The sequence below is a fragment of the Thermoanaerobacterium butyriciformans genome, assembly GCF_017874545.1.
Classification (GTDB): Bacteria; Bacillota; Thermoanaerobacteria; order Thermoanaerobacterales; family Thermoanaerobacteraceae; genus Thermoanaerobacterium; species Thermoanaerobacterium butyriciformans.
In genome coordinates this window covers 1-57,671 of sequence record NZ_JAGGLT010000015.1, presented here as the reverse complement: position 1 = coordinate 57,671, position 57,671 = coordinate 1, and the positions used below count along the sequence as shown (strand labels likewise).

Genomic DNA, 57,671 nt, shown 5'->3' with positions numbered 1-57,671 from the left:
AGAATATCGAGAATTAGATTAATCGCAAAGACAATATTAACCGATGTCTTAAAAAGTTTGAAAGCCCATTCATGAAACTAAAAAAGACATACAAAGTAAATTGTATGTCTTTTAAGTCACGCTTCTTCGCTTTTATTTGTCTCATCTACATTTTCACCATTAAAATACTTTTCAAATTCTTCTGCATTAAGTTTCTCTTTTGTCATCAAAGCCTGTGCAATTCTATGAAGCTTATCTATGTTTTCTTTCAACAGTGTCTCAGCCTTGTTGTAACATTCATCGATGATTCTCTTCATCTCTTTATCAATATCATACTGAACTTCTTCACTGTAATTCCTAGTCCTGCCTAAATCTCTACCAATAAATATTTCATCATTGTCAGTGCCAAAAGTCATAGGTCCCAGCTTTTCGCTCATGCCGTACTCTGTAACCATCTTTCTCGCTATATTTGTGGCTCTTTCTATATCATTCTGCGCACCAGTAGATATGTCATTCAGTACTAAGCTTTCAGCTACACGTCCTCCTAACAGATGGACAATCTCATCCATCATCTCAGATTTTGACATATAGTACTTATCTTCTTCAGGCAGCAGCATCGTGTAGCCGCCTGCCCTTCCTCTTGGAATGATTGTCACTTCGTGGACAGGAGGTGTATTTGGAAGAAGTTTTGCTACTACTGCATGGCCTGCTTCATGATACGATACAAGCTTTTTGTCTCTTTCTGATATTACCCTGCTTCTCTTTTCAGGACCTGCTATAACCCTCGTAATAGCCTCTTCCAACTCTACCATAGTAATCTGCTTCATACCTTTTCTGGCAGTTAAAAGGGCAGCTTCGTTTAAAAGATTCTCTATGTCAGCGCCTGTAAAGCCAGGCGTCCTTCTAGCTAAAACCTTCAGCGACACATCAGGTGCAAGAGGCTTATTCCTAGAATGTACTTTTAGGATCTCCTCTCTACCCTTGATGTCTGGAACACCTACCGTTACATGCCTGTCAAACCTGCCAGGCCTTAAAAGAGCTGGATCAAGAATATCTGGTCTATTTGTAGCAGCTATCACGATGATGCCTTCGTTTATACTAAAACCATCCATCTCAACCAGTAATTGGTTCAAAGTCTGTTCCCTTTCATCATGTCCACCGCCTAATCCTGCGCCTCTATGGCGACCAACAGCATCAATTTCATCTATAAAAATTATACAAGGAGAATTTTTCTTAGCCTGGTCAAAAAGATCCCTTACTCTTGATGCACCAACACCTACAAACATCTCTACAAAATCAGAACCACTTATGCTAAAAAACGGCACTCCTGCTTCTCCTGCAACAGCTTTAGCAAGCAAAGTCTTACCTGTTCCAGGAGGTCCTACTAAGAGAACGCCTTTAGGTATACGAGCACCTAAATCTAAAAACTTCTTTGGAAACTTTAAAAATTCCACTATCTCCTGTAGCTCTTCCTTCTCTTCGTCTGCACCTGCTACGTCATTAAACGTAACTCTCTTTTTGTCATCTGTTATCATCTTAGCACGGCTTTTGCCAAATGACATAACTCTGTTGCCACCACCGCCCTGTGCTTGCTGCATGAATACATACCACAGCACCACCAGCACAGCCACCATAAATAACGTTGGCAAAAGCGAATACCACCATGGGGCACCCTGAGGAGGCTCACTTTTTACAGGAATCTTTTTCTCTTCTATATACGGTGTCAGAAAATTCATAAAAGATGTAATATCTGGTACATTACTGCTAAACTCAGTACCATCTTTTAAAGTACCTGTCACAGTTGTCCCTGATATTGTCATCTCAGAAACATTATTTTTAATAATCTGGCTGTAGAGATCTGTAACATTAATCGCCGTTGGTTGTTTTATATTATCAGTATACAATTGTACCATTGCATATAATGCGATAATTATCAGTATCCATATAACGATACCTCTGATCGTTTTATTCAAATATGGCCCTCCCTTCAAAGCCGTATCACTTAATTTATAATACCATATAGCATATAAAAAAACAAATTTTAGCTGTACATTTCAGGTTTTAAAACGCCAATAAAAGGAAGGTTTCTGTACTTCTCATCGAAGTCCAATCCGTAGCCTACGACAAACTTATCAGGTATCTTAAATCCCACATAGTCAACTTTTACTGATGCTTCTCTTCTCTCAGGTTTGTCTAGTATTGTGCATATTTTTAAGCTTTTTGGCTTTCTCCCAAGCAAAGTTTCTCTCAAGTAAGATAGAGTCAATCCGCTATCAATTATGTCTTCCACAATTAGTACGTCTTTGCCTTCTATGCTTATATCAAGGTCCTTAATTATCTTTACTATTCCTGATGAATGTGTTGAGCTTCCATAGCTGGAAACAGCCATAAAATCAAGTGACAGAGGCAAATCTATATTTCTCGACAAATCAGCCATAAACATTAAAGCACCTTTTAAGACTCCTACCAACATCAAATTTTTCCCTACATAATCCTTCGTAATCTGTCTCCCAAGCTCTTTTATCTTTTCCTTCAGTTCTTCTTCTGTGATCAAAATTTCCTCGATGTCTTTCGATAAATTTTCCATCAAATTTCCTCCTTAATCTTGTTTAATGTACTCTATAGACAATATTTTTTTTGTGTCATCGCGTACTTTGTACTTTTCAGACATTCTATATCCTACGATCCACAAAACGCTGCTGCCAATAGCTAATAATGGTATCTTATCTCTCTCCTCTCTTGGTATTTTTTCATCGATAAAATACTCCTTAAGCGTCTTTGTACCTTTCATGTTTAAAGGTGAGATGTAATCTCCAATTCTCCTATACCTTACCGTTATATCTCCATCAAGCAAATCCATATCAAATAATTTGTGGTATTTGCCTAAATTAAGTTTTTCTATAGACTTTCTATCTATTATCTCCGCCTTATATATGCCTAAACATCCCCCATCAGTTATACCTGGAATATTAAGTTTAACTTCTTTAAGGTTTCGTTTTTCATAAAAAGCCCTTTTTCTGAATATAAGATTATTATAACTTTTTATAACTTCAATTTCAAAGGGTAAATCAATTTTTGACGACGTCTGCTTATCCATTATATTCAACACATCTTCCACATGTTTAAATGTAAGTTGATTAAAATTTCCCTTTAATTTCTTATAAGCCAATCTAATGATTCTTCTTCTTATGGAACTGTGCAATTTTTTTATTCCATCAATGTCAAGTTTAACATTTCCATCATCAAGGTCAGCAATCTCGTTAAATATTTTTTCAGATTCCCGACTTAAATAATCTTCATCATCAAGCACGATCTGTGATGTTCTGTACAAATTTTCAACTATGTCTACATCAAAATTTTCTTCAATAAATGGTATCAATTTTAGCCTTATTCGGTTTCTTCTATACACATCTTCTTTATTTGTGGCATCTATTACATACCCAAAATCTTTTGATGTCAAGTAGTCAAGTATTTCATCTCTCGTGGTCCTTATAAGTGGTCTTATGATGCATCCGTTAACAGGCTTTATGCCTACAAGTCCAGTTGTGCCAGCACCTCTTAAGATGTTTAAGAGAACCGTTTCGGCTACGTCATTTTTGTTGTGAGCAATGGCAATTTTGTTTCCACCAACTTTTTTAAGCACTTCATTAAAAGCACTGTACCTTATTTCCCTTCCAGCAGCCTCCTCAGACAATCCCTTTTCTTCAGCGTACCTTCTCACATCTTCCTTAAATAAAAAAAATGGGATATTTATTCCCTCGCAGAACTTCTCAACAAACAACGCATCACTGTCTGCATCGGCTCCCCTCAGCATGTGATTAACATGGACCACAAAAAGCTTAAGCTCATACATTTCTTTTAACTCTAAAAGCAAGTTAAGAAGGCAAATAGAATCAGGGCCTCCAGATACTCCTATTACGATTTTATCGCCTTCTTCTATCATCTTGTATTCATTTATCGTCTTTTTAAAGCTATCTATCATATATATCCCCTACACAGCCAAAATCATGAGTATAACGAATATCATGCCCACTATAAAAAGCATATAATTTAAGTACATTGACGCCTTTTCACTAAAGCATCCGTTTTTAAAATTGACATACAGTTTATTTATGTCATACGTGCCATTAAGCGCCTTTATTATGACAATATAAAACTTCCCAAGCTTGCTCTTTGATTGCTTTAACACTTCTCCTATCGTATGGTAATCATGTCTAAACGTCTTGCCCATTACAAGGCACACAAAAAGCATCCCTGCTTCAAACGACAGATACCCGGAATCCGCTTTTCTTAAACCTACTTTCCAACTGGCTCTGTCAAACTCAGGCGTAAACTCTTTTACAGTATCATCTTTAGCGGACGTTGAACCGTAGTCAATAAGCACTATGCGCTTTTTTACCTCATCTATCATGACATTAGATGGTTTTAAATCTGTATAAAAAATGCCTAATCGCTTTAATCTGAGCAAAATATCTAAAATTTCAACAAATATGTATGAAGCACTCTCCAAATCAATGCCTGATTTAATCAATCTATCAAGGCTATACCCATCTATGTATTCCAAAACGATATAGTGATACATTTTATTATACAATAATGCATCATCTAATTCAAATACACGGGGAGCAAAATCGCAATTTTTCAATGACGTCAACATTTTGTACTCTCTCGTGATGCTAATTAAATCTTCACTTATCTTAAGCGCATACTTTAAATTTTTATCGTCGTGAACAAGGTATACATCGGCCACACCGCCATTCCCAATTTTTTTCTCCACTACGTATTTCCGTCCATTGTGTATGCCTGTCAAAACATAGCCATTCTCAAGCATTAACCGATACCTCTTATGGATTCGGCTTCTGTCTCAAAAAGCGATGTAGCCAACTTTATCGCATGGTAAGTAGGGGTATTTCCACCTGCCTTTAAGTTCTTAATGCCAATTTCTATATCATTTATCTTCGATGTAAATGGGCATATAATCTTCGCATAAGCATCATTGCCATCTGGAAATCCTATTAGGCAAAATTGGCTTTTGCCCTTTCTCACTTTCATCGTGCTTAGAAGGTCGATTATTCCATTCACCGCTTTTTTTAATTTTCTTGCCATACTTCCACTTAAGTCCAGTAAAATTGCGCATCTTATGTCTGAAATATCCAGAAGTCTGTCGATGTATTCTACGATTTGAGATCGCAATACAGGATGGAGTCCTTCTATGCTTTTCCCTATAAGTTTCATCAATTCTGCATCAAGTGTATCGTACAAAGTTTTTTCGGCTGATTTTTGCGTCACTGCTGACAAGGACCGTATAAAATCATCTGAGTAAATTATGTCATACACGCCGCCACCAGAACTTGCAATATCTTTTATCTCTTTTATAGACAGATTTCCATCGTCAACGATACCTATAGAACTTACTCGAATTCCCTTCCTAAAAGCTAAAAAAGCTGCATCTGCAGGATTTCCACCAACATTTGACTTGCCATCTGTAACGACGATTATCTGTTTTATCAAAATCTCCAAAATCAAATCCCTCCATAAGATTTTTTATTATTTTTGCCATCTTATGGAAGGATTATTCAACCTACAATCGCTTTTTCCAAACTTTCACCACAAGCACTGTCATGTCATCTCTAGGAGTGTTTTCACAAAGCTCAAGGCATTTCTTCATTATAGCCTCAGCCATGTCCTGAGGATCTTTCATATCAAGGCTTCTTAAAAATCTTGCCATGCTTTCTTCTTTGTTGCCGTCAAAGCAATCTAATACTCCGTCAGTCGTCAAAATCACAAAATCGCCGTCTTTTAACTTTCTATCGTGGATGTCTGCATCGACGTCTTCCAAAATACCGATGGGGAGAGAACTGGATTCAATCACATCCACATCTTTTCCGCTCTTTATAAATGTGGCTGATGCACCGATCTTTATGAACTCTGCATCCCCCGTAAATAAATCTATAAACGATATGTCAACTGTTGAAAACATTTCTTCTGCTGACCTTAATGCCAGAATAGAATTTATAGTTTGTACAACCAAGCCTTTGTCAAATCCTGCCTCAATAAATCTTTCCAGCAAAGATATAGTCGTACTGCTTTCAGAGGCAGCTCTATAGCCAAAGCCCATTCCATCGCTTAATGCTGCCATGTACTTTCCGCCTTCTAGTTCCATGAAGGAATACGTGTCACCTGAAATTTTATTTGCACTTTTACTAACCTTACTAATACCTGTCGATACTTGATAGCTTTCAGCTCTGGTAAGCGTCAGTCCGCATCTTCCCTTGTTATTTATTGAACACAATGTGTTTTTCCTTTCGTATTTCTCCCCCATTATCTCAGAGACAGCAGGTATGACTTTTTTCTCGCATTCTTTAGCTGCATAACATGCTTTCTTATATATCTTTATAACAACATTTCCTTCTCCTTCATCGTAAACTATGGCGTCATCTACAGGTATGCCTCTTTTATCTAACTCTACAAGCAAATACTGTTCAAGATCGTCTTTGAAAGTGATGTCCATGCTTATATCGTCAGCCATGTTTGATATAACTGATGATATTCCTTTCAACTGATTTGAGACAATATTCTTGGCATCTTTAAGCCTTTCCCTCCACTGCATGTTTATCTTATATAGCATTAAGTTGTGCTTCGTACAATTAAGAAGCTCAGGGAACCTTATGCATTTTTTGTAAAGCTTATTGTTTTCTACATTTCCTGTCCCTTCTAGGTTTTCCACTAAGTCGAACATACTTTTATACGTAAAATAAAAATCTTTATCCCAACACGTCTTATACATGGCACAATCAGTACATGTCTTATTTGCTATCTCTTCAAAAAGATATGATATGTCCTTGTGATCTAAAATCTTCTCATTTGCCTTCTTAAAGCTTTTTCCCAGCTCATCAAAAACTTCAGCATACTCTTTTAATTTATCAGTCACCACTTCTTTCAACTTTACACTATAGTTGCGCTGGCTTAAATCTTTATTGCCCTTTACAATAAGTAAAAGTTTGTCCAAATGTTTTTTAGGTACAGCTAGAAATAGTGCAGATGACAGTGCTAAATCATAAGGATTTATCAGCATATTTGAATACCCATTAACATAAAATGTCATAATAGCAGTAGCAGTAAAAAATCCAATGGTGATTCCTAACCTACCAAGTTTTTTCATGCTTCCAGATAAAAGACCTGTAAATCCATATAGCCCTACAGACGTAGGAGTATTTGTAAGAGAAAGACTGCCAATAAGGCCTATTGTAGTTCCTACGCCGGCACCTGTCCCAACACCACCTATGTATGAACCTATCAGTATAGTAAGTATCCCAAATGTATTATTTAAGTTAAATCTCCATACTTTTATGTTGTTAAGCCCTAAAATAAAAATGCTAAGCAGTATGCACAATGAAATAATTTCTTCGTTTGATATGACTTTTCTGTTTAAGCTACCTAAAAGTGAAATTGCCTGATTAAATATAAATACCATCAACATAGCTATGACAGATTCGTAAATAGACGTCATCACGTCAAACAGCAAAAATCCATAAGCTTTACTGTAAATAAGGTCTACTGTAAGCAATGATAAAAATGTTATCACTGCTACTTTAAAGATGTTCTTGCTTTTCACCTTTAATAAGCACTCAAAAAATAATACTAATGTCAACACTATTAAATATTTGGTACTGTTCACATCATGTAAAGACAGAACTCCAAGGTAGACACCAATGCCCGACAAAAAGTACTTTCTCTTTTGCATAATAAGCGATGCAAAATACGCTGCACCAAACGGGAGAAGGCTGTCCATTATCTGAGCACGACCAATGACAAAGCCTATTAGTGCAAAAATCAAAGAATTGACTATAAATTTTACATTATCCTTTTGCAATTTCTCATTGCTTTCTTTTCTTCCTATCCTGGAGTAAGGAAGAATATCAGCACTTTGCATATTTACCACCACCATTTTTTTGATATGATTATATCATCCAATATAAGGTAAAATTTGTAAATATATGGTGGTGACTTAAATTTTTTTAACGACATTTTATATAAATAAAATAAAAAAAGCTACAACTTTTGTAGCTTCTCTCATAATATTCAAATTTGGTGACCCCGACGGGATTCGAACCCATGTTACCGCCGTGAAAGGGCGATGTCTTAACCACTTGACCACGGGGCCTAAGACATATCATATTTTATCACATTTTGTAGATTTGTCAATAATCAAATTTATCCTATTTTACCCCGTAAAATATGTCGATTAATTCACCTTTAGAAATCTCACCATTAATATTATACTTATCTTTAATGTAATTTACTACATCGTAAATATCTATTTTTGCTTCATGAAGGCTTCCTCTTTGCCTGTGTGCTTCGGCAACTCTTTCCTTCCCTAAATCATTAAGCTCTGTTATTAATATTTTTCCGCCGCTTTTCAAGACTCTCATCATCTCGTCAATCGCAATTCTATAGTCGCTCATGTGATGCATTGCATTGTAAGATGTGACAACCTCAAAAGATTCGTCAATAAACGGCATTTTATGTGCATCCCCATGTACAAACAAGATTTTGTCTCCCACATCTTCATTGCTGATAATCTCTTTAGCCTTTTTCAGCGTATCAATATTGTACTCTAACGACACCACATCATACCCGTATCTTGCCAGTGCATAAGCCATACGAGCTCTACCAGTGCCTACGTCCAATGCAAACACATGCCCTTCGCCCAATAAATCTAAAGCCCGTTTCAAATCTGATTCAATATCAATTGCCAAGTATATCACCTCTAATACTATTTTAAAGCATATCTATGGCTTTTTTCAACTTATCAGAAACTTCGGCTGCTATTTTAGATAATTTTTCATCATTAGAAGGTAATGCCTTTAAAGGATCAATTGCTGATACAACTACACTGCCATCGCTTTTTTCGTACACAACCACATTACATGGCAGCAAAAGCCCTACTTCAGGGTCAATGTTTAATACTTCGTAAGCATAAGTGGGATTGCAGGCACCAAGTATGACGTAGTTCACCATATCCTTGCCTATTTTCTTTTTTATCGTATCTTTCATGTCAATCTCAACCAATACGCCAAAGCCTACTTCTTTCAAAGCTTCTTTCGCCTTTTCTACCGCTTCAGCAAATGCGTAATGGACTTTTTTAGTAATGTCAAGATCCATATTTCACACCCCTTTCTGACTTTTTCACATCTCTGTACTTACACATATAATAGCATTCCCTGTTTCTCTTTGAGTAATTACATTTATCTTCTCTTTCAAAATTTGTAGGAAATTTGACACTTAGTTCTTTTTCAAAAAATTCCACTGCTTCTTCTATAGATATCCTTGTGCACTTCTTACAACATCTTGCACCACCAGCTTCACCAATCCTTTTAAGCGCACTTGCAACGGCTAAATGCGCCTTAGTTCTTTTAAGAGGTGTAAGAGGTGTCGCTTTATAAATAACTGAAATAGCAACACCTATTCCTACACCAGCACCACAGGCACCGTAATAGCCACATGCTCCGCCAGGTATCTCTTTTCCGCGGTTTATAGCCTCTAAAACGTCGTCGTCAGAAGCTTTTCCTGTCAGGTTTTTGTAAGCTGTGACTATTGCTGCAGGAACCAATGCATGATGTTCTGGCCCATGCATTGGTATCCTTGCGTCACTCATGATATTTTCTACTATCTCCATAGGGTCTTTAGAGTTTGTTGATAAACAGTAATCTTTTATGACTTCAATTCCGTCCTTTGCGTGACATTTGTCGCAAACGTAGTGCCCATCCATACAGTGGGCAAGAATTAATTCTTCTGTACCACAGTATTCGCATTTTTTCAATACTGGCTTTTCTAAATACATGAGCGGCTTCCCGCATATCATGCAATTTTCCATATACTTTGTCTCGCAGCACTCCATCATTATCTCCTTTCATATTTCTTAAAAGTATGCAAGACATCACAGCTCCTGTATATACCTTTCTGCGCTTACAGCAGCAGAAGCACCATCACCAGCCGCAGTGACAACTTGCCTTATCTTTTTATCTCTTATATCACCAGCAACGAAGACACCTTTCACATTTGTCATGAGATCCTCATCGGCTTTGATGTAGCCATATTGATTTAAGTCAAGCATTCCTTTGAACAAGTCTGTCTTTGGCGTAAGACCGATGTAGACAAATACGCCATCAACTTCTATATCTTTAAGTTCACCTGTCTTTAAATTCTTGTACGTCAGTGACTTAAGCATTCCATCTCCATTTGCCTTTACAACGTGAGACTCCCAAATGAAACTTATCTTTGGATTAGAGAAAGCTTTTTCTTGCAGTACATTTGAAGCCTGTAAATTATCAAACTCGTGTATAACCGTAACCTTATCAGCAATGTTTGCCAAGTACAATGCTTCCTGAATAGCAGAATTGCCTCCTCCTATTACAGCTACATGTTTTCCTTCATACATTGCACCATCACATATTGCACAATAGTGAATGCCTTTTCCTCTGAATTCAGCTTCACCTTCTGCAGGAAGTTTTCTTGGCTGTGCTCCCATAGCTATTATAACAGCTTTTGGATAGTATATCTTGTCTTCTGTCCTTACAAATTTCTCACCATCAGTAAGCTTAATCTCAAATACTTCTTTTAAATCATCAATGATTGCGCCAAAGCTTTCTGCCTGTTTTCTCATGTTTTCCGTCAATTTCTTTCCTTCGATCTGCCCTTCTGTTCCAGGATAATTTTCTATATAATACGTGTTGGCTGCTTGACCGCCTGTAGTTGCTTCATCTATTACGACTGTCTTTAAGTTTGCTCTTGCTGAGTACAAAGCAGCCGTAAGACCTGCAGGGCCTCCACCCATTATGAGTACATCGCACTCAACCTTCTCTGGCTCTTTGTCTAAAAGTGAAAAACCTATCACTTTTTCTACTGCCTTGCGAAGATCTGGCTTTGAAATATATCCATTTAATCTTTCACCAGTTTCTTTGCCGTCTTTAAAGAACAAAAGTGTAGGGCTTCCTTTTACGCCAAGGCTTAATGCAAAGTCCTTGTTGCCTTGTCTATAAATCTCAACAAATTCCATGTGATCTTTGTATACATCGGCTAATCTATGAAATATCGGTTTTAGTTGAGCGCATGGTGGACAATCAGTAGAATAAAAATCTACAACAACTGGTTTCTTAGAATTCAAAACAACTTCTTCAAATTCATTAGCATTGATTTCTCTTACCATAAATACATCCTCCTTAAAATTTTTAATCTTGAATTAAGACTTCATCTTTATAATACTCGACACCTAATTGGTACAGCTTTTTTATATCTCTACAATCAGGAGATAGTACACTGCCATTTCTTTCATTTGCGACGACTCCACAGCCACCGCCGCAAACTAAACTTACAGGGCATTCTTTGCACTGCGGTATACTCAAGACATTTCTTTCTTTCCACGGCAATACTTTATCATCAAAAATTCTTCTCTCAGGATAAAAAGTACCTAAGCGATAATCTTTCCTGCCGCAGCTTGCAGTGCAACCGTATATATCGCCATACAAATCGTAAAGCCATTCTTTTTTACCAGCAGGACAAGTATCAAAAGTAGGAGAATACATAGTCCCTGAAACAAGGATATTTCTCATGCCTTTAAAATCTGGCTTGTGAAACTTTCTTAGTATAGGATACTTCTTAGACAACTCTACAAATGTAGCCCATTGTTCTACTTGTGACATAAGGCTCTGATGATTTAGAGAACATTCAAAAAGCTCATAATTTCTGCCTATCTGCGTCTTAAATTTAGTGCCATCCAAATCGAGATACCCTTTTTTATCAAGAATTTCAGCCAATTCCGGCAGATAAGAATAATTGTCTTTATCCACCACAACCCTTAAGTTAACAGGCATGTCATTCTCGATTAGGCTGTCAATTCCCAATAGAATCTTTTCAAAACTGTCTCCACCACCTAATAGCCTTCTTCGCCTATTGTGAATTTCCTTAGGTCCATCCAATGTTACCTGTATTTCTTTCACATTTCCCTTTTTAAGAATGTCTATATACTCTAATACATTGTAACCATTAGTAACTGCAGCTATCTCATAGCCGTACAGCTTGCTCTTTTCTACGATGTAATTAATGATGTCTTTTTGAACGTCTGTATCTATAAAAGGCTCTCCGCCAAAGAGCGTAATGTACGGCTTTACCCTCTCTAACTTAAATCTATCGTTTATATCATCAAAAAAGGCATCAACAGCCTCTTTCGTTATTAAATCTTTCTTTGTCGGTATGCCTCTTTCATAACAATAGATGCAAGAAAAATTACATCCGTATGTTGGTACAAGCAATATTTGTGTTGGCGATTCGTCCATTATTTCCTTAAATTCTTCATACGCTTCTTTTATCCTTATATCCTCATGCTCTTTTTCCTCATATACATAACCTCTATCAATGACATAATCCAGAAAATCGATGTCGTAAACATCCTTACCTGATTTTATGTCATAAAGCTTATTTACCTCATCTTTTGAAGCAATATCTGAACTACCTGATAGCAAATTTAAAATAATAAAGTCATTTTTCTCTTCACTAAAAGGTAGAATCATGTTATACTTACTAAAGTACAATAAAATCACTCCTTAATTTATGCGGTAGAAATTCTACCGCATTTTTTAGTCATGGCAGCCTACAACAAGCTTCGATGACTTTGAGCAGCATTGTGCTACGCTGCTGTTTTGTGTTGTGCAGCAATTTGAATTCTTTTTTGTTACAGCTTTCACCTAAATCACCTCCTTTTAATGCAAGATAACTACCTTTTAATGCCTTTGATCGTTATACTTGCAACAGGATATCCATTTTTCATGTATTCACGCTTTTTAAGATATTCTATTTCTTTAAAACCTGCATTGTTTATGGCTTTTATATATTCTTCTTCCGGAATAGCTCCGCCGAAGCAGTCAGCCCAAGCTTCAGGGTCATTTACAATCTCATCCGGAAGTCTGTCCTTTGATACAACGTCTGAAACGATAAATCTTCCACCATTTTTAAGAACCCTGTAAATCTCTTTATAGACTTTTTCTTTGTCTTTTGCATGATTTATCACGCAATCGCTTATGACAACGTCAAATTTTTCACTTTGAAGTGGTATGTTTTCTACATCCCCTACGACAAATTCAGCATTTTTTACATTAAGCTTCTTTCTGTTTTTTTCTGCTTCTTCGATCATCCTCTCAGTAAGATCGAGACCTACTGCAACTGCTTTTTCACCTATTATCTTCGCAGCATTTAAAACGTCATTTCCTCTGCCGCATCCTAAATCAAGGACATTTTCTCCTTCTTTTAAATCCGCCAAAACGATATTTTTACCGCCACAGCTTAAATTGTCCTCTTCTTCAGCTAATTTTTCATATCTATTTATTATGTTTTCTTTCGCTTCCATCTCGTCACCACCTTTTGCCAAAGACATATCCCCTATATAGGGGGTGGTACTAAATGATAGTATACCACAATAATTTAACAAAGTAAATACAAAACAAAAGAAAGAAAACGAATTTTATATTTAAATCTATTGTGTGGAATATTAGAATATGGAGGTGTTTTTATGAAAATAACGGCCGTATTTCCCACTCAAGATATGGCAAGCGCGTTAGTCGACAGTTTAAAAAAGATGGGTTTTGATCGAAAAGACATGATCATAACGGATATGAAAAAATCTGGGCAAGATATGGACTTTATGGTTGACAATACTATAGATATAAAGTCTGAGAGAGAAGGTTTAGGTGAAAAAAGACCCTACACGGACTTTTACACAGATGATGCTGATTCCGGAATACTTGTTACAGTGGAAGCTCCAAAAAAAGAACTGTCTAAAATAAGAGAGACAATGGAACAATGTGGTGCCACAAACATAATCCAAAAGTAATCTAAGGTGGGGATATGCTTTATTCCCACCTAATTTCTTTGAGGTTTTATTATCATATATGTATTGCATGCAAATTTATCATATAGTATACTATGTACAAACGTGGAAGGAGTGTTTTTTATGAGTGAACAAAAGGCCATAATATCCGTAATTGGAGTTGACAGAGTAGGAATAATTTATAATGTTTCAAAATTATTAGCTGAAAACAACATCAATATCCTAGACATCAGCCAAACTATTTTAAAAGATATTTTTACAATGATCATGATAGTAGATATAAAAAATTCCACAAATGACTTTAGCATATTGAAAGAAGATCTTAAAAATTTAGGCGAAAATCTCGGTGTTAAAATCGACATTCAAAAAGAAGACATATTTAGAGCAATGCACAGATTATAGACATGATGTTTTATTGAAAGGAATGATTGAAATGGGCTTTGCTTTTGAAGAAATAGAAGAAACTATAAGGATGGTTCAATCGGAAAAGCTTGATATAAGGACTATAACCATGGGCATAAGTTTAAGGGATTGCTCGGGAGATACTGCAAACACAATTGCTGAAAAGATCTATGATAAGATCACAAGAAAAGCCGAAAATCTTGTAAAAGTAGCCGAAGAATTAGAATCTGAATTTGGCATTCCTATTGTCAATAAGCGCATATCTGTGACGCCTATCGCCATCGTGGCAGACAATATTGAAAAAGATGATTTTATTAAAATAGCATTGTCACTTGATAAAGCCGCAAAAAATGTTGGGGTAAACTTTATAGGCGGATATTCTGCTTTAGTACATAAAGGATTTACAGATGGCGACCTAAACCTTATAAATTCAATCCCACAAGTTCTCAGTGAGACAGAAAGAGTTTGTTCATCTGTGAATGTAGCAACGACTAAAGCAGGCATAAACATGGATGCGGTAGCTTTGATGGGAAAAATCATAAAAGATACGGCGTATCGAACAAAAGAAAATGACGGCATAGGTGCTGCAAAGCTTGTAGTATTTTGCAACGCGCCAGAAGACAATCCATTCATGGCAGGCGCTTTTCACGGCGTCGGTGAAGGTGAATGCGTCATAAATGTAGGTGTAAGTGGACCAGGTGTGGTATTAGCAGCTCTTTCAAAACTTCCAAAAACCGCCGATTTCGGGCAAATATCTGAGACCATAAAAAAGACGTCATTTAAGATCACCCGTGCTGGTGAACTCATAGGGCGTCTTGCAGCGCAAAGATTAAATACATCATTTGGAATACTCGACTTGTCTTTGGCTCCGACACCAGAAATAGGTGATAGTATAGCAAACATACTTGAGTCAATGGGACTTTCAAAATGCGGTTCTCATGGTACAACGGCTGCATTGGCCCTTTTAAATGACGCCGTAAAAAAAGGCGGTGTCATGGCATCATCATACGTTGGAGGCTTAAGTGGTGCATTTATACCTGTAAGTGAAGACGCCGGAATGATAGAAGCTGTTGAAGCGGGTGCCTTATCACTAGAAAAACTAGAAGCCATGACATGTGTATGCTCTGTAGGCCTTGATATGATAGCAATTCCGGGTGATACGCCTTATGAGACTATATCAGCCATAATAGCCGACGAGATGGCAATAGGCATGATAAACAAGAAGACGACTGCTGTAAGAATCATTCCAGCACCCGGCAAAAAAGAAGGTGACTATGTAGAATTCGGGGGTCTTTTAGGCCATGCACCGGTAATGAAAGTAAACAGCTTTTCACCGAAAGATTTCATAAATAGAGGCGGCAGAATCCCTGCACCGCTCCACAGCTTAAACAATTAGTGCTAAGCATGAAATAAATTTTCATGCTTTTTTTATGTCACAAAATTAACCTCTGATGTGTTTATATAGTGTAAGTCTCATGTGGGAGGTGTTCAAAATACTTGATTCATTCAAAGATATCTTTGAAAAATACTACTCTAAGATCTATCGACAAATAGCTCTTATCATAAATGATGATGACAATGCACAAGACATTGCACAGGAAGTTTTTATCAAGTTAATTAAAAACCCTCCCCACAGCGATGAAAATATAGGAGGCTGGTTGTCGAAAGTGGCTATTAATCAAGCACTAAACTTCATCCGCTCAGAAAAGAACCTTAAGTCAAGGGAAATAAAAGTATCTCAGTTTAATGACGATTTGATATCACCTGAGGACATAGCAATTGAAAAAATAGAGATAGACAAAGTTAGAAAAGTTTTGTCTAAAATGGATAAGCGAGATATGCTTTGTCTCGTGCTGAAACACTCAGGTTACAGTTATGAAGAAATTTCCATATCACTTGGAATAAAAAAATCGTCTGTTGGAGCAACTGTAGCAAGAGCCCATAAGAAATTTAAAGAGCTTTATGAAAAGGAGGTGTAGCACATGTGCTTCGATGAAGGAATATTGCAATCATACTTAGACGGTGAAATAGATGAATCACTAAAAGAACAGCTAAAAAAACATCTTGATACATGCGAAAAGTGTTCAGCCAAGCTTAATGAGCTTAAAAATTTAAATAGCTTTTTAGATAACGCCTTAAAGACGAGTTCCATCGATCTCAATGAAGCGTGGGAAAATCTAAATAAAAAGATCAATAAAAAAGAAAGAGGTGTATTTAATATGTTTAGAAAATACAAAAAATATATAGCAGTATCCGCTGCGGCAGCAGTAATTGCAGCATCAATAGCATTGCCACCTGTTCAAAAAGCAGAAGCCGAGATTTTAAGCTTGTTTAGACTTAATAATTTTAAGGCTGTAGCAATAACACCTGATGATTTACAAGATATAAAAAATAAATTCTATCAAGCAGGAAATAAAGAAATCGACCTAAAGCAGTACGGCGATATTAAAGTAATTGGTGACTATGGTTCATCCAAAGAAATTAGTAAAAACAACTTGGATAAAATAAAATCATATGTTGGCTACAATTTTAAAATCCCTCAAGATGTGGACAACTTCAAATTAAGAGACAGCATTTATGTAGAAAAAGGCCAAACTGTTGAATTTAAATTAAATGTAGATAAGATAAATAATCTAATAAAGACATTCGGAGGAAATAAGCTGCTGCCAGAGAACTTAAATGAAAAGACATTTAAAATAATTTTAGGCAATAGTGTGCATATATCTTCTATAGATAAAAATGAATCAGATTCTCCAAAAAATATAAGCTACGGACTTGATATAATGAAAACCCCTGAAATAATCGTACCAGATGGTGTCGATATTGAAAAAGTAAGAGATGCTGTCATAAATATGCCATTCATTCCAGACGACATTAGAAATCAAATAGCCAGCATAAAAGACTGGAAAACCACAATACCATTTCCTGTGTCAGATACAGATGATATAAAAGATGTTACTATAAACGGCAGCAAAGGAATTGTAATATCAAAAAAATTCCAAGGTTCCGATATTTTAGAGGTATATTCAAATCTTGCATTAAATGATAATGGTGTAATATATTTGTTCAGCGGAAACAATATTTCACCAGATGAGCTTATAAAAATAGCAGAATCAATGAGGTGATGAAATGATACTAGAGACTCAAAACCTTACAAAACAGTTTAATGGTAAAGGCGGATTTAAAGATGTAAATATTTCTATCGATAGTGGCATGGTTTTTGGATTCCTCGGTCCAAACGGTGCTGGAAAAAGTACATTCGTAAAAACTATGGTGGGGCTTTTATACCCCACCTCTGGTTTTGCTTGGATCAATGGCTTTCCCATCGGCACTATAGAATCAAAAAGAAAAATTGGATTTCTTCCTGAAAACTTCAAGTACTACGACTGGATGACAGGAAAAGAATTGATGAAATTTCACGCAGAATTATACAAGATAAAAAACTCAGATAAAAAAATTGAAAAGTTTCTTGATCTGGTTAAGCTTAAAGGGCATGAAAATAAAAAAGTAAAAAATTACAGCAAAGGGATGCAGCAAAGGATAGGACTTGCCATTGCTCTTTTAAATGATCCGGAAGTAATCTTTTTAGATGAACCCACATCAGCCCTTGATCCTGTTGGGCGCATTGATGTAAGAGAAATAATAAAAAGGCTAAAAGATGATGGTAAAACAGTCTTTTTAAACAGTCACTTATTAAGTGAAATCGAAATGATCTGCGACGAAGTCGCAATTATAAATCACGGGCATGTGATAGCCGAAGGAAAGCTTAAAAACCTATTAAGCAAAAATACCTATGTAGAGATGGTTATATCAGATTATAATAGCGAATTAATCGAAAAGATTTCTAAGTTAGCATATGACGTTGCATTTAAAGATGGCAAACTTACATTTAAAGTAAAAGACAAAGACAGTATTCCTGAGATTGCAAAAATTGTGGTAGATTCCGGTGCAAAACTGTATCAATTGGATTCAAAAACAAGTTCATTGGAAGATCTGTTTATAAATATAGTTGGAAAGGATGAGGATGTATGCTGACAATAACAAAATACACTATCAAGGAGATGATTAAAAAGCGTGCATTCCTCCTAATTGCAATACTTACAGTAGGATATCTTTTTATTTATGGCTATGGATTAAGTTTAGCTTTTCATAACAACAATCAAGTTATAAACAATACGCCAAACATAGCTAAGATATTACTTGAATCACAGCTTCTCTCAGCAGGGCTTTACTTTTCAAATTTTATAATCGCATTTTTGATAGTACTTACATCTGTAGGTGCTGTGTCAGGCGATGTTGAAAGTGGTGCTATATATGCCTTACTGTATAAACCTCTAAAGAGGCATGAATACGTGCTTGGCAAATTTATAGGGCTTAGCATAATTATCACTGTATATAGCACATTGTTGTTTCTTTCAGTAATAGGACTTAATATCGCTTTTGGCACGAAAGTATACTTAGGATTAGGAAACGTCTTCCGTGCATTATTCTTTTTTGACCTTGGTCCAGTAGTCCTTTTATCATTAGTAGTCGCCTCAAGTTCAATAATGTCAACTGTAAATACAGGTGTTTTAGCTGTCATGACATACGGCATCGCAATGATAGGTGGCATTCTCGAACAAATGGGATCATTTTTCACAGATGCGACAAGTCAAGGTCTTTCAAATGTTGGTATTATCACAAGCTTAATTTTACCTACAGATGTGATATTTAGAAAGATGAATGCAGAGCTTCTCACTCAAAATACAGGCTTAAGCTTTCTTGCCCAAGGGCCTTTTGGCGGTACTTCACAGCCAAGTCCTGCCATGTTTGTGTATATCGCCTTCTATATCTGTTTTTTGCTGTATTACGGAACAAGGAAATTTGAAAAAAGGGATTTGTGATGTGGACATTAATAAATAAAAAATTAAACTGTGGAGGGTAAAATTTATGAAAAGTATACTGTCTGTTGAAAAAAGATGTGAAGAATTAATTAATTCATACGGAGAGTCATTACTCATAAATGTAAACCCAAATATAAAGTTCTTTGACAAAGTACTGTCTAATGAAGAACTTGCAATACGTAAAGACAAAAATAAGCACATAATCTCAATAATAGAAAATTTAATAAGGAAAAATCATATATATGACAACTTAGTAAAAAAAGGTTATTTTTTTATAATATGCGATACAGATGGTTATGTGGTTAAGTTAATATATGATGAACAGCTAAAAAATTACTTTGATGCATTGCACTTTACGGAAGGTATTAGCATGAGACTTAAAGATTGTGGTACAAATGCAATTAATTTAGCTATAAAAACGAATAAGCAAGTTGAAATAAATGGAAAAGATCATTATTGCAGATTATTCAGTAATTGGTACTGTACTGCAGCACCTATCATAGATTACTACAGTGAAGAAATAATTGCATACATTGACATGTCTGTAGTAAACAAATCATACAACAAACTACGAAATACTATATTAAGTAATATCTCAAATTATATTGAAGAAATAATTATGTATAGACATGAGATTTATGCTACTATCAACAGTAGACTAAGTCTATCAGATAAATTGATTTTAACATATTTAGCAAATAGCTTGAATAGAAAAGAAATTATTAAGGAAATGAATATATCTGAAGCTACACTAAGAAGGTATATTGAAAAATTAAAAATCAAGTTAAAAGCACAAAATGATATTGTTTTAATTTTAAACGCCATAAATGCCGGTATTTTAGATACTTATGGAAATATACTGTAATAAAAATAATTACATTTTTGAGCGAAATCGCTTAAACTTACGACATAGTTTGACATATATTGATAAAAAAATCGGCGAATTCAATAACTTCTCAACTGCATGATTAGAATATATAATATTAATTGAACATATGAATGGCCATTCTGAGTTCAATAATAGTTGAAGGGATGGTTTAAATGAAAAAGTTAGTATCAATTTTGCTATGTTTAGTGTTACTTATGTCAACATCGGTTGCACTTGCATCGGATAATTTAAATAAAAGTACTGCAGATTCTATAATAACTGTTAATCCGCAGAAAGGAGATGTCCAAACGAACAATGCTAATTCCATTGAGCCTCAAACAGCATATAATTATTCAATACCTAACTTCTACCTAGTAAAAGGCGAAGTGGCTTGGACGACGCAAAGTGGAATTGGCTTTTATTCTGATGGATCAGATCTTCCATTTTATGAGGACGATTTCCATATTTCTTTTAAGGCAAGTGGAAATCCCGTCAATTTATTCTTAGGTGTATACAAAATAGATGACTATGTAAACCACAGGACTGAAATAGAAAAAGATCCGACAAAATATGTGATTAGTTATAACATTATATATTCTGCTGGTGATCATAAAGTGAATTTTATGAATTTACCAAAAGGAAAATATGTATTTCTTTGGAAAAATATGAATAGCAGTAATTCTAGAATTGATATAGCAAATGCCGTACTAACTAGTGATTAAATTGTTTAATTTATGTTTCATTTTACAAAAATAGCAGATAAGAAATAGCGGATATTTCTTATCTGCCTCATTTTAATACCATAAATACATAGAAAGGAAATTAATTTATGATTAAAAAACATAGAAATATATTGATAGGAATAGGATTTGCTGTTGTTATAGCATTGTTGTCCATATTTCTAAATACTGGGAATTTTTTAAACAATTTAAGAACATATGATTACCGGACTGATTACATATCACCTGAATATTTTAATAAAATAATGTTGCAATTATCTGAAGATGGAAATAAATATATTGATCTCAAACAATTAGGGTATTTAAGGGTAAATAAAGATGATAAAGAAAAAAAATATGAATATAAACTAAGCGATTTATACAAGCTCAAATCTGACGTAAATTATAATTTCAAACTGCCACAAAGAAATAACATTCTGAGTAATCTTAATAAGATAGAAAGTAGTATTTATGGAAATCAAATAATCGAATTTAATTTAAATATAGATGCTATTAATAAACTTATAAAATCATATAAAAACAATAATGTATTCCCAGAAAACTTAAAAGGTAAAAACTTCAGAATAGATTTTTTTAAAATAGTATATATTCACATGGATAATAGTAATGAATATAATTTTCCGGGTTCAATAAATTTTAGCTTTGAAATTAGAAAAATTCCAAAAATAGACGTTCCAGCTGGAGTTGATAAAAACAAAGTTAAATACGCTGTATCAAGTTTGCCTTTTTTACCGTATTATTTAAAAAGCCAAATCGCAGGTACAATAGATCTAAAAAATTTATTAGACATACCAGAATCAGCAAAAAGAGAAAAACTGGATTACACCACAATTAATAAAAATAAAGGTATTATAGTGTCGTACTATTTAAAAGATGCAAATGCTTTAAATAAAGACAAAGAAAAAAGCGTGAAATATCTCCAAATAGTCTGGATAGAAGATGATATTATATACCAAATGGAAGCAGCAGGTATTTCAGAAGAGCAATTATTAAAAATAGCAGAATCAATGAATTAATCCCAGCCCTATAGCGATTATCTCTATAACATTCATAATCAAAAAGTTTTTAACAGACAATGGAAATGTATCTTTCTTTGTCTGGACTTTGTAAAATTTTCTTATGTTTTTATTTACAGGCACAAATGTCAACAATACAATAAGCGTCAACAATGGCAGCACCTTTAAAATCACAAGGACCACAATGTCAATGTATGAAATATAGTATAAAGCCTTAAACAATTTTAGGGCTTTTTCTTTTCCTATGTAAATAGGCAGTGTATAGCGCCTGTTTTCTAAATCGTCCTCAATGTCGCATATGTTGTTTGCCAACATGATATTGGCAATCCCCATCACCGCCGGTAACGACATGAAGAAAATTTTTAGTACAACAAGCACATTAAACCATACATTCAAAATGCCATCGCTGTATGTAACATAAGCTATATTTTTGTCGTACACATGGATAAAAACAGATAAAAATACAATTACAAAGCCCATAAAAAATCCTGAAAAGATTTCTCCCAGTGGCATCCTGGATATAGGTATAGGTCCAAATGAATACAAAATACCAACTGCAAATGACATCATGCCAATCAAAAGCACTACTAAATTTGTGCGCAAATAAAGTATAAATCCTGAAACAGACGCTATAAGAAGAAGTACAACTATAGTTATTAAAACGGTTGACTCAGATAAATTATCCCTTACAATTGCGTTGTGTTTCTCATAATTATACCCGTGAGTTTTATTTGCCTTTTTGTAGTCCATATAGTTATTAATTGCGGTAGTAACCATATCAAACGATATTAGGGAAATAAACATAATTAAAAAATTAACAACTTTGAATTCATGAAAAGCATACAGTGCATATACAGTTCCCAACATAAACGGTGTCATGCTGGCAGCCTTCGTCTGTATCTCAACTAATTTTAAAAAACTCCTTACTGTCATATTATTTCCACTTCCTCCTTTTTTCCTTTTGATTTTATTTTAACATCAAATCACAATTAAAAAAATACCAATATTTCTAATCATCTCAAATTTTTCAATCCATCCACACAATATCCATATCCTTTCCAACTACAATTACGACATATATCATTCATAATATCCTCAGTCATAAATAACTTTATATTGGTCGCAATCTCGCTATATTTCATGGATTCTCCGGGTCTTATTTGAATGACTTTGAGTACAGCATCATCCATCTCTTTAATGCTGTCTCTATGATGTTCATTTTTGCACACGCCAGATAAATTATTGGGGCATTTCTCGCAAATGTTATCCACACTATCCACAAGCTTTATCAACACATCATCGTCATTTTTAAGCTTTTCAACGATTTTATCCATGTTTTTGATAAATTCCTCATCATATCCCAATCCTTTAAAGCCTAACATACACAAAAGATGATGACCTCTTATAATCATGTAAAAACCCCCTAAAATTTGCATAATAAAATAGTACACAATGATTATACTACATTTTAAGGAGTTGATATTATGATAAGAAAAAGCAAAAAATATTATAAAGAACCTATTGAAAAGCATGAAACAGCCTCATGGGCGAATATTAAAGAAAATGCCAGCAAGGCAAAAGTACCTATCCCAAATGAAATAGAAGTCATAAACGCAAAAGAATGGGTAGATGAAAACGAAAAGTAAAAGTATGGCCTCAGCAACCGAGGCCATACTTTTTAAAGTTGTGAAAGAGACTTGTAGATTTCAAATCTTTCTTTTGCGTCTTTTGAAGACTCATCATACAGCTTTTGCGCCAAATCCGGGAAAAGTGTTTCTAATGATGAATACCTTATTTCGCCTTTTAAGAAGTCTATGTAAGACGCTGTCGGTTCTTTCGAATCCAATATAAATGGATTTTTCCCTTCGTCTTTAAGCTCCGGATTGTACCTATAAAGGTGCCAATATCCCGCATCAACTGCCTTTTTCTCTTCTTTAATGCTTGTACCCATTCCTGATTTTATACCGTGATTTATACATGGAGAGTAGGCGATTATAAGTGAAGGGCCTTTATATTTCTCCGCTTCAGCAATTGCCCTCACCGTATGATTCATATTTGCACCCAAGGCAATCTGAGCCACATAGACGTATCCATAGCTCATAGCCATCAAACCTAAATCCTTCTTCTTTATTTTTTTGCCGGATGCTGCGAATTTTGCGATAGCTGCCGTAGGCGTAGATTTTGACGACTGACCGCCGGTATTTGAATAAACTTCGGTATCCAGCACAAGCACATTTACATCTTCTCCAGATGCCAACACATGATCCAATCCTCCAAAACCTATATCATAAGCCCATCCATCACCACCTATTATCCAATGGGACTTCTTGACAAGGTAATCTTTCAGTCTGTATATCTCCTGTACTATTTTATTAGATTTTAAATTTTCACGGCTAATTATATTTATGATTTTACTTGATGCAAGTTGAGATGCTTCACCATCATCCTTATTGTTTAGCCATTCTACAAAAGCATTTTTCAATTCATCAGGTATCTGAGTTTTAAGTGCTTCAGAGATTAATTCTCCAAGCCTTTGCCTTATTTTCTTGTTTGCCAGGTATATGCCATATCCGTACTCTGCATTGTCCTCAAAAAGAGAATTTGCCCACGCAGGTCCTTTGCCTAAATCATTAGTTGTATATGGTATTGATGGTGCACTTCCGCCGTATATTGAAGAACACCCTGTGGCATTTGCTATTATCATCCTATCGCCAAACAACTGCGTCAATAGCTTTATATAAGGAGTCTCTCCACAGCCAGGGCACGCTCCATTAAATTCAAAGAGAGGCTTAGAAAACTGGCTGCCTTTCAATGTAGCCTTTTCCATCACATTATCTTTTGGCTTAATCTTTACAGCAAACTCCCAATTGTCAACTTGATTTTCTATTTCTCCCTCTGCTGGCATCATCACAAGTGCCTTTCCAGGTGCTGGGCACACATCCGCACAGTTGCCACATCCTGTACAGTCTAAGGGACTTACCTGAATGCGATACTGAAATGCTTCAAGCCCTCTACCTACCGCTTTTTTGGTCTCAAAAGTAGACGGTGCATTTCTCACTTCTTCATCGTTTAACAAAAACGGTCTTATAACAGCGTGAGGACATACCAATGAGCATTGGTTGCACTGTATGCATTTTTCTATCTGCCACTGTGGAATCATTACAGCTATGCCACGCTTCTCGTATGCTGTTGTTCCCAATGGAAATGTACCGTCTTCCATGCCTGAAAAAGCACTTACAGGCAAATCATCGCCTTCATTTTTGGCCATAGGTTTTTGTATTTTGGTCAAAAATTCCGGTTCGTCTTTGACAAAGCCTTCATTTTCAATGGCATTTTCCCATGAAGCCGGAATATTCACTTTTCTCAAGGACTCCAATGTCTTATCAACAGCTTTAATGTTCATATCGACTATATTTTGCCCTTTGCTGCCGTAAGTCTTTTGTATTGATTCTTTTAAGTACCTAATGGCATCTTCAAAAGGTATTATATTGATAAGTTTAAAAAACACCGTCTGCATTATCATGTTTATCCTACCGCCTAAGCCTACTTCTCTTGCAATAGATATGGCGTCAATTGTATAAAAATTTATCTTGTTTTTGGCAATGTATCTTTTCATAGATGCTGGAAGTTTTTCGTCAAGTTCTGATTCACTCCAAGGGCAGTTTAAGACAAGGGTTCCACCGTTTTTTAGTCCTTTTAAAATGTCGTAGTTGTAAATAAAAGACTTGTTATGGCATGCTATATAATCGGCATGATACACAAGATAACTGGATTTTATAGGCTTCTGGCCAAATCTCAAATGAGATATGGTAGTTCCTCCTGATTTTTTGCTATCATACTGAAAATAACCTTGCACATAAAGATTTGTATTATCACCGATTATCTTTATGGCAGATTTATTTGCGCCAACAGTTCCATCTGAGCCCAAGCCATAAAATTTGCAGCTTACAGTTCCTTGCGGCACAGTTTCTATTAATCTGCCTGCATCTAAAGACGTCATCGTCACATCATCTTTTATTCCTATCGTAAATCTATCTATCGGATTGTACTTTTTAAGGTTTTCATACACTGCTATGATTTGCGAAGGAGTCGTATCTTTTGAACCTAAACCGTATCTGCCTCCTGCGATTATAGGTTTATCTTGTTTGCCAAAAAATGCTTTCACCACATCAAGGTATAAAGGTTCGCCGATAGACCCAGGCTCTTTTGTCCTGTCTAATACAGCTATCCTCTTGACTGTGCTTGGGACAGCATTTAAAAAGTGCTTTTCTGAAAACGGTCTGTAAAGCCTAACTTTTACAAGTCCAACTTTCTCACCTAACCCCAAAAGATAATCAATCGTTTCTTCAATTGTCTCACATACAGAACCCATTGCTACTATTACGTATTCAGCATCTTTTGCTCCGTAGTAGTCAAACAAATGATACTCCCTACCTGTCAATTCTTTTATTTTCTCCATATAAAATGAAACTACATCTGGTACCTTTTCATAAAATTTGTTTGATGCTTCTCTTCCTTGAAAGTATATGTCAGGATTCTGAGCAGTTCCTCTTACCACCGGGTGTTCAGAATTTAGCGCTCTATTCCTGAATTCATTTATTGCATCATAATCTACAAGCTTTTTTAGGTCCTCGTAATCAATCACTTCAATCTTTTTTATCTCGTGGGATGTCCTAAAACCGTCAAAGAAGTGCAAAAATGGCACTCTTGACTTGATTGCGCTAAGATGTGCAATGCATCCTAAATCCATCACTTCTTGAACACTGTTTGATGCAAGAAGTGCAAAACCTGTCTGCCTGCATGCCATCACATCCTGATGGTCTCCAAAAATTGATAGAGCGTGTGCGGCAATTGCTCGAGCACTTACGTGAAAAACGCCAGGTAAAAGCTCACCTGCAATTTTATACATGTTTGGTATCATAAGGAGAAGTCCCTGTGATGCCGTGTATGTAGTCGTTAAAGCACCACCTTGCAAAGATCCATGTACTGCTCCTGCAGCACCTGCTTCTGATTGCATCTCTACCACTTTGACAGTATCCCCAAAGATATTTTTTTTACCATGTGCAGCCCATTCGTCAACACTTTCCGCCATTGGTGATGATGGAGTGATGGGATATATGGCGGCAACCTCTGTAAAAGCGTATGATGCGTACGCTGCGGCAGTATTTCCATCCATAGATTTCATTTCGACAGTCATAAATATTTAACCCTCCTCAATATAATAAGTTTGAATTTTGCTAAAATTAGTATTTCATAAAAAATGATTATCATACACATTAGTGACAGTTTGTTTATAAACTTAATACACTTTGATAGTACAATCTAAATTTTGTCATATTGACAATTTTTTCATAGTAGAATATAATAAATAAAAATGAGTGAGCACTCACTTGGAGGTGTATAAATGAAAAAAGATGACATTTCAACAGAAGAAAAGATCATAAACGCGTCAATAGAACTTTTTAGCGAAAAGGGATTTGACAGCACAAAGACAAGCGAAATTGCCAAAAATGCAGGCGTCGCAGAAGGAACTATATTTAGGTACTTTAAAACAAAAAAAGATATACTTATGTCCATCGTCACAAAAGCAATCCAATTTTTTTCTGAAAAGTTCATCGTATTGCCTCTAAATAAAGTTCTTCACTCTGAAAAGCCAGAAGAAGAAATTCTCGCAGATTTACTGAAAGACAGGTATGAAATGATCTCAAAAAATTTTTCAATAATCAAAGTGATAGGCACAGAAGCATTGACGAAAGAGAAAATACGCGAAAAACTGGTGGAACACATTGCAATAAAGACATTGGAAATAGGAGAAGAATTTTATCAGAATGGCATTGAAAAAGGCATATTTAGGGATTTGCCTCCACGTACTGTTGTCCGCTCGCTTTTTGGCTCTATAATGATGCTTATAGCCGAACAGCAATTTTTCCCCCATGACAAAAAATCAAAAGATGTGGACAAAGAAATCAGCACAATCGTGGAGATCTTTATGAATGGCATAAAATCGAGAAAGGAGCAGTAGTCTATGAAGCGTTTAATGGCGTTTATAGTATTATTAGTCATATCAATATTCATCGTTTCGGGATGTTCAAATACAGCTTCAAATGAAAATGTATACTCTGGAACAATTGAATCAACAACGGTAAACGTTCAATCAGAAATTTCTGGGCGCGTGGAAACAGTTAAAGTACAAGAAGGAGATGCAGTAAAAAAAGGTCAGATATTAGCATACATAGATATAAAAGAATTACAAGACAAAGAAAAACAAGCAGAAGCTGCTGTAGAAGCTGCGCAAGCACAGTATAGTAATGCAAAAGATACTTATCTATTACAAGAAAAAGTAAATGAAGCTGATATTCAAGCAGCACAAGCATCTCTTAACCAAGCAACTGCACAATATAACAAAGTAAAAAATGGCGCTCGTGCACAAGAAATAGAACAGGCAAAAGCCAAACTTGATGAGGCAAAAGTAGCACTCGATGTTGCAGAAAAGTCATATAAGCGTACAAGTCAGCTTCTCGAATCAGGTGCAGTATCGCAACAGACATTAGATGAAGTAAAGGCTAAGTATCAAGCTGCAATTGATGACGTTCATTATGCCGAAGAAGCATTAAGTCTTATACAAGAAGGAGCACAGCCAGAGGACATTCAATCAGCAGCAGCGGCTGTTGAGCAAGCTAAGGCTGCAATTATGAAAGCTGAAGCAGGTAAGCTGCAAACAGCGACTGCTGGTGAAACAGTCAAGGTAGCCGAAGCAAACTTAAATGCTGCAAAAGCAGCTTTAGATGAGGTAAAAACGAATATCGAAAATGCCACAATAAAAGCACCATGTGATGGAATTATAACAACCAAATATGTAGAAGAAGGTGAAATCATAACTTCTGGCGGAAATATAGCTGAAATATCTGATCTAAGCAATCTTTGGATTAAAATATATGTCCCAGAAAAATACTTGTACAAAGTATCCCTTAATAAAGATGTTACCATAAACGTAAGTTCCATTAATAAGAAAATAAGCGGTAAAGTCGTGTACATTTCTCCAAATGGCGAATTTACGCCCAAAAATACTACTACAGAGTCTTCAAAAGAAGACATAGTTTATGAGGTAAAGATACAAATAAAAGATAATGTTAAAGAGTTAAAACCTGGAATGCTGGCAGATGTGACTATATGATGAAGGTGATAAAATGGAATACGTTATAGAATTAAAGGATTTGACCAAGCGCTTTGGCAACATCACTGCCGTGGATAAGCTTTCAATTAAAGTTCCATCAGGTAAAATCTTCGCTCTATTAGGTCCTAATGGATCTGGAAAGTCAACAACGATACGAATGATATGCGGAATAATAAAACCCACATCTGGTCACGGCACAGTCCTGGGCTTCGACATTGTAAAGGAAAGTGAAAAGATAAAGAAGTCTATCGGATACATGTCACAGAAATTCAGCCTTTATGAGGATTTGACTGTTAAGGAAAATATGGACTTTTACTCCAGCATATATGGACTTGACAAGAAAGAAAAAGTCAAGAGAGAAAAAATCATAATTGACATGATGGAATTACACAATCGCGAAAATCAGATAGTCGGCACACTGTCTGGCGGCTGGAAACAAAGATTGGCCCTCGGATGTGCCCTTTTGCACAATCCCAAATTCATCATACTTGATGAACCAACATCAGGTGTAGACCCTGTCTCAAGGAGACTTTTCTGGAACACAATAAAAAAACTTACATCAGAGGGGTTATCTGTATTAGTCACAACACACTACATGGAAGAAGCTCAAGAAAGCGATTTTGTCGCATTCATGTTTAACGGCCATCTTTTGACGTTTGGCACACCTTCAGAAATCATCAGAGAAAACAATTCAAACAACCTCGAAGATGTCTTTATAAAATACGTCAATGAGCATGGCGGTATGGACAAATTGTAATGAAAGGATAGTAGATATGAGTATTTCAAGGCTTTTTGCCATAATAAAAAAAGAATTTATACAGATAAAAAGAGATAAGCCAAGTTTAGTCATATCAATAGTAATGCCTCTTGCTATGCTTTTTCTCTTCGGATACGCCGTCTCTACAGAAGTAGATCATATACCAATGGCAGTATTCGATCAAAGCAAGACGCAGGAAAGTCGAGATTTCATAAATGCATATAGAAATTCACTGTACTTCAATCCTGATTACTACGTAGATAATATTGATGAGCTCAACAATCTGATAGATACAGGAAAAGTAAAGGCGGGACTTATCATTCCGCCAGATTTCTCACAATATAAAAACAAGATGACAAACGTACTACTTAAAATTGACGGTTCCGATCCTACAACAGCCAGGACTGCACTATCCAGCGGTATAATGGTTGCTCAATACTTCTCAAACAAAAATACAGAGAAAGAATTAGCAAAGAAAGGTATGCACATACCTAATATAGGCATAGACTTAAGTACAAAAGTCGAATACAACCCTGATTTAAACACATTGACATTTACAATACCTGGACTTTTAGGATTAGTAATGCAGAACATAACGATAATATTGACGGCTTTTGCCTTAGTAAGGGAAAAAGAAAAAGGCACAATGGAACAGCTTATTGTGACGCCTATAAAGTCAGTAGAGCTTATGATAGGAAAATTGATACCATATATTCTAATCGGATATACTGATTTTCTGATGGTTCTTGCCTTAAGCATTTATTGGTTCCGCGTTCCTGTAAATGGCAGCATATCTTTACTGCTTCTTTTAGGCTTTGATTTTATAATATGCGCTCTCGCTATAGGTATGCTTATATCGACAGCAGCAAAGACTCAAACGCAGGCAATGCAAGGAGCTTTTATGGTACTGTTGCCTACAATAATTTTATCGGGCTTCATATTTCCAAGAGAACAAATGCCTTCTGTCATAAGAGCTATAAGTGATGTCATTCCACTCACATATTTTCTCGACATATTGAGGGGAATCATAATAAAAGGAATAAGCGCAAACATATTATTAAACCAAATCATAATTATGACATCTATGGGATTTGCATTGCTCTTAATCGCCGTATTAAGATTCAGAAAGAGGCTTGACTGAGCCTCTTTCTGCAATTATTTGGCATTAATAAACTTAGATGAAATATTATTCATAACTTCGTATATTCTTGATGTACTTTCAAGTCTTGGATATTTCAAATTTACAAAGTTTGATTCCTTAATAAATTTAAGATATTCATTAAATAAAATATCATATTTATTTGACATATCTTTTATATAACTTTCATCCTGTACATTAACTTTATTATTATGTATATCACTAATAACTTTATCTGTTGCTTCTTTTATGTTATGAAGGAAACCATATTCAAAATATCCAACATTTTTACTATTTAATTTACCTTTTAAAATATATAAATTATTATATTGAACAAAATGTTCTAAATTTTTATAACTATCTTCTATCAATTGTTCATCATGAAAATCCTTAAATTTCACATTTTCTAAAATTGCTCTATTTTCATCCATTAGATTTGCATAATAGTAAAGATAAACCAATTCATGTTTGTAGATGAAATATTTAGAAATTATTATTGATGATAAAATTATTATCAATATATTCATCAATATAAATAAATATAATAACTTTTTATTTTTTAATTTAATTATCATAAATCCACATCCAATCAAAAATCTTTACATTTTTATTTTAAAATATTTTTCAAATCATTCCAATAAAAAATTCTTGTAATCCTTAGACGTTTAATACACTTTTGTTTTAACAGCATAATTGCAACTTTAAAATATCATATAGACAATCTTATTTTTGTATGTTATAATTTTTGTAGTTTAATAAGACCCTTTAAAATTAGTCCAGTGAGGCTAAAAAGGAGGAACGATATTGCTGCATATCTATATGTTTATCCTCCTTGAGAGGGTTTTTTTATGCCAAAAATTAAAGGAGGAATCGTCATGAAGAACAAATTTTACGGTATACAAGATGTACCGCCTATCAATGAAGCTGTCCCACTGTCATTCCAGCATGTTTTTGCAATGTTTGGCGCAACAATACTTGTACCGCTTCTGACAGGATTAGACCCCGCCGTAACATTGTTTACATCAGGACTTGGCACATTAATATTTCACTTAATGACAAAAGGAAAAGTTCCTGCATACTTAGGTTCATCATTCGCATTTATCGCCCCTATAATAGCAGCGACAAAAGCTTACGGCGTAAGAGGAGCTTTCACAGGCATGATAGCCGCAGGGCTTGTGTACGTGGCAGTTTTCATAATAATAAGTTTGACCGGCATAGACTGGATTGAAAGGATTCTTCCATCTGTTGTAGTAGGTCCAGTTGTAATGATTATAGGTTTAAGCTTAGCACCAACAGCTATACAAGAGGCACAAAAAGATTTGCCTACGGCTTTAGTTACAGCCGCACTTGTCATTATTTTCAGCATGTTTGGAAAAGGATTCATGAAAGTTATACCAATCTTATTAGGAACCATCGGCGGATACATCTTCGCCATATTTAGAGGTCTTGTAGATTTTTCTCCGGTCTTAAAAGCATCGTGGATTGCTGTACCGAAATTCTCATTTCTTGTCGGTCATTCACCTGTGCTTGCATGGGGTGCTGTGACACTTATTGCACCATTAGCATTAGTCGCTATAATCGAAGATTTAGGTCACGTCCTTGTAATAGGAAATATAGTCGATAAAGATTTGATAAAAGATCCAGGTTTCCATAGAGTGATGCTGGGAAATGGCTTAGCAACGTCAATAGCCGCACTGTTTGGCGGTCCACCAAGTACGACGTATGGAGAAAATATAGGCGTATTAGCCATGACAAAAGTATACAGCTCAAGAGTCATAGAAGGTGCCGCTGTCATAGCGATACTTCTAAGTTTTATCCAGAAGATAGGCGCACTTATACAAGTCATACCGCAAGCTGTAATGGGCGGTGTCACCATAATCCTATTTGGAATGATTGCAGCCGCAGGTATCAGGACATTAGTGGAGAATAAAGTCGATTTTTCTGACAGCAGAAATTTGATAATAGCATCAGTCATTTTGACTCTCGGTGTTGGCGGCATCAAAATAGGATCAGGAAATTTCGTGTTTGAAGGCGTCGGCCCCGCAACATTGGCAGGCATTATCCTAAACTTAGTTCTTCCTAAAATCAAACTTGCAAAGTCGAAAGATGAAAAATCCAAAGTTAAAAACGACAGCGTCATTACACAAGCGTAAAAAACAACTGCTGCAAGACTACGCTAATATAGCTTGCAGCAGTTATTTTTTTAAACTTTTTTGCTTGTGGTGCTAAGCCCCTTTAGATTTAATACGTAGTTCATCTCAAACACAGCAGCTTCAATTAATTTATCTATTTCTTCATCCGTCAGCTTGTTTCCCACTATTTTCTTTATTAGGTTTACCGCTTCTGCTTTTTTATCAGCACCATTTCCCGCACCAAATTCCTGCTCTACTCCCCTTACAATCATTTTCGCTAACTCGAAATACCTTTTTGTCTTTTCAGTGCCTATCTTTGAATACAAATAATTTATGACATAGCCTAATGTAGCAAGTATCACCAATTGCAGCCCTGCTGTCAATATAGTCATAATAAGATCTTTCATTTCCTTTAACCCCCTATAATTTTTAATAATGCACCTGCAATATCTTTCCACTTTACATAACTTTCTGGATCGTAGTAATCAGAGATTATGCCCATTTGATGAAGTTTTTCTATATCATTGGAACCATTCGTCTGCTTTAAACCTACAGTATTTAATATTCCATTTGAAATAGATGCAGCGTACAGATTTTGTTTATTCAAAAGAAGGTCTAAATCATCCTTATTTGTTATAAACCCTAATTCAACTAATATGGAGGGCATGCTCGTATGATGTAATACGTAGAAATTGGCCGTTTTTACACCTCTATCTGCTGTTTTTAAATTTGTCACAATAGCTTGCTGCACACCTTTTGCCAATTTTGCTCCAGAAGTGCTTCCGGGATATGAATAAGTCTCCGTTCCTTTCGCAGAAGAATCTTTAAAACTGTTACAGTGGATTGAAACAAAGTAATCTGCATTGTTTTTATTGGCAATATCACACCTCTCGCTAAGCCCCAACGTTATATCTTTATCTCTTGTCAATATTACATCTACACTGTTTGCTTTTAAGACGTCCCTTAATTTAAGAGATACGCTTAAGTTTATATCTTTTTCAAAATAGCCATATCCTATAGCACCACTGTCAGAACCGCCATGGCCAGGATCTACAACTATTAACAATTATTCATCACCTCCTATTGTATTTGCCTCTCCTTATAATATGTTTTTTAGCAAAAAAATTTATATATATTGGCACAAAAAAATCGGATATATACTTTGCGTATACATCCGATAATAACTATTTTTATGCCACGATTATAAGCTTTTGGTAGTTTTGTATTATATTATAGATCCTTTCTTCCTCCTTAATAATCCTGTTATTTTCATAATCAAATGCGTAGCATGCTCCATTTATAACTTTCGTCTGCAGTGCACCACTTGCACTTTTATTTCCTTTAAGATGCGGAGCATCCAATATGCCCAATTTTATCGCCAATGATAGTGTATGTGGATCTGACAGCGGATCACTGCATAGTGTATTAAGATCCTTTATGGCATTGATTATTACCATCGCATCATTTATTAGTTCCTCTTTCCTCCTTAAAACATCTAAATCTTGAGTGAAATCAAACATGCCAGATAAGGTATTTTTTATTACAGCTTTTACAATCTTCACACTTTCTATTATATCATCTGGCGTTGCAGCATGATGTGCTTCACAAAAACCTACAACATGATATATATGAGGTTTTATAGCCATGGAAAGATATGCGCTTGAAGCAAGCTGCCCTTTCGCCTCAAAAAGATCCTGCGGCATGCTTGCAAGCCCCGCCCTCGCCTGTCTCAACACTCTAAAGTTATCATCCTGAAGGCTTTCAACAAGTTCTATAGATGCCAGCATTTTAGCAAGATCCATTTTTGGGGATGTAGCCGGTGGAACATTAAACATAAACTGTGCTATATAGGTTTTTACACCCATTTTCTTAGCATTGTACGCTGCAAGATAGCTTGCCGCCACATAAATGGCATCATGTGCATCTCTAAGCCCCCAGTGATGTGCCTCATTGACTTCCACAGGTATATTTCTGTCGGCATGCCACTTCATCAGCTTTTGGTTCTCTCTTATAGATTCTTCAACCTGTCTAGGGCCTCTGCCATCTAATACATTGTACCAGCAAAGAGGTATAGCAGCCCATGCATTGTTTATCGTGTTTTTAAGCATGTTAGCCATTTTAAAAACATCATTCGTTCCACTGTAACATCTAAGCAGCGGATAATTTCCACGCCTTGACTCATCATAAAGTTTTTTAAATTCTTCTTCAGTCCTTATAGGTACTCCACCTGCACCATCAAGTGCTTTATTGTACTTTTTATCAAAAAAATGTTCTTGTGTATTTTGATCAGGGGCTATTGATATCACATCGAGAACTTTTTCTTCCGCAATCCTTTTTACACCTTCAAGTGTGTCCGTATACGAAGGCAATCCAAAGTGGTGTCTTATTACAGGATAAGGATAATTTCCTTCAATCCTCTCAATTATATCCTGCCCATACTCAACTTTATTTGATGCGACTTTTTGCCCTCTCAAATACGAAATTGTAAATTCATCACCTGAAGTGCCATCAAAAACTTCCTCAAAAATACCTGATTCTTTGGCAACTATGCAATTTGGTTCCGTCCCACCAAATATCCATCTAATGCCATTAAGATTGTATTCTTTTATCCTGTTTTTAAGAACATCTAATATGGATTTAAGTGAATCAGGAGTCAGTCTATAGCTTATTCCAACTATGTCAGGTTTTCTTACTCGTATGCTTTCTATAAGTTTATCAATTGGTGTTGCAGGACCTAAAAACTGAATATCAAATCCTTCACCCTCTGCAAGCCGCAAAAATTTATAGACGCCTGCAACGTGAACATCATTCTCAATTGAAGCAGCTATAATTAATCTTTTCATGCGACAGTACTCTCCTCCTTTACACCTTCTACTATTTCTTTTATTTCTGCTGCACTTTTGCCATCCAATCCTAGCTTTACAACAGTCCGTCCCATCTTCCAGTAATTTTTTTCATGTATACATGATGCTAAATGAATTATAGAGTCGATAGTATATGTCGAAATTCCCAACTGTCTTCCAATTGAAGAAATTGGGACTAGGCTCATAGGGACATCTTCAAAAATATATCTGCAGTCTAATGTCTTTGGTGCTAGTAAGCCCATATATGCATCTGTATTTTGGATTGCATCATATAAGTTGTCTGAAGCAACACCATACGTATCTTTTAGCCAATCTAATGCTGTAATTGCATTTACACCTAATGCATGTGCTACTGCAACTCTTTCTCTATCCATCCTTTCCAATATCTTTGCAACTGATGGAGATATACCTTCTAAATAATATTGAAAATTTCCCTCTGTAGTCTCTATTCGTGCAGAATTTAAAAGGGTAGGCGCTGGATGAAAAATAGAACCTATATTATTTAAACTTGTCTCTAAAACATTTTCAGCAGATGTTATCTGTGAATAAGCTAATTTCAGCAAATCAACGACGTAATCTGTTTTCCAAGAAGGTATAGACGCCAATGACACAGCATCTTTTATTCTAAAGATCTTTGCCATCCCATCATTCGATCTACAAGCATATATAAAAGTATCCGTCTCAGATATTACTACATCTAAATCTCTTCTCTTTTTGACGATATTATAAAATTCAATTGCGCCAAAAGTTCTTCCAGGATTTAAAACTATTATTTGCCCATTTTTTAAATGCGGAAGCATTTCGTAAGCTATATCGCTGTGCCCTGATGCTGGAACAGTAACCATAATTACATCTGCATCTTTTATCGCATCTTCCATATTATCAGTAATCATATTAAGTCTAGCAAACCCTCTAACAGCTCCTTCAAGATATATACCACCATTATTCAAGATATGAATCAGTTTTTCACGAGTTCTATTATAGAGATTGACTGTAAACCCCATTAGTGAAAGGTGTGCTGCCATAGCCTGCCCACCGTTGCCGGCTCCAATGACAGAAAATATAGGTAATCTCATTTAAAAACCTCCTTCTATTTTTGGGTATTAAAAAAGCCATAGAGAAAATCTACAGCTGAAACCCGGTTTACTAATAGAAGGCAGTAAAACCGAATCTATCCATGCTATTTCCTCCTCTTTCAACGCTTACGAGGTTAGCTGACGGGTTAGGGTCGAAAGATAACCCTTCCATATAAAATGGATTCACCCCAAAATTGGTTTCCCCGCTTCATACGAATTCAGCGTTATAGCATATTATTAAATTAATTAAATTATACCATATTAAAATCATATTTGCAAATATATTAAAAAGATGTAAATTTTGTAACCAAAATGTGCCTATAAATATGTAACTTTTTAAAAAGAGGAATTGAAATTTATAAGTTATTTGTTTAAAATTAAACTAGTCTAAAAAATGGGAGGATATTAAAACATGAAAATATTTGACATTAGCAGAAATGATGATTGTATCTGTGGAAGCGGAAAAAAATATAAAAAGTGTTGTATGAATAATATCGAAGAAATCAAAAAAAATTTGACAAATCCCTTGTCTAATGAAGTTAATCTTTTTTCAGATGATCTTGAATTTATTAAAATCGTAAGTATACTATATGGAACAAATTTATCTGAAAAGAATAAGTCTTTTAAAACTGATAAGATTGTCAAATTAATTTTAGAGACATTTGAAATAGAAGACAATTATACAAGTGATGATTACGTACAATTTCTTAGAAAAATGACCAGAAATATGGCTCAAGATAAAAGATTAAAAAAGATAAGAGTACCTGGTGACTTTTTAAAGGATACTGAAATAGGAAATGAATTAGATGTAGATAATCTTTTAAAAGAGATTGTAGAAGAAAATTTAGTTGAAGAAATTTTTTTGAATATTGCTTTTGAGTTGCAAAATTTTAATTTTAATGAAAAAGAAATAAAGGATCTTTTTCTTTTAATAAAGGTATCTATATTAGATGAATATAACACATTGGTAAAAATGGTAACAGGAGCCACCATGATTGAGATAGCCAAAGCTTTGGAAGAAATACACGCTATAAATAGTAATAAGACTATGGATAAAATCTTTGATATAGCTTCGAAATATCCATCATTTAATGAATATCTAAGCAGTAAAATGTTTGATGCTATTACAGATGATTTTGCTTATGTTTTAGATGAGCACATAGATATTCCTTTTTTCATAGTATATCTGTTTTTGCTTAAATTGTATCATAGAATTTTATCGTCATTTTTATTTGACTTTAAGACACCTACTGAATTTTCCGATTCATTATTTGATGATGTATTACAAGATTTGCTTTATAATGAGCTAATTATTTATGAAAAAGCTTTAAAGACTATCCTCACAAGCTTAGAATTAAAATCCGAAAGTACAGATGACGAAAAAGTAAAAATGTCTTTTGAAAATGTTCTGTCACTTTTAAGTCTGCCTATTAATAATTGGAATATGGAAATATTTGAACAAATAATGAAAGTAAATATTTTAAGAACTTTGAATAACTTACCTGCAAAAGTAGAGGGAATAGACAAAGAAGTAAAATTACAAGACTTAGCTTCGGATGAAATCTTAGATGAATACATAGTTTACTTAAAGAAAAATGGTTTAGAACAAATAGTGGATCTATTTGAAAAAATTTATGGTGATTTAAAAAATATAATGAATAAGCTCAGTAAAGATCTTTCTGATATAGATATAAAATTTTAGCGTTGTATTCATTAAATGCACAAATGAAAGTATATTATAAAAAACACATCTGCAAGCTATGCAATGTGTTTTTATTCCAATTAATAATTATTTCGTTATAATTCGCTAAAACTACTTAATCAATTTATCGCAATATAGCTGAACACAAAAAATTTGTACATATTTATGGTAGTAGAGGCGTATCATTCATAATTATGAACGTACTCTACTCCTATCTACATCAAGAATCTTTTTCTGTCTTTATGGAAATTTTCAAGAATTTACCGTTGTATTCAAAGTTAATATTGAAAAAAGATTGTATGGGGTTTTCCCGAAGTGCCATATGCAAGGGGGAATACCTTATCCCAACATTTCTATAAAAGATTCTTAATGTTTTCTTTTTAGTAAATTTGAACCATATGCACCGTAATAAATAATTTCATTCATTCCACTTTTCACCTCACTCCCTACTAACTCAAAAGTCGTTTCCTTAAAAGAAGAAGTTTAGTTAGCATTAATAAAAGCCATGTAAAATAATAACTTACTATTGTTTTCATCAAAAACTATCCAATTTTTATTAATTTTCCTTTAAAAAGTTGGTAATTTTTTAGTTCCTCACTATTCTTTGAATTTTTATCACCTTTAATCATTTCACTGCCTATATTCACAAAATAACCTGCATTTAGAACTCTAGGGATATTTTGAGTAAAGTCGGATTCTACAAGTAATTTGATTTCTCCTTCAAATTTTACTTTGGGTGAAAATTCAAAAAACTGCTTTAAAATCAAACTATCCCCGCTATCATCTAGAAACAAATAACCATTTTCATTCAAACCCCATTTTTTAAGTTCTTCGTATAGGTCTCTCTCTCCATCGTTTAGTTCATTAATGTAAATTAGCTCCAATTCACCAAAACCATATTTAGCGTCTCCACCAATATATATCTTAAAAGAAGTTTTAAAAAAGTTTTTAACCTTCTCAATTACGCCATCTTCCAGCCCAATTAATCCTATCCAATAAAGCTGTTTCGAACCGCTTCTATTCTGTTTTGACATTGGCAATACAAATTCAAATTCATGAAGACTTTCATCTTTTGCTTTCCTTGATAGTGGTTCTACTGCGGTTGATACAATAGTATCCACAAATTCAAATTTAAATTGTTCCTCAAAATAATCTCCTATGTAAAAATTTCCTTCTTTATATTTAGGAAATAAAGGATCGATATTTGAACATTCATCTTTTTCGCATTTTACACCAGGATAAAAGTTAGTAATATGTTCAAATATCCTTTTAGCTTTGTCAATTTCGTTAAATCCTCTTGTCCTTAAATACTGATTAGTTAAAGCCCCCCACATAGTCCAACCAGGTATAAAAATCTCGGTTTCGTTTATAACACCCCACTCAATTGAACCAATATGTATAGGCTGGTTCTGCTTAAAAATTAGTTTATACCACCTCATTTTTATTCCTCCATAGCCTTTGCATGGTAACGTGCATAAATTAATGTCTTTTCTAAAATGTCTTTAAAGAAAAGAAGCGTTTCTAATTTATTTGCTAAATTAATAAAATATTCATTTAGCTTTTCCCGTCTTTCTTCTTCTTTTTTATTTTTTTCTTTCTTTAAATGTTCTATCTTTCTCTCCTCACTATTTTTTATATTTGAATTTATTTTATCAATTTCTTGTCCTAAATCAGAAATCTCTTTAATCAAGTTTTCATAATTTAAGGAGTTCGTTACGTACTTATCTAACTCAGCAATTTTTTTTAATAATTTAAAGACACGAACACCTTCCAATTTATTCTTATCAGAGGAAAAATTGCAGCCAATTTTATCTAATGCATACACCCACATAGCATAAACTCCATCATTAGAAAGAACACCTAAAAGTTTATTTATTTCATTTGTATCTAAAATCCTCTCATTAACAAATTCAAAAGCAATTTGATTTATAGCACTTTCTAAATTATCATTTTCCATTAATTATTCCCTCCTCTATTTTGCAAATCAATGCAATATAAGTTAATCCTCTAAACTTCCAATCTTCTTACTCAAAGTCAATTTTTAATCTGCCAAATCCCCTTGTTGTCATACCACCAATACCTAAAGTTTCAAAAAAGTGCTTAGAATCATTTAGCGCATCTTTTAGCATATCATAATTAGGTAAATCTTTTATTTTATCTAACCCCTCAAAAGTTGATTTATCAAATATTCTTAAATCACCGTAAAATATCGTTCCCCGCGGAATTGCTTCTGAAGTAAATAATGCTCCTTCCTTTGCCGCTCCTGTTATCGGATCTATAGATACAGAAGTCCTAACCTCAAGATTAGAGTTTACAATCTGTGAAAATATTTCTTTTGATACAATAATAATATCTTCATAATTTAACTTAAATTTATCAATTTTAATTTTGTCTAAATTTATTGACATATTTTTTATTTTATAAGGTAAATGAAGCCATCCAATATTTATATGACCACTTTCTCTTCCTTTTTCTATCTCTTTTAACGCATAAATATACTCACTGTTTCCATTGTTATCAGCTTTTACTTCACCATTATATAAATCTGTATTTTGCAATATTTCCTCTGTAGTAATCCATTTAGTGCCTAATCTTGTAAATACGGGAAAAAACAAAATGTTTAAATCACTAAAATACATCATACCTTGCCAACTTATGTCTTTTTTCGAAAATCCAAAGCCTTTGCAAACTATGCAATGCCCACAATGACCAGTTTCTTTTTCCCTGCTTTCCTCTAAAGTAGCAGTAGATAAGTCATCATGTCCTGCACATTTTATTCCTGCATACCTATTGCCTTCAAATTTCACAACCCATTTTGGTGAATTTTGAATAAAAATTTCCTCTAACTTCTTATCTCTTCTTTCACTTTTTTTAATTCGCATCTTGTCATCTTCAAAAAATTCATGGATTTTTAGGGCCACATAATACCTCCAAGTCCCTGCTATACTTGAACCAAGAATTTTAGGAAGTCTATTTATTGGATCCCTTACAATTGTATTATCAACCCGCCCTATTGTATATCCTCCTGTTCCAACATAAATTGGGTCCATCGCCATACTATAAATTTTAACCTCTTTATCAAATCTATTTGTATTTTCACACATTGTTTTATACCTCCTTCAATGATTTATGCCAAAAATCAAACATATCCAAAATTAACATTAAATTTTCTTCAGTCATTTTATCTTTTAATTCCGTATAAAAATTGCCATTGTCTGCATTTACTTCCAAAATATCTGCAATACCGTTTCTCAATTCAACATCTTTCTTTAGATCAAGAATATTTATAAAACTTGCAGCAAGATACTCCTTAAATTTTTCGGAATCATCAATCTTATCATAAATTACAGAAATTAAATTGTGTAATTTAGTAGTTCTAATACTTTTGCTATTTTTCCCTCCAAATAAATCCCTAAATTTTTTAAATTTAGTCCAATATTCTTCAATATTATATGGTCTTTGCCTTTTTATATATAATCTTCTCTTTCCACCTTTCTCGCTGTTTGCATCGCCATTTTCATTTTCTATATAGTAAATATCATTTCTTCTAAAATTTGCATCTAAAAATTCAAAATCAAAAGTATTTGGGATAATAAACACATTCTCATTATCGCCAATATGTTCAATATCACATATCATCTTCTTAAAATTGGTATCCGGTTTTATGTAAAATTCATAACCTTTATTGTGGGTTCCCCAATATAAGGAATAATAACTTCTAGTATTATTTATTTTCTCTTCACCTTTTTGACAATTCAATTTTTCTTTAATTTTAGATGCTTTTGCTTCAATCATTAATATTTTTGTATTTTTAAGATCTCTTCTAATCCTTCTTAAAGCCTTTACACCAACATACAATGGTTTTTTGTAGTCCTGAATTATAGCTCCAATGTGTAAAGGAAGCTTACCATAGACAAATTTAAAATCTTCATTATATTTTTTCATCGCATTATCTATAAAATTTGGTAAATATTCTGCAGGTATAATAAATTGCCAACTAATTGGCGTTGGATCAATAATTGACATATAGGGATGGTAATCCTCCACTTTTGCTTCCGACCACTTTAAAGATATTTTCACTTTTTTATCATCATAATACCTTCTAATATTATCAAAACCTTCATCTCCTTTTTTATTTTTTAAATCTTCAATATTCTCTACTTCATAAGCATAATTGTTAGCTAAATAAGAAATTAAATAAATTTTCTTGTTATGCGCCCAAAATATCGCTTGTCCGTCATAATATTCGCCATCATCAATATCTTTATCTTTCCAATAAAATCTTCTTTTTCTTCTTTCCGGTATACCAGCGTAATCACATATATTTTCTTTAATATCTTCAAAAAATTCTCTTGTAGTCTCCCAAATCCTTCTTAATCTTGCCGGAGAGGGATTTTTGCGAAGAAGGAACTGGAGAATAAGCGTAGATAGAAATTCTATGTCTGAATCAGTTAATCGAGTCCAATAAATAGTTTTTTCATCAAAGTCTATTTTTTGTTTTGCAGGTATATTAAGATTATAATCCCAATCATATAATTCTTTGTATATAAAATTCTCCCATATATCACAAAAGGAACGTTCAAGTATAGTATTGTTAATTTGCCTAATTAAATAATTTATTGCAAATATTTTATATAAATGTCCTTTCGCACCATTATGTGTCAAATAATCTTGAATACTTGCCGTTTTGTTTTCCTTTTTATTTGTTATTATCATTTTATTATCTTTGTCAAAAAAAGAAAAATATTTAATCCATTCTTCTTCAAATAAATGCTTTGAAGAATCTTTATATTTACTTGGGAGATTATCAATATTCTTATTTTTTTTTAATTTATTATATATCTCTTCAAAAGGCTCATAAAATGCTTTTTTTTCATACAAAGATAAAAATTCTTTTATTTCATCTTCTTCTGTTATACCAATTTCTAAACTTTTTAAATCTTCTTTTTGTAATTGCTCTTTTATCAAATTCAACAATTTTTTTATTAAACTAATATAAGTATCAAAATCCTCTTTTCTCACCAACAAACTATTTAGCATATCACCTCTCAACCAGTCATAGAGTTCAAATTTCATTGTTACAAGTGCAACTCTGTCATTTTTATCTCTTAATTCATCCATCCATATTGTCTCATCATTTCTGTTACAAAGCCAGTTATCAATTCTTCCTTTAGTTTTGTTTTCATAACACACACTACAAATGTTTTTATCTTCATCTTTTCTATCTAATTCAAACACCAGTCTTTGTCCGCAAACTTGACAAACACCTTTTGCTTTTCCACTCTCTGATTTTTCTACACATATATCAATTTCTTTCTTGCTCCAGTCCACTTTTAAAAAATTTTCCTTTGCTTTTCCAAGAAGATAGCCTAAATTCATAAGACCTCTTGAAGCCTTAGTAAGATAGATTGATGGAAAAAATTCATCCAAAGATTTTTCTTTAAAAATACTTATAATTTCATCTTTTAATTTTCTTAAATTGCCTTTTAGCTCTGCTAAATTACCTACATCCAAATCTTCTCCTAAACCTTCACCAACCAAAAAATATATTCCAGTTTCATCACGATATATCTCATTTCCTACAGGATATTTATATTCTAAAAGTTTTTTAATTTCTTCATCAATTTCTCTTGCTTTCTCCCTATACCATTGTATTTGCTGTGGTTTATAAGCCTTTTCTGCAAGGCCGAGTTTATCATATTGTATTCCTAGGATACGCCATCTTGCAAAATCTCTATTAGGAATATTAAAATCATCCTTTAGAACTAAATTAGATAAGTTAGCTTTAAACATAGAAGTAGCCATATAAGATTGTTCCCATAGAGAAACATCGTTAACAGGAAATCTATCATCACTTAATAAATTAGATAAAAATAAATATAATTCTTTTTTAAATATTTTTAAAGTTTCCCAATCAATTGTTGAAGAATCTATCAAAGCATTAAGAATACTTATTATATTTGCAATAACAGCTTCAACTTCTACTGAAGTTCTATTAGTATAATATATATGTGTTTTAAACCCTCCAAATGTATTTGATAACCATCTTTTATTCTCCGGTTCCACTTTAATATTTTCATTTGGTGAACCTTTTTCTATACCAGAATTTAAACCCTCTCCATCTCTATACAATATTCGTAGTATTTCTTGTGGAGCATTTTTTCCACTCCGTTCTCTCCAATTATTTAAAAAATCCTCCCATAAATCAAATGCTTTGCTTAAAATCTTAATATTCTTATTTTTTAAATAATTCTCTAAACTACTTAAGTAATTATAATTTATATTAATATTTGCTTTATTTTGATCATTTGGGCTCACCTTATTCCATAAAGCTATTAAAGAAACTGCCTCAGCTTTTAAAATCTCATCTCTATAATCTTTTAAGTTTTCCAAATTCAATTCTAGCATTTTAACCACCCTTTTTCTTTAAGTTCCTCTTTTATCTCTAAATCTTCATTCACATAATAATATTTTTCACTAAGTTCAAAAGTTCCCCATCCAAGTTTTGTTTTTGCACCTATTCCACTTTGTGATAATTTTTCAACTGCTAATAAAAGATTGTTCAAATCATTTTCTACTTCATTCTTTAATACTTCTTTTTCCTTTAATATACCATCAAACGGAATGTATATAATCTGTAATATCCCTTCTGTACTTTCAGGAACCACTTCATAATAAATAGGCTGTGTACCTGCTCTTTTCCTTCTATCATGAGGATTAATCACTTCCAGCGATAGTCTATCAAAATACGTTGGATAGAATATAGCCCTTCCTTTATGCGTACTTATAGATTCAATTTTCGAACAATATTCATTATTTAATATACTAAAAATTTTTTCTTTAGTATTGGCTTTTCTTATATTCTCTAACATTTCCTTTGTTAATTTGATGCCAAATTCAAAAAGTAATAGTTTAAATAATGAATCTTTTAAATCATTTATATTATAAGCTTCATCTTCTAATCTTTTTCTATAATAATACTCTAAATCTTTAATATATTCTGATCCTGTACCAAAAATTCTAATATAGCTTTCTATTAAAGTTCGATTTCTCTCATTCTCGCCTACTTCAAAACTTTCATTAATTAAGTCTTTGAAAGCATTAGCCAGAGAACCTTTCCATCCACTTCCTCGTATCATTGGCATTTTAAAAGCTTTTTCTTTTAATACAGGATTTGAGATTATATAAAAATCATCATCATCTTTTGAGAAATATGGTTGGCTTAATTTAAATTTTGACCAAATAATAAATGAATATGGAAAAAGTTTTTTAATATATTCGCTAACATCCTCATAACTATCGAAAATTCCTGATATATTCTGTATTCCATTTTTATCCTCTATATAATAAATTTTATTGTTTTTTTTGAAATTCTCCAATTCCTTTTCTCTACCATTAACAAAACCATATTTCAAAATTATAAAAGACTTTACTTTTTTTTCGCATTCGCTTAAAAGTTGATTTTTATCATTTTTATATTCTACAAAAGAATCATATGTTGGCATTTTACTACACTTCCTTTTTTATAATTCATTAAGCTGTTTTTTATATTTATCAACTATCCAAACAGGAATAGATGAACTGTCATATAAATTATTTAAAACAATAAGATATACAGAATTATTATCTTCTTTTTGCAAATGCGATACATAAATTTTAGAAGCATTTCCTTGATTACCAAAATTTTTTTCTCTAAACCTTTTTCCCTCTCTTTTTCTTAAATAATATTTAAAATTATAACCTAAAACACTTTTATTTCCTTCATAATTTATTCTTTCTATTTTATTTATTGACATAAAATTATTAATATTAGCATTTTTAATAATACTTTCATTCTGTCCCTTTGTATCCTGTGATTCTTCAAGCTTAATTTTTACAAATCCAAATCCAAAAGAAAGTTTACCTCCAATAAAAATAATTTTATTTTCAAAAAACCTAATAAAATCCTTCAGATATGTATCCCACCAATATGACATAGTTTTAAGTTTAACCTTCAAACCATCATAGCTATTGATATTATTCATGCTTTGAAAAAGAACCTTTTTTATCCAAAATTCACTTCCTACGTTATCTGGAAAATCAAATTCTATTTCTTTCAAATTAACCTTTTTAGTATAATATTCCAAAATCTCTATATCTACTCTACTATTCCATCCAGTACATCCAAATATTCGCGAAGGAACAGATAATTCTAATTCATCTAATACATTATCAACTTCCTTGTCAAAATTAAAATCATCACCTATATTACCATCCCGCATATGTTGTAATAAAATATCCATAAAAGTTTTTTTATCTTTTTTTAAATTTAATAAATTATCTGCAGGAACATTCTCATCATTCAAATTTTCAATTTGACCTATTTTGATAAATTTCCAATATACAGAAAACCAAAACCTCAAACTTCCCATTAAAGCCGAAGGTCGAATCTTCTCATTTTTCTGCCAAGCATCACCAAACCATAAAGGAGTTATTGTTTCAAATCGAATCACAACTTCCTTCTTACTCATTATTAAAAACACCTTCTTGTTATTTTTATTTACGTAATTTTTTTAATATTTAAAACTATTACTTGAAAATTAAAATCAACTTAATTAAAGCCCATTTTTAGTTAATCTTTCCTATTTACTTAAACAATTTTTCACTTAAAACATTTTGACAATGAAGTATAAAATGTATATACATTGCTATTTAATTCCATATAGATAGGCTAAAAGTTCCTGTGTTTAAATAAATATGACCATATTCTATCGTTTCAAATCCTTATAGGTAGATTAAAAGCCATGTGCATACACATATAGCCATAAGATTTATGTTAAAAAACAAATAAATATCAAGCCGCTATCTTGATAATATTGTAAATTTTCCTCATTTCAAATAAAAAACTAAAAAAATAAACTAGAACAATGTCTTCGATCTCCTGAATATTCTACATAACCTACAGTAGACAACAAAATACTACTTGAACCATCAATTTTAGTATTTTATATAATTATTCTACATAATTATTCAAAATCCTTCTTGCATTTTAGCATATATTCTTTCCACTTCAATCGTAATAAAGTAAGCTTTTAAGCGAAGAACTCCATTCGCTTACCGGGTTGCTTTTCTTTTCCACCGTCCACCTTCTTTCGCCGTTATCGGCGAACAGATGCTCCGCTAAAAATTCATCTTGGATTAGTTTCCAATTTTCTCTGCATTTAACTAAGCTGAGTGTGTAAATTTTTTCTTCAATTCCTTTATTAACCGGTTTGACCTTTCGGAATATAAAAAGACTATAAACGAATAAAAGCAGAGTAACGGCAATCGTGGTTATCGCACTTTCAAACGTTGTCTGATGTACCTCACCAAAATTCCCTCCCAATGCAATTTCATTTAAGTTGCCAAAGGTATCAAAAATTGCATGAGTAATAATTGTCGGCCAAATTGAGTTGTTTCGCAACAAGCACGCGGAGAAAAATACTCCAAAAAATGTTGAATATGTTATCTGAACAGCAGTTGTCAGAAAAGTGGAACGTCCCGCAATGAAGTTTGTTATATGAAGCAATCCGAACAACAGGCTTGAAGCAATTACCGAAAGATAAATTCCCTTTTTCGTGTGCCCCCATTTTTGTAACATAACAGTCAGCGTAGTGCCCCGGCAAAGGATCTCTTCCCAAAATCCGACCGATAAATTCAGAAGTATGTAAAGTATAATCAGTCCGTGTTTTGAAGTATCGATAATCAATGTCCCATCAAAAAGAGGTGTGCCGTTCAATATGGTGAGAACTAGGATTGGCCATAGAAGCCATAATTGTTTCCATTCTTTCGGCTTTGTGAATCCGGCGCATTTCATTAGTCCTAAACCGCGTATGAGGGCAACCAAAAGAATGCTGAATAAACCTTGTTCGATGGTCATCGTAACATAAGCGGCGCTTTGCATGTCCATAAAACTTGTAAAATACGGTTCTAAACGGATTTCCGTAAAAACTGTTGAAATTATCAGAATAATTACTGAAAAACCTATCGGATATCGAAATATGTATATTCTAAACCTGTCCATGATGCCGTACTCCTTCCATACTTATTTGCATGACTATTTATCTCTTAATGCTCAATTTTTAGACCTACAAAATGCGTCTATTCTCCCAAAGGTATCTAAATTCCTCATAGGTAGGCTAAAAACTTAGGCAGGCTTGGAGAAGATTTAGCAAAACAATTGTGTTTCAATTCCTGATAGGTAGGCTAAAAACACCGCCACCACCGACGATGGATTCCGCTTGTTCTTTGTTTCAATTCCTGATAGGTAGGCTAAAAACGAGGCTTACAAAAAACAGGTAAAAAAGTCACATATAGGTTTCAATTCCTGATAGGTAGGCTAAAAACATGGCAGGTTTTCATGAAAAACACCTGCTTTTTATTATGTTTCAATTCCTGATAGGTAGGCTAAAAACTCCATACCAAATTTCCGGTCCTATGTTATCATTATAGTTTCAATTCCTGATAGGTAGGCTAAAAACATGCAATTGTTTCTTCAGGTTCTATTCCTGATATTGAGTTTCAATTCCTGATAGGTAGGCTAAAAACCTGATTGACTTTAAAATGGAGGGTGATAAAAATGTGTTTCAATTCCTGATAGGTAGGCTAAAAACTTTTGCTCCCAGGGCGGCGTTCTGCCAAATTGTTCAGTTTCAATTCCTGATAGGTAGGCTAAAAACGTGTAGGTGTTGGTATTGTTGTTTGTGTCTTTAATGTTTCAATTCCTGATAGGTAGGCTAAAAACCAGAATTAGTCAAGCCAAAAAACGAAGTAGACATTATGTTTCAATTCCTGATAGGTAGGCTAAAAACTCTCATTATTTTGGCAGACAATCTGTATCATTATAGTTTCAATTCCTGATAGGTAGGCTAAAAACGTGGTTTCCAGTTGTAAAGCCAGACAACGTCAAAGAAAGTTTCAATTCCTGATAGGTAGGCTAAAAACAGGATAATGGCGAGAGTGAGTTTAGCGAGACAACAATGTTTCAATTCCTGATAGGTAGGCTAAAAACCCGAAGGTAATATTGAAATAGACATAATTGGGGAAGGTTTCAATTCCTGATAGGTAGGCTAAAAACAAGTAAGGATATTTTAGGAGAAGATAATGTATATTATAGTTTCAATTCCTGATAGGTAGGCTAAAAACGCGGAGATATTTTATATGTGCGTAACTATGGTGAAAGGCTCCCGATCCGAGGCGGGTTTCAATTCCTGATAGGTAGGCTAAAAACAGTCTTAAATATCTCTGTGGCTCTAATTGAATTTGAGTTTCAATTCCTGATAGGTAGGCTAAAAACTCGTGTAATCCGTATCAAGTATTATATTTCAACCCATGTTTCAATTCCTGATAGGTAGGCTAAAAACAGTCTTAAATATCTCTGTGGCTCTAATTGAATTTGAGTTTCAATTCCTGATAGGTAGGCTAAAAACTCGTGTAATCCGTATCAAGTATTATATTTCAACCCATGTTTCAATTCCTGATAGGTAGGCTAAAAACCTCGGTTCAAAAAGGTATTTATGGTTTTCATCACAGTTTCAATTCCTGATAGGTAGGCTAAAAACGTAGCCCTGTAGGCGGTGACGGTGGCGTCGGAGGTGGTTTCAATTCCTGATAGGTAGGCTAAAAACACTTGATGCGTAAAAACAACAACCTAACACAACTAAAACGTTTCAATTCCTGATAGGTAGGCTAAAAACCAAGTAGCCGACGCAGTAGTTCAAGTACCCTACAAAGTTTCAATTCCTGATAGGTAGGCTAAAAACGCAAAAGCATTTTGCACCCGGTACGCTCATACGAGCCATGTTTCAATTCCTGATAGGTAGGCTAAAAACTGGCTCGCTTGCCGGTGCTTTCTTTTGGACTGTGGAGTTTCAATTCCTGATAGGTAGGCTAAAAACTAGATTTCAACAATATGATAGATGCGGAATTACCATGTTTCAATTCCTGATAGGTAGGCTAAAAACAAGAGGTACAAAATAATCCCGAGAATATTGAAATTGTGTTTCAATTCCTGATAGGTAGGCTAAAAACAAACGAAAACGATATTGGCGGGAAAGTGTCATTGGATAGTTTCAATTCCTGATAGGTAGGCTAAAAACTCTTTTGTGATAGTGCCATATCCTCTTATTTTTGCTTGTTTCAATTCCTGATAGGTAGGCTAAAAACCGAGGTTGTAAAGGAAAAGGCAAAATACTTATTCCTGGTTTCAATTCCTGATAGGTAGGCTAAAAACATATCTTCAATGTAATTTACCAAAAATTTGAGCATCGTTTCAATTCCTGATAGGTAGGCTAAAAACAAGTATTATATTGACGATATAACAGGCAGAAGAGAAAGTTTCAATTCCTGATAGGTAGGCTAAAAACCGTTCAACTTTTTCACTCCCTTCTTTCTGGGAAGATGTTTCAATTCCTGATAGGTAGGCTAAAAACAATGCAGATGTGACGGTAAAAATACCTGCTTATGCAAGTTTCAATTCCTGATAGGTAGGCTAAAAACTTAAGATCTTCACATTTTGCCAAGTCTCCAATGTATAGTTTCAATTCCTGATAGGTAGGCTAAAAACATAGCTTTCAAAGCCTGTGCCTGCTGCACCTGACGCGTTTCAATTCCTGATAGGTAGGCTAAAAACCACACGCAACAAAGACATCATTCACAGCTGCAACATTGTTTCAATTCCTGATAGGTAGGCTAAAAACATATAATGATCTCATTTTTCCCTCGCCATCTCATAAGTTTCAATTCCTGATAGGTAGGCTAAAAACTTGCCTAAAATAGATCCACTTGAAGAATGCTTCATAGGTTTCAATTCCTGATAGGTAGGCTAAAAACTTCTCTTCCCTCAAAGATCTCCTTTGCACCACCATTGTTTCAATTCCTGATAGGTAGGCTAAAAACTTTTGGCTTACATAAGTTTGTGACTGAGGATTAAACCGTTTCAATTCCTGATAGGTAGGCTAAAAACTTTCTTTTTCTTCATCGTCTCCTTCATAATCTACACCGTTTCAATTCCTGATAGGTAGGCTAAAAACTTAAATACATCAAATTCAATTCCTGCTTTAAGATCTATGTTTCAATTCCTGATAGGTAGGCTAAAAACTAAATAATTTGACTAACAATATTACAGGCAATGCTATGTTTCAATTCCTGATAGGTAGGCTAAAAACCCAGGTATCATATAATCATTCCTCTCGTGTCATTATTTGTTTCAATTCCTGATAGGTAGGCTAAAAACACTTAATTTTTGCGTATGTAAATTTTTGACTTGTCCCGGGTTTCAATTCCTGATAGGTAGGCTAAAAACAAGGAGATTGAGCAATTAATAAAAAATAGATATTGGTTTCAATTCCTGATAGGTAGGCTAAAAACTTAAAGCACTCTAAAAGCTTGATGTATTCAGTTTTCATGTTTCAATTCCTGATAGGTAGGCTAAAAACCGATTATGGAAAAGATATTCTTGAATTTATCACTTCGTTTCAATTCCTGATAGGTAGGCTAAAAACGATGTCCTAATAATACATCGATCATAAATACTGCTATGTTTCAATTCCTGATAGGTAGGCTAAAAACTACGCAAATTCAAACGATTCAAATTTAACTATTTTAGGTTTCAATTCCTGATAGGTAGGCTAAAAACCTACTACTAAATTACAGTTCAAAAAATCGCCGTGTTAGTTTCAATTCCTGATAGGTAGGCTAAAAACTTTAACACTTCCAGTGTCATTATTTGTTTGTGATGATGTTTCAATTCCTGATAGGTAGGCTAAAAACTATTAGATTTTTGTCCTTCTCCAACGCTATTTGCGGCGTTTCAATTCCTGATAGGTAGGCTAAAAACGAATAAAACGTGAATTTTATAAAAAATTTTTTAATAAAAGTTTCAATTCCTGATAGGTAGGCTAAAAACAAAACAACATCCCAAGGCAAACTAAAAGGAAATTTTTCAGTGTTTCAATTCCTGATAGGTAGGCTAAAAACTTCAAAATATAATCATGAACATCATCCAAACTATGTTTCAATTCCTGATAGGTAGGCTAAAAACTACGCTAGTTGAGCAATATATAAAAGAAATTGAGAAGTTTCAATTCCTGATAGGTAGGCTAAAAACTATTCAATCAGGCAGATTTCCCATACTCAATTCCAGCGTTTCAATTCCTGATAGGTAGGCTAAAAACTCAGGCTTTTTAGTTGGTCTGATAAGATTTTTTCTCATGTTTCAATTCCTGATAGGTAGGCTAAAAACTTATAGATAGTGCAATTAGTATTCTTAAAATGGATAGCCCAGTTTCAATTCCTGATAGGTAGGCTAAAAACATAACTCGAACTGATAGTGGCCAAACAATGTTTAGCAAGGTTTCAATTCCTGATAGGTAGGCTAAAAACGCATTCACTTCCTTTTATATAGTCACTTACTTATCTCTAAAAATCGGGTCAATGTCAAGCTATTATCTTAGATAATGCTGTGAACACGCATACTATCAAATAAACACTTAAAAGATAAATACCTAAAATGTCGTCGATGACCAGCACTTTTTGCACTATCTAAGGTAGACGACAAATTATTACTCAATACAACAACTTTATATAAATATATTCTACATAATTCTTCAAATTCCTCTTTATACTATTTCACTTTTCTTATCTATGATGTTTTTTTTTTATTTTTGTTCACGAATTGGCTATAAATTATTCACAGCTTGTTTACAATTTATGATAAAATAAGTAGTTCATCTCACAACACATCATCAACACAATCTGTGTGCTATTTCAAATATTTCTTCCTGTATTTTTTCCACAATGTTAGGCTTTCTGCCAATGCCTAATATTTTTTGTGCTTTTGCTATATTTGTTGATTTCATGATAAAGACAGTCTTTTTCTATATGCTGATTTACAAATAACCTTCCTATGACAATTCCATCGTATTTCATTACACCGTATACGGCTTTTTTAAACAAATCTTGATAATAATTATTGTCTGTCTTATAAAACAATCCCCTTTCTTTATTCTAATAGTCAAATACCGGTTTTAAATCAATTATAAGATCATCGAAAATGGTTACCTTAACTTTATCTTCGTCAGCATATATTTCAGGTCTTCCGTATCTTTTACTATCTTGTAAAGCAAACACACTTACAATTTTCCCTTCTGGTTCCACTATCCAATATTCCTTAACACCCGATTTCTCATAATATATTAAATTTTTCTAATTTGTCCCTCCTTATACTTGATGACGATACAATCTCTACAATCAAATCAGGCGCACCATAATATCCAGTCTTTCGCAATCCAGATCTATCGCACACAACAACTATATCAGGCTTTAGGACATTAGTTACATCATTATCATTTTGGTTATTATCCTGTGGTAGGCGTAAATCAAAAGGTGAAGTGAATACCATGCAGGTCTTATTTCGCAAATAATTTGCAAACTGTCTTGACAGTTCCACTAATACCGCTTGATGCTGCCATGTTGGTGCCACCTGCATATAAGGCACTCCATCAATTATCTCATACCTTTCTCCTTCCGGCCATGTCAAATAATCAGCATACGTATATCTCTTATTTTCTTTCGGTAGTGGCATATATGCCCCTCCTTGTATAAAACTTTTTATCTGGCATTTATAATCAAGCTAAACTTATGCTCTTTCCGTTAACCCAAAGTTCATATTCACTTAAAAAATACCTACATATTCACCATATATAGCATGAAAATGTGATGATAATATGTCCGAATTTTCTTGAAACATCACACTTATATTATATTATAAATATCCATCTTAATGTTATTTTTTTTAAATATTATAAAATTTATAAAATCTTGCTTTTTGGTTTAAAAAAATCTCTATTCCATTTAATAAAATCACAAATCATTTCCATCTTCCATATCCTACATCACAAAATCATGCAGTGGTGCGTTGTAAATTCAGATTTTTGATTTAAGCAAGCGAAAATGAAAAATCCGTAACTGCTTTTATAGCATAATCATATTTTACTTTCTTTTGCTATTCTATAAATTCCTTGCTAATTCTTCTAAGAGTTGAGAAGTATCGCTTAATTCTTCTATAGAAGAACTAATCTCTTCAAAAGCGGTAGCTTGTGTTTCAAAAAATGAACTTGATTCATTTATTTTGTCAGAAATACTTTTTATAGATTCCTGTATTTTTTCTAATACTGAGTCTATTCTACTTATAGATTCACTGCTGGTATTGGATAACTTTCGTATTTCTTCAGCAACTACACTAAAGCCTTTACCCTTTTCACCAGCTCTTGCGGCCTCAATGGCTGCGTTTAATCCCAATAAATTAGTTTGTTTAGAAATATTTTGAACAAATTTTAAAATGTCATCGGTACCTTTTGTATTTTCAATAGCTTTATTTACTTCTTCTAATATCTTAGTATTAGAATTAACTACAATTTCGACTCCAGAGGAAACCTCTTGGATAGCTGAAGATATTTGTTCAAGCGATGATGCCAGATTTTCGGATAGTGACAATACTTTATGTCTTTTTTCTAAACTTTTCCCCATAAGTAAAACTCCAATTACAGAATTATCGTAATCTTTTATAGGGATGGCATACGATTTAAATGGCACTCCATATATTTCTTTTGGTACATCTTTTATGATATAGTTTCCAGTTCTAATAGCTTCAAAAGCTGCACCACCTTCTGGAATTGCATCACCTACTTTTGCATTAATAGGAAGTTCATCACAATTTTTTATCTCTAAATACTTTTCATTATCTACAATGGCAAAAGATACACTATCCTCAAAAAGCATAGGTAAAAAAGCCGTTAATTTATGAAAAAAGTCAAGCATCTCATCTTTAGATATAGTTATCAATTTTAGTCCCCCTTAATACGTTAATTTTTTAACTTATAATAAAGTTCTATAATAAATTATATAAAATTAACGATTTTTGTCAAAAAAAATCATTTCCAAATTCAACATACATAAAAGATTGTGGATCAAAATTTATTCCAAAATCTTTTAATTCCGCATAGATAGGATAAAAACTTATTCTTGTTTTTATTAACTGCAAAAGCCATGATAATTACTGAATGGTAAATTTTACTAACAAAAAAAATCACCCACCTTTTTAAGTGAGTGATTATACTCATTCGTTTTGACTATATGTTTTTTAAAGCCCTTTAAACCTTGAATTTACTGGTTTGGTAGCGGCGAGTGGAGTCGAACCACCGACACTGCGGGTATGAACCGCATGCTCTAGCCAACTGAGCTACGCCGCCATGTTTGGTTGCGGGGGCAGGACTTGAACCTGCGACCTCCGGGTTATGAGCCCGACGAGCTGCCAACTGCTCCACCCCGCGACATATTTATTTTATTTAACTGGTGCCGGAGACCGGAATCGAACCGGTACGAGCTTTAAAGGCCCGCAGGATTTTAAGTCCTGTGCGTCTGCCAGTTCCGCCACTCCGGCAATCACATTTATCAGCGACACCATTAATTATATTACATAAAACAGTATTAGTCAATACCCTTATGGATATATTATTTGCCAACATCGCTATTAGTTATTTTTTTACCATCATTACCTCTAATAAATTTTTCTACTACAGCACCCTCCAAATTGTCCCATTCGCTTACAGTAATGGAAGTGCAATTCAAGAGCTCTAATACCGTATAGACTATTATTGTACCTGCAACTATAATATCCGCTCTTTCTGGTTGCAAACCATTTAACAGCTTTCTTTCATTAAAGCTTAAAGACATCATTAAATCAAGCAGCCTTTTTATGTCCCCCTTTTTAAGCACATATCCATGAATCAATTCTCTCGAATATATCCTTAAATCCTGTGACATAGCTGCAAGCGTCGTTATCGTACCACCTATCCCGACTATCTCTTTAGGCATATTTTGATTATCGCTGATAAATGGCGTAAGCATATCAGTTATATAAAGCCTTATGTTATTATACTCCTCAAGCAAAATAGGATCGCTTTTTATAAATTTTTCCGTAAGCCTGACTGCACCGATGTCAAAACTTCTTTTTATAAGTTCATCTTTGAAATAAGAAAATTCAGTACTTCCACCACCCACATCCATTACCAGCACATCATTCTTTTTTATTCCATACGATGCCCCTAGATATCCATAAAGGCTTTCTGTTTCACCATCGATTATATCCACATCCAAACCAATATTTAATAGTTCGTCAATAAAATAACTGGAATTCTTAGCATCCCTTACGGCTGATGTGGCAAAAGCATATATCCTCTGTGTTTCATAATTTTCCGCATCATCCAAATATTCTTTTATCGTGCTTACACTTCTTGCAATTGCATCATTACTTAATTTGCCGCTTCTAGAAACAGATTCACCAAGCCTTGTTATTTTTACATCCTTCTTTATTTGCCTTATTTCATCATTTTCCACATCACATATAAGATGACGTATTGAATTCGTTCCTATATCGATAACAGAGCACTTCATGATAGTCCTCCCAAATAAAAACCTTCGGGCTATACCCGAAGTTATTAATAATTAGCGTTTCTCTTATAGCCGCCGCCTCTTCGCTTTGAATCAAAATTCTTCTTAAGCTGCTGCTGCCTTTCATCCGAGTCTTTTAGAAATTTCGATATTCTCTCTTCAAAAGATATATTATTATTCCGATTACTATAGCTTTCGTTCCCATAGCCCTTATTGCTTTTTATTGGTTTTGGCTTTGGCAAAGCCTTTTTTATTGACAAGCTTATTCTGCCGCCTTTATCCATGGAAAGTATTTTTACTTTCACCTTGTCATTTTCTTTTAAAAACTCGTTGATATCTTTAACATAGGTGTTAGCAACTTCTGATATATGAACTAACCCTGTTTTGCCTTCTGGTAATTGAACAAACGCTCCAAAATCTGTGATATTTAGAACAGTTCCTTCAACTACCTCTCCTACCTGAAATGGCATATAAATGTTTATCCTCCCTTTGATTTATGAGTATTCTCGGCAACTTCTGTTGCCTGATATAACTGAATTTCAGGAGACATATTTTAAATTTATCCCCCAAAATTTCATTCTGAAATCATT

The 57,671-nt window shown here is 33.9% G+C and carries 49 protein-coding genes, 4 tRNA genes, 1 pseudogene, 1 CRISPR repeat array and 1 riboswitch (1 of these 56 running past the window's edge); of the genes and pseudogenes, 18 read left to right on the top strand and 36 right to left on the bottom strand.

Features of this window, described 5'->3' with window-relative positions; all coding sequences use genetic code 11:
• Positions 1–22, top strand: partial view of an AraC family transcriptional regulator gene (locus J2Z80_RS07715; protein WP_209453862.1) — the 3' end only. It extends 734 nt beyond the left edge of the window; 22 of the gene's 756 nt are visible here — the last part of the coding sequence; the start codon falls outside the window, past its left edge; the stop codon is at positions 20–22.
• 94 nt (positions 23–116) lie between these two features.
• On the opposite strand, the gene ftsH is transcribed toward J2Z80_RS07715, so the two are convergent.
• From ftsH to J2Z80_RS07650, 13 genes are all read right to left on the bottom strand, one after another.
• A complete protein-coding gene (gene ftsH, locus J2Z80_RS07710; RefSeq protein ID WP_209453861.1) occupies positions 117–1,952 on the bottom strand; it encodes an ATP-dependent zinc metalloprotease FtsH in 1,836 nt (611 codons plus the stop codon).
• A 68-nt stretch (positions 1,953–2,020) separates the two neighbouring features.
• Complete coding sequence (gene hpt, locus J2Z80_RS07705) at positions 2,021–2,566, bottom strand: hypoxanthine phosphoribosyltransferase (RefSeq protein WP_209453860.1); 546 nt, start codon at positions 2,564–2,566, stop codon at positions 2,021–2,023.
• A 12-nt stretch (positions 2,567–2,578) separates the two neighbouring features.
• On the bottom strand, positions 2,579–3,961 hold the full coding sequence (tilS, locus tag J2Z80_RS07700; RefSeq protein WP_209453859.1) for a tRNA lysidine(34) synthetase TilS: 1,383 nt from the start codon (positions 3,959–3,961) through the stop codon (positions 2,579–2,581).
• Between the two features lie 9 nt (positions 3,962–3,970).
• The gene (locus J2Z80_RS07695) at positions 3,971–4,810 is read right to left on the bottom strand and encodes a protein kinase domain-containing protein (protein WP_209453858.1); all 840 of its coding nucleotides are present in this window, start codon (positions 4,808–4,810) and stop codon (positions 3,971–3,973) included.
• The gene (locus tag J2Z80_RS07690) at positions 4,810–5,499 is read right to left on the bottom strand and encodes a vWA domain-containing protein (RefSeq protein ID WP_245301213.1); all 690 of its coding nucleotides are present in this window, start codon (positions 5,497–5,499) and stop codon (positions 4,810–4,812) included. Before J2Z80_RS07690 ends, J2Z80_RS07695 begins: the two co-directional genes overlap by 1 nt.
• 61 nt (positions 5,500–5,560) lie before the next feature.
• Entirely contained in the window at positions 5,561–7,912 is a 2,352-nt protein-coding gene (spoIIE, locus tag J2Z80_RS07685) for a stage II sporulation protein E (protein ID WP_209453857.1), read from the bottom strand.
• A 156-nt stretch (positions 7,913–8,068) separates the two neighbouring features.
• A tRNA-Glu gene (locus tag J2Z80_RS07680) sits at positions 8,069–8,143 on the bottom strand.
• Between the two features lie 55 nt (positions 8,144–8,198).
• Complete coding sequence (locus tag J2Z80_RS07675; protein WP_349292587.1) at positions 8,199–8,747, bottom strand: class I SAM-dependent methyltransferase; 549 nt, start codon at positions 8,745–8,747, stop codon at positions 8,199–8,201.
• Positions 8,748–8,760: 13 nt separating this feature from the next.
• Entirely contained in the window at positions 8,761–9,144 is a 384-nt protein-coding gene (locus J2Z80_RS07670; RefSeq protein ID WP_209453856.1) for a DUF302 domain-containing protein, read from the bottom strand.
• Positions 9,134–9,880 (bottom strand): DUF5714 domain-containing protein, encoded by a 747-nt coding sequence (locus J2Z80_RS07665; protein WP_209453855.1) that lies wholly within the window; start codon positions 9,878–9,880, stop codon positions 9,134–9,136. Before J2Z80_RS07665 ends, J2Z80_RS07670 begins: the two co-directional genes overlap by 11 nt.
• Positions 9,881–9,919: 39 nt before the next feature.
• Positions 9,920–11,188: a thioredoxin-disulfide reductase gene (trxB, locus tag J2Z80_RS07660; RefSeq protein ID WP_209453854.1), complete on the bottom strand. Its 1,269-nt coding sequence runs from the start codon at positions 11,186–11,188 to the stop codon at positions 9,920–9,922.
• Positions 11,189–11,210: 22 nt separating this feature from the next.
• The gene (locus tag J2Z80_RS07655; protein WP_349292586.1) at positions 11,211–12,578 is read right to left on the bottom strand and encodes a radical SAM/SPASM domain-containing protein; all 1,368 of its coding nucleotides are present in this window, start codon (positions 12,576–12,578) and stop codon (positions 11,211–11,213) included.
• A gap of 173 nt (positions 12,579–12,751) precedes the next feature.
• Positions 12,752–13,402, bottom strand: a complete 651-nt coding sequence (locus J2Z80_RS07650; protein ID WP_245301211.1) for a methyltransferase domain-containing protein — start codon at positions 13,400–13,402, stop codon at positions 12,752–12,754.
• 141 nt (positions 13,403–13,543) lie between these two features.
• Here J2Z80_RS07650 and J2Z80_RS07645 point away from each other — a divergent pair, with 141 nt between their 5' ends.
• The 10 genes from J2Z80_RS07645 to J2Z80_RS07600 all read left to right on the top strand — a co-directional run bounded on the left by J2Z80_RS07645 (position 13,544) and on the right by J2Z80_RS07600 (position 21,770).
• Positions 13,544–13,864, top strand: coding sequence for a hypothetical protein (locus J2Z80_RS07645; protein ID WP_209453852.1), 321 nt, complete (start codon positions 13,544–13,546; stop codon positions 13,862–13,864).
• Between the two features lie 120 nt (positions 13,865–13,984).
• Entirely contained in the window at positions 13,985–14,263 is a 279-nt protein-coding gene (locus J2Z80_RS07640) for an ACT domain-containing protein (RefSeq protein WP_209453851.1), read from the top strand.
• 31 nt (positions 14,264–14,294) lie between these two features.
• Positions 14,295–15,659, top strand: coding sequence for a PFL family protein (locus J2Z80_RS07635; protein WP_209453882.1), 1,365 nt, complete (start codon positions 14,295–14,297; stop codon positions 15,657–15,659).
• A gap of 88 nt (positions 15,660–15,747) precedes the next feature.
• A complete protein-coding gene (locus J2Z80_RS07630) occupies positions 15,748–16,242 on the top strand; it encodes an RNA polymerase sigma factor SigX (protein ID WP_209453881.1) in 495 nt (164 codons plus the stop codon).
• A 3-nt stretch (positions 16,243–16,245) separates the two neighbouring features.
• On the top strand, positions 16,246–17,388 hold the full coding sequence (locus J2Z80_RS07625) for a DUF2275 domain-containing protein (protein ID WP_085112775.1): 1,143 nt from the start codon (positions 16,246–16,248) through the stop codon (positions 17,386–17,388).
• A 4-nt stretch (positions 17,389–17,392) separates the two neighbouring features.
• On the top strand, positions 17,393–18,298 hold the full coding sequence (locus tag J2Z80_RS07620; RefSeq protein ID WP_209453850.1) for an ABC transporter ATP-binding protein: 906 nt from the start codon (positions 17,393–17,395) through the stop codon (positions 18,296–18,298).
• Positions 18,292–19,146, top strand: coding sequence for an ABC transporter permease subunit (locus tag J2Z80_RS07615; RefSeq protein ID WP_209453849.1), 855 nt, complete (start codon positions 18,292–18,294; stop codon positions 19,144–19,146). The genes J2Z80_RS07620 and J2Z80_RS07615 overlap by 7 nt, the downstream gene beginning before the upstream one ends.
• Positions 19,147–19,192: 46 nt before the next feature.
• Positions 19,193–20,011: a LuxR C-terminal-related transcriptional regulator gene (locus J2Z80_RS07610; RefSeq protein WP_209453848.1), complete on the top strand. Its 819-nt coding sequence runs from the start codon at positions 19,193–19,195 to the stop codon at positions 20,009–20,011.
• A gap of 176 nt (positions 20,012–20,187) precedes the next feature.
• Entirely contained in the window at positions 20,188–20,736 is a 549-nt protein-coding gene (locus J2Z80_RS07605; protein WP_209453847.1) for a hypothetical protein, read from the top strand.
• A gap of 107 nt (positions 20,737–20,843) precedes the next feature.
• Positions 20,844–21,770, top strand: coding sequence for a DUF4367 domain-containing protein (locus tag J2Z80_RS07600; RefSeq protein ID WP_209453846.1), 927 nt, complete (start codon positions 20,844–20,846; stop codon positions 21,768–21,770).
• Here the strand turns inward: J2Z80_RS07600 and menA are convergent.
• Complete coding sequence (gene menA / locus J2Z80_RS07595) at positions 21,759–22,703, bottom strand: 1,4-dihydroxy-2-naphthoate polyprenyltransferase (protein ID WP_209453845.1); 945 nt, start codon at positions 22,701–22,703, stop codon at positions 21,759–21,761. The genes J2Z80_RS07600 and menA overlap by 12 nt on opposite strands.
• Before the next feature lie 80 nt (positions 22,704–22,783).
• Positions 22,784–23,182, bottom strand: coding sequence for a DUF1284 domain-containing protein (locus J2Z80_RS07590; protein ID WP_209453844.1), 399 nt, complete (start codon positions 23,180–23,182; stop codon positions 22,784–22,786).
• 72 nt (positions 23,183–23,254) lie between these two features.
• Between J2Z80_RS07590 and J2Z80_RS07585 the strand changes: the two genes are divergently transcribed.
• Complete coding sequence (locus tag J2Z80_RS07585) at positions 23,255–23,416, top strand: CDIF630_02480 family spore surface protein (protein ID WP_013787058.1); 162 nt, start codon at positions 23,255–23,257, stop codon at positions 23,414–23,416.
• A gap of 32 nt (positions 23,417–23,448) precedes the next feature.
• On the opposite strand, the gene nifJ is transcribed toward J2Z80_RS07585, so the two are convergent.
• A complete protein-coding gene (gene nifJ / locus J2Z80_RS07580) occupies positions 23,449–26,967 on the bottom strand; it encodes a pyruvate:ferredoxin (flavodoxin) oxidoreductase (protein ID WP_209453843.1) in 3,519 nt (1,172 codons plus the stop codon).
• Positions 26,968–27,174: 207 nt separating this feature from the next.
• Here nifJ and J2Z80_RS07575 point away from each other — a divergent pair, with 207 nt between their 5' ends.
• The 4 genes from J2Z80_RS07575 to J2Z80_RS07560 are packed head-to-tail and all read left to right on the top strand — an operon-like array spanning position 27,175 to position 30,842.
• A complete protein-coding gene (locus tag J2Z80_RS07575) occupies positions 27,175–27,792 on the top strand; it encodes a TetR/AcrR family transcriptional regulator (protein WP_209453842.1) in 618 nt (205 codons plus the stop codon).
• A gap of 3 nt (positions 27,793–27,795) precedes the next feature.
• Positions 27,796–28,944, top strand: coding sequence for an HlyD family secretion protein (locus tag J2Z80_RS07570; protein ID WP_209453841.1), 1,149 nt, complete (start codon positions 27,796–27,798; stop codon positions 28,942–28,944).
• 13 nt (positions 28,945–28,957) lie between these two features.
• On the top strand, positions 28,958–29,701 hold the full coding sequence (locus J2Z80_RS07565) for an ABC transporter ATP-binding protein (RefSeq protein ID WP_209453840.1): 744 nt from the start codon (positions 28,958–28,960) through the stop codon (positions 29,699–29,701).
• A complete protein-coding gene (locus J2Z80_RS07560; RefSeq protein WP_432422709.1) occupies positions 29,679–30,842 on the top strand; it encodes an ABC transporter permease in 1,164 nt (387 codons plus the stop codon). The genes J2Z80_RS07565 and J2Z80_RS07560 overlap by 23 nt, the downstream gene beginning before the upstream one ends.
• Positions 30,843–30,856: 14 nt before the next feature.
• Here J2Z80_RS07560 and J2Z80_RS07555 read toward each other — a convergent pair whose 3' ends face one another.
• On the bottom strand, positions 30,857–31,414 hold the full coding sequence (locus J2Z80_RS07555) for a hypothetical protein (protein ID WP_209453839.1): 558 nt from the start codon (positions 31,412–31,414) through the stop codon (positions 30,857–30,859).
• 300 nt (positions 31,415–31,714) lie between these two features.
• Between J2Z80_RS07555 and J2Z80_RS07550 the strand changes: the two genes are divergently transcribed.
• Complete coding sequence (locus J2Z80_RS07550; protein WP_209453838.1) at positions 31,715–32,992, top strand: uracil-xanthine permease family protein; 1,278 nt, start codon at positions 31,715–31,717, stop codon at positions 32,990–32,992.
• Positions 32,993–33,042: 50 nt separating this feature from the next.
• Here the strand turns inward: J2Z80_RS07550 and J2Z80_RS07545 are convergent, their stop codons facing one another.
• From J2Z80_RS07545 to J2Z80_RS07530, 4 genes are all read right to left on the bottom strand, one after another.
• Positions 33,043–33,378, bottom strand: coding sequence for a phage holin (locus J2Z80_RS07545; RefSeq protein WP_209453837.1), 336 nt, complete (start codon positions 33,376–33,378; stop codon positions 33,043–33,045).
• 5 nt (positions 33,379–33,383) lie between these two features.
• A complete protein-coding gene (locus J2Z80_RS07540; protein WP_209453836.1) occupies positions 33,384–34,037 on the bottom strand; it encodes an N-acetylmuramoyl-L-alanine amidase family protein in 654 nt (217 codons plus the stop codon).
• Between the two features lie 124 nt (positions 34,038–34,161).
• A complete protein-coding gene (locus J2Z80_RS07535; RefSeq protein WP_209453835.1) occupies positions 34,162–35,814 on the bottom strand; it encodes a cobalamin B12-binding domain-containing protein in 1,653 nt (550 codons plus the stop codon).
• Positions 35,811–36,911, bottom strand: coding sequence for an NAD/NADP octopine/nopaline dehydrogenase family protein (locus J2Z80_RS07530; protein WP_209453834.1), 1,101 nt, complete (start codon positions 36,909–36,911; stop codon positions 35,811–35,813). The genes J2Z80_RS07535 and J2Z80_RS07530 overlap by 4 nt, the downstream gene beginning before the upstream one ends.
• Before the next feature lie 109 nt (positions 36,912–37,020).
• Positions 37,021–37,145, bottom strand: a riboswitch (cyclic di-AMP (ydaO/yuaA leader).
• Positions 37,146–37,323: 178 nt separating this feature from the next.
• Between J2Z80_RS07530 and J2Z80_RS07525 the strand changes: the two genes are divergently transcribed.
• The gene (locus J2Z80_RS07525; RefSeq protein ID WP_209453833.1) at positions 37,324–38,613 is read left to right on the top strand and encodes an SEC-C domain-containing protein; all 1,290 of its coding nucleotides are present in this window, start codon (positions 37,324–37,326) and stop codon (positions 38,611–38,613) included.
• A 542-nt stretch (positions 38,614–39,155) separates the two neighbouring features.
• On the opposite strand, the gene J2Z80_RS07520 is transcribed toward J2Z80_RS07525, so the two are convergent.
• From J2Z80_RS07520 to J2Z80_RS07450, 15 genes and pseudogenes are all read right to left on the bottom strand, one after another.
• Positions 39,156–40,052, bottom strand: coding sequence for a hypothetical protein (locus J2Z80_RS07520; RefSeq protein ID WP_209453832.1), 897 nt, complete (start codon positions 40,050–40,052; stop codon positions 39,156–39,158).
• A 2-nt stretch (positions 40,053–40,054) separates the two neighbouring features.
• A complete protein-coding gene (locus J2Z80_RS07515; protein WP_209453831.1) occupies positions 40,055–40,570 on the bottom strand; it encodes a hypothetical protein in 516 nt (171 codons plus the stop codon).
• 67 nt (positions 40,571–40,637) lie between these two features.
• Positions 40,638–41,717 (bottom strand): RAMP superfamily CRISPR-associated protein, encoded by a 1,080-nt coding sequence (locus tag J2Z80_RS07510; RefSeq protein ID WP_209453830.1) that lies wholly within the window; start codon positions 41,715–41,717, stop codon positions 40,638–40,640.
• A 4-nt stretch (positions 41,718–41,721) separates the two neighbouring features.
• Positions 41,722–45,021, bottom strand: a complete 3,300-nt coding sequence (locus J2Z80_RS07505) for a CRISPR-associated protein Csx11 (RefSeq protein WP_209453829.1) — start codon at positions 45,019–45,021, stop codon at positions 41,722–41,724.
• Positions 45,015–46,118, bottom strand: coding sequence for an RAMP superfamily CRISPR-associated protein (locus J2Z80_RS07500; RefSeq protein ID WP_209453828.1), 1,104 nt, complete (start codon positions 46,116–46,118; stop codon positions 45,015–45,017). The genes J2Z80_RS07505 and J2Z80_RS07500 overlap by 7 nt, the downstream gene beginning before the upstream one ends.
• An 18-nt stretch (positions 46,119–46,136) precedes the next feature.
• Positions 46,137–47,123, bottom strand: a complete 987-nt coding sequence (cmr1, locus tag J2Z80_RS07495; RefSeq protein ID WP_209453827.1) for a type III-B CRISPR module RAMP protein Cmr1 — start codon at positions 47,121–47,123, stop codon at positions 46,137–46,139.
• Between the two features lie 539 nt (positions 47,124–47,662).
• The gene (locus J2Z80_RS07490; protein ID WP_209453826.1) at positions 47,663–48,655 is read right to left on the bottom strand and encodes a CPBP family intramembrane glutamic endopeptidase; all 993 of its coding nucleotides are present in this window, start codon (positions 48,653–48,655) and stop codon (positions 47,663–47,665) included.
• A gap of 93 nt (positions 48,656–48,748) precedes the next feature.
• Positions 48,749–53,013: a CRISPR direct-repeat array (repeat unit 30 nt; unit sequence GTTTCAATTCCTGATAGGTAGGCTAAAAAC).
• A 417-nt stretch (positions 53,014–53,430) separates the two neighbouring features.
• Positions 53,431–53,622, bottom strand: coding sequence for a hypothetical protein (locus J2Z80_RS07485; RefSeq protein WP_209453825.1), 192 nt, complete (start codon positions 53,620–53,622; stop codon positions 53,431–53,433).
• Between the two features lie 15 nt (positions 53,623–53,637).
• Positions 53,638–54,214, bottom strand: a pseudogene (locus J2Z80_RS07480) (Uma2 family endonuclease).
• Positions 54,215–54,639: 425 nt separating this feature from the next.
• Complete coding sequence (locus tag J2Z80_RS07475; RefSeq protein ID WP_209453824.1) at positions 54,640–55,473, bottom strand: methyl-accepting chemotaxis protein; 834 nt, start codon at positions 55,471–55,473, stop codon at positions 54,640–54,642.
• Positions 55,474–55,803: 330 nt separating this feature from the next.
• Positions 55,804–55,880 (bottom strand) — tRNA-Met (locus tag J2Z80_RS07470).
• A gap of 5 nt (positions 55,881–55,885) precedes the next feature.
• Positions 55,886–55,961, bottom strand: a tRNA-Met gene (locus J2Z80_RS07465).
• Between the two features lie 20 nt (positions 55,962–55,981).
• Positions 55,982–56,071 (bottom strand) — tRNA-Leu (locus tag J2Z80_RS07460).
• A 71-nt stretch (positions 56,072–56,142) separates the two neighbouring features.
• Entirely contained in the window at positions 56,143–57,084 is a 942-nt protein-coding gene (locus tag J2Z80_RS07455; RefSeq protein ID WP_209453823.1) for a Ppx/GppA phosphatase family protein, read from the bottom strand.
• A 44-nt stretch (positions 57,085–57,128) separates the two neighbouring features.
• Positions 57,129–57,551 (bottom strand): S1 domain-containing RNA-binding protein, encoded by a 423-nt coding sequence (locus J2Z80_RS07450; RefSeq protein ID WP_209453822.1) that lies wholly within the window; start codon positions 57,549–57,551, stop codon positions 57,129–57,131.
• Positions 57,552–57,671: the final 120 nt, after the last annotated feature.

Bases quoted from the DNA above. Each gene is read 5' to 3' on its own strand.
- J2Z80_RS07670 (WP_209453856.1), bottom strand. From the start codon at position 9,144: ATGGATCTTGACATTACTAAAAAAGTCCATTACGCATTTGCTGAAGCG.
- J2Z80_RS07575 (WP_209453842.1), top strand. From the start codon at position 27,175: ATGAAAAAAGATGACATTTCAACAGAAGAAAAGATCATAAACGCGTCA.
- J2Z80_RS07450 (WP_209453822.1), bottom strand. From the start codon at position 57,551: ATGCCATTTCAGGTAGGAGAGGTAGTTGAAGGAACTGTTCTAAATATC.
- J2Z80_RS07515 (WP_209453831.1), bottom strand. From the start codon at position 40,570: ATGGAAAATGATAATTTAGAAAGTGCTATAAATCAAATTGCTTTTGAA.
- J2Z80_RS07530 (WP_209453834.1), bottom strand. From the start codon at position 36,911: ATGAGATTACCTATATTTTCTGTCATTGGAGCCGGCAACGGTGGGCAG.
- J2Z80_RS07490 (WP_209453826.1), bottom strand. From the start codon at position 48,655: ATGGACAGGTTTAGAATATACATATTTCGATATCCGATAGGTTTTTCA.
- hpt (WP_209453860.1), bottom strand. From the start codon at position 2,566: ATGGAAAATTTATCGAAAGACATCGAGGAAATTTTGATCACAGAAGAA.
- nifJ (WP_209453843.1), bottom strand. From the start codon at position 26,967: ATGACTGTCGAAATGAAATCTATGGATGGAAATACTGCCGCAGCGTAC.
- J2Z80_RS07610 (WP_209453848.1), top strand. From the start codon at position 19,193: ATGAAAAGTATACTGTCTGTTGAAAAAAGATGTGAAGAATTAATTAAT.
- J2Z80_RS07505 (WP_209453829.1), bottom strand. From the start codon at position 45,021: ATGCTAGAATTGAATTTGGAAAACTTAAAAGATTATAGAGATGAGATT.
- J2Z80_RS07645 (WP_209453852.1), top strand. From the start codon at position 13,544: ATGAAAATAACGGCCGTATTTCCCACTCAAGATATGGCAAGCGCGTTA.
- J2Z80_RS07555 (WP_209453839.1), bottom strand. From the start codon at position 31,414: ATGATAATTAAATTAAAAAATAAAAAGTTATTATATTTATTTATATTG.
- J2Z80_RS07545 (WP_209453837.1), bottom strand. From the start codon at position 33,378: ATGAAAGATCTTATTATGACTATATTGACAGCAGGGCTGCAATTGGTG.
- J2Z80_RS07585 (WP_013787058.1), top strand. From the start codon at position 23,255: ATGATAAGAAAAAGCAAAAAATATTATAAAGAACCTATTGAAAAGCAT.
- J2Z80_RS07590 (WP_209453844.1), bottom strand. From the start codon at position 23,182: ATGATTATAAGAGGTCATCATCTTTTGTGTATGTTAGGCTTTAAAGGA.
- cmr1 (WP_209453827.1), bottom strand. From the start codon at position 47,123: ATGAGTAAGAAGGAAGTTGTGATTCGATTTGAAACAATAACTCCTTTA.
- J2Z80_RS07455 (WP_209453823.1), bottom strand. From the start codon at position 57,084: ATGAAGTGCTCTGTTATCGATATAGGAACGAATTCAATACGTCATCTT.
- J2Z80_RS07535 (WP_209453835.1), bottom strand. From the start codon at position 35,814: ATGAAAAGATTAATTATAGCTGCTTCAATTGAGAATGATGTTCACGTT.
- J2Z80_RS07565 (WP_209453840.1), top strand. From the start codon at position 28,958: ATGGAATACGTTATAGAATTAAAGGATTTGACCAAGCGCTTTGGCAAC.
- J2Z80_RS07615 (WP_209453849.1), top strand. From the start codon at position 18,292: ATGCTGACAATAACAAAATACACTATCAAGGAGATGATTAAAAAGCGT.
- J2Z80_RS07605 (WP_209453847.1), top strand. From the start codon at position 20,188: ATGAAAAAGTTAGTATCAATTTTGCTATGTTTAGTGTTACTTATGTCA.
- J2Z80_RS07695 (WP_209453858.1), bottom strand. From the start codon at position 4,810: ATGCTTGAGAATGGCTATGTTTTGACAGGCATACACAATGGACGGAAA.
- J2Z80_RS07560 (WP_432422709.1), top strand. From the start codon at position 29,679: ATGGCGGTATGGACAAATTGTAATGAAAGGATAGTAGATATGAGTATT.
- J2Z80_RS07510 (WP_209453830.1), bottom strand. From the start codon at position 41,717: ATGTGTGAAAATACAAATAGATTTGATAAAGAGGTTAAAATTTATAGT.
- J2Z80_RS07665 (WP_209453855.1), bottom strand. From the start codon at position 9,880: ATGGAGTGCTGCGAGACAAAGTATATGGAAAATTGCATGATATGCGGG.
- J2Z80_RS07620 (WP_209453850.1), top strand. From the start codon at position 17,393: ATGATACTAGAGACTCAAAACCTTACAAAACAGTTTAATGGTAAAGGC.
- tilS (WP_209453859.1), bottom strand. From the start codon at position 3,961: ATGATAGATAGCTTTAAAAAGACGATAAATGAATACAAGATGATAGAA.
- J2Z80_RS07525 (WP_209453833.1), top strand. From the start codon at position 37,324: ATGAAAATATTTGACATTAGCAGAAATGATGATTGTATCTGTGGAAGC.
- J2Z80_RS07635 (WP_209453882.1), top strand. From the start codon at position 14,295: ATGGGCTTTGCTTTTGAAGAAATAGAAGAAACTATAAGGATGGTTCAA.
- J2Z80_RS07550 (WP_209453838.1), top strand. From the start codon at position 31,715: ATGAAGAACAAATTTTACGGTATACAAGATGTACCGCCTATCAATGAA.
- trxB (WP_209453854.1), bottom strand. From the start codon at position 11,188: ATGGTAAGAGAAATCAATGCTAATGAATTTGAAGAAGTTGTTTTGAAT.
- J2Z80_RS07570 (WP_209453841.1), top strand. From the start codon at position 27,796: ATGAAGCGTTTAATGGCGTTTATAGTATTATTAGTCATATCAATATTC.
- J2Z80_RS07625 (WP_085112775.1), top strand. From the start codon at position 16,246: ATGTGCTTCGATGAAGGAATATTGCAATCATACTTAGACGGTGAAATA.
- J2Z80_RS07500 (WP_209453828.1), bottom strand. From the start codon at position 46,118: ATGCCAACATATGATTCTTTTGTAGAATATAAAAATGATAAAAATCAA.
- J2Z80_RS07600 (WP_209453846.1), top strand. From the start codon at position 20,844: ATGATTAAAAAACATAGAAATATATTGATAGGAATAGGATTTGCTGTT.
- J2Z80_RS07520 (WP_209453832.1), bottom strand. From the start codon at position 40,052: ATGAGGTGGTATAAACTAATTTTTAAGCAGAACCAGCCTATACATATT.
- J2Z80_RS07640 (WP_209453851.1), top strand. From the start codon at position 13,985: ATGAGTGAACAAAAGGCCATAATATCCGTAATTGGAGTTGACAGAGTA.
- menA (WP_209453845.1), bottom strand. From the start codon at position 22,703: ATGACAGTAAGGAGTTTTTTAAAATTAGTTGAGATACAGACGAAGGCT.
- spoIIE (WP_209453857.1), bottom strand. From the start codon at position 7,912: ATGCAAAGTGCTGATATTCTTCCTTACTCCAGGATAGGAAGAAAAGAA.